The 57671-nt window shown below is 55.1% G+C and carries 50 protein-coding genes (2 of these 50 only partly in view); 20 read left to right on the forward strand and 30 right to left on the reverse strand.

Going from position 1 to position 57671, the window contains the following annotated elements:
• From E8D52_17670 to E8D52_17715, 10 genes are all read right to left on the reverse strand, one after another.
• On the reverse strand, positions 1-44 hold the beginning of the coding sequence (locus E8D52_17670) for an RNA-binding protein (protein TKB66193.1). The gene continues 307 nt to the left of window position 1, outside the view; 44 of the gene's 351 nt are visible here — the first part of the coding sequence; it begins with the start codon at positions 42-44; its stop codon lies off the left edge, out of view.
• Positions 45-270: 226 nt separating this feature from the next.
• Entirely contained in the window at positions 271-1062 is a 792-nt protein-coding gene (locus tag E8D52_17675; protein TKB66194.1) for an ABC transporter permease, read from the reverse strand.
• Complete coding sequence (locus E8D52_17680) at positions 1059-1469, reverse strand: hypothetical protein (protein ID TKB66195.1); 411 nt, start codon at positions 1467-1469, stop codon at positions 1059-1061. The genes E8D52_17675 and E8D52_17680 overlap by 4 nt, the downstream gene beginning before the upstream one ends.
• Complete coding sequence (locus E8D52_17685) at positions 1466-2206, reverse strand: ABC transporter ATP-binding protein (GenBank protein ID TKB66390.1); 741 nt, start codon at positions 2204-2206, stop codon at positions 1466-1468. The genes E8D52_17680 and E8D52_17685 overlap by 4 nt, the downstream gene beginning before the upstream one ends.
• A 21-nt stretch (positions 2207-2227) precedes the next feature.
• Positions 2228-2938, reverse strand: a complete 711-nt coding sequence (locus E8D52_17690; protein ID TKB66196.1) for a cytochrome C — start codon at positions 2936-2938, stop codon at positions 2228-2230.
• Positions 2922-3440 (reverse strand): molybdopterin-guanine dinucleotide biosynthesis protein B, encoded by a 519-nt coding sequence (gene mobB / locus E8D52_17695; GenBank protein TKB66197.1) that lies wholly within the window; start codon positions 3438-3440, stop codon positions 2922-2924. The genes E8D52_17690 and mobB overlap by 17 nt, the downstream gene beginning before the upstream one ends.
• A gap of 24 nt (positions 3441-3464) precedes the next feature.
• Complete coding sequence (locus E8D52_17700; protein ID TKB66391.1) at positions 3465-4745, reverse strand: molybdopterin molybdotransferase MoeA; 1281 nt, start codon at positions 4743-4745, stop codon at positions 3465-3467.
• Positions 4746-4762: 17 nt separating this feature from the next.
• Positions 4763-5671 (reverse strand): Mrp/NBP35 family ATP-binding protein, encoded by a 909-nt coding sequence (locus E8D52_17705; GenBank protein TKB66392.1) that lies wholly within the window; start codon positions 5669-5671, stop codon positions 4763-4765.
• A 103-nt stretch (positions 5672-5774) separates the two neighbouring features.
• Positions 5775-6653: a twin-arginine translocase subunit TatC gene (gene tatC, locus E8D52_17710; GenBank protein TKB66393.1), complete on the reverse strand. Its 879-nt coding sequence runs from the start codon at positions 6651-6653 to the stop codon at positions 5775-5777.
• 162 nt (positions 6654-6815) lie between these two features.
• Positions 6816-8324 (reverse strand): Do family serine endopeptidase, encoded by a 1509-nt coding sequence (locus tag E8D52_17715; protein TKB66198.1) that lies wholly within the window; start codon positions 8322-8324, stop codon positions 6816-6818.
• A gap of 270 nt (positions 8325-8594) precedes the next feature.
• On the opposite strand from E8D52_17715, the gene E8D52_17720 reads away from it, so the two are divergent.
• A complete protein-coding gene (locus E8D52_17720; protein ID TKB66199.1) occupies positions 8595-10448 on the forward strand; it encodes a hypothetical protein in 1854 nt (617 codons plus the stop codon).
• A gap of 92 nt (positions 10449-10540) precedes the next feature.
• Here the strand turns inward: E8D52_17720 and E8D52_17725 are convergent, their stop codons facing one another.
• Positions 10541-11938: a hypothetical protein gene (locus E8D52_17725; protein TKB66200.1), complete on the reverse strand. Its 1398-nt coding sequence runs from the start codon at positions 11936-11938 to the stop codon at positions 10541-10543.
• Positions 11939-12097: 159 nt separating this feature from the next.
• Between E8D52_17725 and acs the strand changes: the two genes are divergently transcribed.
• Together acs and E8D52_17735 are read left to right on the forward strand one after the other, a co-directional pair.
• Positions 12098-13987, forward strand: a complete 1890-nt coding sequence (acs, locus tag E8D52_17730; GenBank protein ID TKB66201.1) for an acetate--CoA ligase — start codon at positions 12098-12100, stop codon at positions 13985-13987.
• A gap of 5 nt (positions 13988-13992) precedes the next feature.
• Positions 13993-14217, forward strand: coding sequence for a hypothetical protein (locus E8D52_17735; GenBank protein ID TKB66202.1), 225 nt, complete (start codon positions 13993-13995; stop codon positions 14215-14217).
• 120 nt (positions 14218-14337) lie between these two features.
• Here E8D52_17735 and E8D52_17740 read toward each other — a convergent pair whose 3' ends face one another.
• Together E8D52_17740 and E8D52_17745 are read right to left on the reverse strand one after the other, a co-directional pair.
• Positions 14338-14763 carry a PIN domain nuclease gene (locus tag E8D52_17740; GenBank protein TKB66203.1) on the reverse strand — a complete coding sequence of 142 codons (426 nt, stop codon included), beginning with the start codon at positions 14761-14763 and terminating at the stop codon, positions 14338-14340.
• The gene (locus E8D52_17745) at positions 14741-14935 is read right to left on the reverse strand and encodes a hypothetical protein (GenBank protein TKB66204.1); all 195 of its coding nucleotides are present in this window, start codon (positions 14933-14935) and stop codon (positions 14741-14743) included. The genes E8D52_17740 and E8D52_17745 overlap by 23 nt, the downstream gene beginning before the upstream one ends.
• 320 nt (positions 14936-15255) lie before the next feature.
• Here E8D52_17745 and E8D52_17750 point away from each other — a divergent pair, with 320 nt between their 5' ends.
• From E8D52_17750 to E8D52_17760, 3 genes are all read left to right on the forward strand, one after another.
• Positions 15256-15480 carry a hypothetical protein gene (locus tag E8D52_17750; GenBank protein TKB66205.1) on the forward strand — a complete coding sequence of 75 codons (225 nt, stop codon included), beginning with the start codon at positions 15256-15258 and terminating at the stop codon, positions 15478-15480.
• A 149-nt stretch (positions 15481-15629) separates the two neighbouring features.
• The gene (locus E8D52_17755; GenBank protein TKB66206.1) at positions 15630-15923 is read left to right on the forward strand and encodes a type II toxin-antitoxin system Phd/YefM family antitoxin; all 294 of its coding nucleotides are present in this window, start codon (positions 15630-15632) and stop codon (positions 15921-15923) included.
• Complete coding sequence (locus tag E8D52_17760) at positions 15913-16224, forward strand: addiction module toxin RelE (GenBank protein ID TKB66207.1); 312 nt, start codon at positions 15913-15915, stop codon at positions 16222-16224. Before E8D52_17755 ends, E8D52_17760 begins: the two co-directional genes overlap by 11 nt.
• A gap of 161 nt (positions 16225-16385) precedes the next feature.
• On the opposite strand, the gene E8D52_17765 is transcribed toward E8D52_17760, so the two are convergent.
• From E8D52_17765 to E8D52_17815, 11 genes are all read right to left on the reverse strand, one after another.
• Positions 16386-17399, reverse strand: coding sequence for a hypothetical protein (locus E8D52_17765; protein TKB66208.1), 1014 nt, complete (start codon positions 17397-17399; stop codon positions 16386-16388).
• Positions 17400-17515: 116 nt separating this feature from the next.
• Entirely contained in the window at positions 17516-17839 is a 324-nt protein-coding gene (locus E8D52_17770) for a hypothetical protein (GenBank protein ID TKB66209.1), read from the reverse strand.
• A 216-nt stretch (positions 17840-18055) separates the two neighbouring features.
• A complete protein-coding gene (locus E8D52_17775; protein ID TKB66210.1) occupies positions 18056-18709 on the reverse strand; it encodes a riboflavin synthase in 654 nt (217 codons plus the stop codon).
• 97 nt (positions 18710-18806) lie between these two features.
• On the reverse strand, positions 18807-19976 hold the full coding sequence (locus tag E8D52_17780) for an MFS transporter (GenBank protein ID TKB66211.1): 1170 nt from the start codon (positions 19974-19976) through the stop codon (positions 18807-18809).
• Positions 19973-20788 carry a hypothetical protein gene (locus E8D52_17785; protein TKB66212.1) on the reverse strand — a complete coding sequence of 272 codons (816 nt, stop codon included), beginning with the start codon at positions 20786-20788 and terminating at the stop codon, positions 19973-19975. Before E8D52_17785 ends, E8D52_17780 begins: the two co-directional genes overlap by 4 nt.
• Positions 20785-22074, reverse strand: coding sequence for a hypothetical protein (locus tag E8D52_17790; protein TKB66213.1), 1290 nt, complete (start codon positions 22072-22074; stop codon positions 20785-20787). Before E8D52_17790 ends, E8D52_17785 begins: the two co-directional genes overlap by 4 nt.
• Positions 22071-23159 (reverse strand): bifunctional diaminohydroxyphosphoribosylaminopyrimidine deaminase/5-amino-6-(5-phosphoribosylamino)uracil reductase RibD, encoded by a 1089-nt coding sequence (gene ribD, locus E8D52_17795; GenBank protein ID TKB66394.1) that lies wholly within the window; start codon positions 23157-23159, stop codon positions 22071-22073. Before ribD ends, E8D52_17790 begins: the two co-directional genes overlap by 4 nt.
• Before the next feature lie 26 nt (positions 23160-23185).
• Positions 23186-26029, reverse strand: coding sequence for a pyruvate, phosphate dikinase (locus E8D52_17800; GenBank protein ID TKB66214.1), 2844 nt, complete (start codon positions 26027-26029; stop codon positions 23186-23188).
• A 29-nt stretch (positions 26030-26058) separates the two neighbouring features.
• Positions 26059-26550, reverse strand: a complete 492-nt coding sequence (locus E8D52_17805; protein TKB66215.1) for a hypothetical protein — start codon at positions 26548-26550, stop codon at positions 26059-26061.
• 59 nt (positions 26551-26609) lie between these two features.
• Positions 26610-28787, reverse strand: coding sequence for a glycine--tRNA ligase subunit beta (locus tag E8D52_17810; protein ID TKB66216.1), 2178 nt, complete (start codon positions 28785-28787; stop codon positions 26610-26612).
• Entirely contained in the window at positions 28784-29677 is an 894-nt protein-coding gene (locus tag E8D52_17815; protein TKB66217.1) for a glycine--tRNA ligase subunit alpha, read from the reverse strand. Before E8D52_17815 ends, E8D52_17810 begins: the two co-directional genes overlap by 4 nt.
• Positions 29678-30486: 809 nt before the next feature.
• Here E8D52_17815 and E8D52_17820 point away from each other — a divergent pair.
• The 7 genes from E8D52_17820 (at position 30487) to E8D52_17850 (ending at position 41116) form a co-directional block, all read left to right on the forward strand.
• Complete coding sequence (locus E8D52_17820; GenBank protein TKB66395.1) at positions 30487-32784, forward strand: cytochrome c; 2298 nt, start codon at positions 30487-30489, stop codon at positions 32782-32784.
• A 28-nt stretch (positions 32785-32812) separates the two neighbouring features.
• A complete protein-coding gene (locus E8D52_17825) occupies positions 32813-33733 on the forward strand; it encodes a hypothetical protein (protein TKB66218.1) in 921 nt (306 codons plus the stop codon).
• Between the two features lie 24 nt (positions 33734-33757).
• Positions 33758-35698, forward strand: a complete 1941-nt coding sequence (locus E8D52_17830; protein TKB66219.1) for a hypothetical protein — start codon at positions 33758-33760, stop codon at positions 35696-35698.
• 24 nt (positions 35699-35722) lie between these two features.
• Positions 35723-37261: a cytochrome c gene (locus tag E8D52_17835; protein TKB66220.1), complete on the forward strand. Its 1539-nt coding sequence runs from the start codon at positions 35723-35725 to the stop codon at positions 37259-37261.
• Between the two features lie 19 nt (positions 37262-37280).
• Positions 37281-38777 (forward strand): hypothetical protein, encoded by a 1497-nt coding sequence (locus E8D52_17840; GenBank protein TKB66221.1) that lies wholly within the window; start codon positions 37281-37283, stop codon positions 38775-38777.
• Positions 38778-39188: 411 nt separating this feature from the next.
• Positions 39189-40121 carry a M48 family metallopeptidase gene (locus E8D52_17845; protein TKB66222.1) on the forward strand — a complete coding sequence of 311 codons (933 nt, stop codon included), beginning with the start codon at positions 39189-39191 and terminating at the stop codon, positions 40119-40121.
• A 116-nt stretch (positions 40122-40237) separates the two neighbouring features.
• Positions 40238-41116: a hypothetical protein gene (locus E8D52_17850; GenBank protein TKB66223.1), complete on the forward strand. Its 879-nt coding sequence runs from the start codon at positions 40238-40240 to the stop codon at positions 41114-41116.
• On the opposite strand, the gene E8D52_17855 is transcribed toward E8D52_17850, so the two are convergent.
• The 4 genes from E8D52_17855 to E8D52_17870 all read right to left on the reverse strand — a co-directional run bounded on the left by E8D52_17855 (position 41082) and on the right by E8D52_17870 (position 50686).
• Positions 41082-44006 carry a TIR domain-containing protein gene (locus tag E8D52_17855; protein TKB66224.1) on the reverse strand — a complete coding sequence of 975 codons (2925 nt, stop codon included), beginning with the start codon at positions 44004-44006 and terminating at the stop codon, positions 41082-41084. The genes E8D52_17850 and E8D52_17855 overlap by 35 nt on opposite strands.
• A gap of 99 nt (positions 44007-44105) precedes the next feature.
• Positions 44106-45242 carry a GTP-binding protein gene (locus tag E8D52_17860; protein ID TKB66225.1) on the reverse strand — a complete coding sequence of 379 codons (1137 nt, stop codon included), beginning with the start codon at positions 45240-45242 and terminating at the stop codon, positions 44106-44108.
• A 1692-nt stretch (positions 45243-46934) separates the two neighbouring features.
• Positions 46935-47561 carry a hypothetical protein gene (locus tag E8D52_17865; GenBank protein TKB66226.1) on the reverse strand — a complete coding sequence of 209 codons (627 nt, stop codon included), beginning with the start codon at positions 47559-47561 and terminating at the stop codon, positions 46935-46937.
• Positions 47562-48268: 707 nt separating this feature from the next.
• Positions 48269-50686, reverse strand: a complete 2418-nt coding sequence (locus tag E8D52_17870; GenBank protein ID TKB66227.1) for an endonuclease MutS2 — start codon at positions 50684-50686, stop codon at positions 48269-48271.
• 221 nt (positions 50687-50907) lie between these two features.
• Between E8D52_17870 and gap the strand changes: the two genes are divergently transcribed.
• The 4 genes from gap (at position 50908) to secG (ending at position 54397) form a co-directional block, all read left to right on the forward strand.
• Complete coding sequence (gene gap / locus E8D52_17875; protein ID TKB66228.1) at positions 50908-51921, forward strand: type I glyceraldehyde-3-phosphate dehydrogenase; 1014 nt, start codon at positions 50908-50910, stop codon at positions 51919-51921.
• A 90-nt stretch (positions 51922-52011) separates the two neighbouring features.
• On the forward strand, positions 52012-53211 hold the full coding sequence (locus E8D52_17880; GenBank protein TKB66229.1) for a phosphoglycerate kinase: 1200 nt from the start codon (positions 52012-52014) through the stop codon (positions 53209-53211).
• 40 nt (positions 53212-53251) lie between these two features.
• On the forward strand, positions 53252-54034 hold the full coding sequence (locus tag E8D52_17885; GenBank protein ID TKB66230.1) for a triose-phosphate isomerase: 783 nt from the start codon (positions 53252-53254) through the stop codon (positions 54032-54034).
• 6 nt (positions 54035-54040) lie between these two features.
• A complete protein-coding gene (gene secG / locus E8D52_17890; protein TKB66231.1) occupies positions 54041-54397 on the forward strand; it encodes a preprotein translocase subunit SecG in 357 nt (118 codons plus the stop codon).
• A gap of 93 nt (positions 54398-54490) precedes the next feature.
• Here secG and E8D52_17895 read toward each other — a convergent pair whose 3' ends face one another.
• Both E8D52_17895 and E8D52_17900 read right to left on the reverse strand, forming a co-directional pair.
• Positions 54491-55405: a branched-chain amino acid transaminase gene (locus tag E8D52_17895; protein TKB66232.1), complete on the reverse strand. Its 915-nt coding sequence runs from the start codon at positions 55403-55405 to the stop codon at positions 54491-54493.
• Positions 55406-55545: 140 nt separating this feature from the next.
• Entirely contained in the window at positions 55546-55977 is a 432-nt protein-coding gene (locus E8D52_17900; protein TKB66233.1) for a PilZ domain-containing protein, read from the reverse strand.
• Between the two features lie 133 nt (positions 55978-56110).
• Between E8D52_17900 and rplU the strand changes: the two genes are divergently transcribed.
• The 3 genes from rplU to obgE all read left to right on the forward strand — a co-directional run.
• Positions 56111-56425: a 50S ribosomal protein L21 gene (rplU, locus tag E8D52_17905; GenBank protein ID TKB66234.1), complete on the forward strand. Its 315-nt coding sequence runs from the start codon at positions 56111-56113 to the stop codon at positions 56423-56425.
• A 21-nt stretch (positions 56426-56446) separates the two neighbouring features.
• A complete protein-coding gene (locus E8D52_17910; protein ID TKB66235.1) occupies positions 56447-56710 on the forward strand; it encodes a 50S ribosomal protein L27 in 264 nt (87 codons plus the stop codon).
• 120 nt (positions 56711-56830) lie between these two features.
• On the forward strand, positions 56831-57671 hold the 5' portion of the coding sequence (gene obgE, locus E8D52_17915) for a GTPase ObgE (protein TKB66236.1). It continues 185 nt past the right edge of the window; the window shows 841 of its 1026 coding nt (coding positions 1-841); its start codon is at positions 56831-56833; the stop codon falls past the right edge of the window.

Raw genomic sequence — 57671 nt, forward strand, 5'->3', positions numbered from 1 at the left:
GTCGCCGAATAGGGCAACCCACCGACATAGATCTTCGAACCCATCGGGGTTCCTCCTTTAAAATAATGACATTGTCTTGAACACGAGGAACGGGGAAGGAGCGGGCCGAAGACGCGATCGATGCAGCGACTTAGGTCTGACTTCCGACAAGATTCCCGGACAAGGCAACATCGGCATTGTGGGTCTCCTCTGATGAACACTCGGTATCGCCGAGACCCAGGGCGACATGAGCCTGTGTAACCCTAGCACAGGACCACTTGGATTACAACATCACTCCCCGACTCGAACCAAGAGCCCGTGCTCCTTACAATAGGCGATCGTCCTATAGAACCATGCAACGACGACCACAAGGAACGCCCCGTTCAGACACACGGCCCAGGCAAGATTCCCAAGGGGCGAGGCCCCTCCACTCAAGACGGTCCGCATGCCCTCAAAGATATGTGCCGCTGGATTTGCCCATGCAATCATCTGCAGCCATGTGGGCAAGACCTCCAGTGGATAGAAGACACAGGAGATCGGCTGAAAGAGAAACACCATGCTCCAAGCAAGTACTTCGGCTTCTTGTCCGAATCTCATAATCAGTGAGGTCGTCAACACGCCGATAATCCAACCGGTAATGACCAAATTGAGCACGAACGGCATGAGCCATATTCCGACAATCAGGATGTTGTACGAATAAAAAAGAAGAGCACTACCCGCCATGACAATCGACACGACCGTCACTTTCATTATGCTCATGGCCATCGTGGCGGTCAGAAACTCGCTCGGTTTCAGCGGGCTGGCAAACAGGTTCATCAAGTTACGCGCCCAGAGCTCTTCGAGAAAGGCAATCGTGATCCCCTGTTGCGATCGGAACAACATGTCCCAGAGAATCAATGCGCCCAAAAAAAAGGTCACGAATCCTGGAACCTGGCTTTGGTATCGAGCGAGGTAGAGCGTGATAAACCCCCAGATCACGAGATCCAGAAAGGGCCAGTAGAAGATTTCCATAATGCGGGGCAAACTACGTCGATAGAGATAGAGATGCCGGACGAGCAATGCCGTGACGCGGTACAGTTTCATTGGCACGTCTTCTGGTCATGTCCATCGTGACAGCCACCGCATCCCTGATGCATACCGAGAAGGTTCTCCCTGAGATGCCGGACTCCCGCAGCCAGGTGTGTCCCTGCCCGTTGACCGTCTGGCATCCGCCGCAGCCCAAGGCCAGCCAGCACCGTTGGCATCCCCAGGAGCCCCATTACGAACACGGACGTTATGCGCTCAAAGCCACCCATCCACCACACAAGAGCAATCACCAAGACAAGCGGCACACATCCTCCCACCACACTCATGAACACCACGCGCCAACCACACGTGCCGCGGCTCAGCCCAACCAGGCTGATCGCCAACCAAAAGACCCCCCAGGCCGCGCTGAGTACCAGCCCTCCGGTCATGAATCCGGCAACACTATTGACTACTATATCTGTCATGATGCCTGCCGCTGCTCCCGTGCAAACTTCAAGAAGACCTCCTCCAAATCCGCTTTCCCGAATCGATCGATAATTTCCCGTGCCGTTCCCTCTGCCACAATGCGTCCACGCTGAAGAAAAATAATGCGATCCGACATTTCTTCCATCTCACGCATGTTATGAGACGTATAGAGGATGCTCAGTCCGGATGCTCGCCGTTCTTCTTTCAGCAACAACCTGATCTTCTCCGCAATATCGGGATCCAAACTCGCCGTCGGCTCGTCAAGAAACAGAATGCGCGGTTCTGTCAGGAACGCCTTTGCCAATGTCAGTCTCGTCATCTGCCCTGACGACAGCTTGCGGGTAATCTTGCTGCGAAACTCTTCCATCTCCAGTTTTTTGATGATGTCGTTCACGCGCCGCGCTCTATCTGAAATCCCGTAGAGACGCGCAACAACGCTTAAATTCTCTTCTACCGTGAGCGCCTGAGGCATAGAGATGTAGGTGGACGAGAAGTTGACCTGCTGCAGAATCTCTTCGCGATGAGTCGAGAGATCCAGCCCGAACATGTGGATGGAACCAGCCGTCGGGGTCACGAGTCCCAAGAGCATCTGAATGGTGGTGGTCTTCCCGGCTCCGTTCGGGCCCAAGAGTCCGAGAATTTCCCCCTGTCTGATCTCAAAAGAAACCTCATTGACCGCCACAAAGTCGCCGAACCGCTTGGTCAGAGTTGACGCTTTCAGTACTGGGATAGCCATCACGTGGGTGGATTCAGTCGATCAATTGAACAACAAGGTGCCGGTGATCTTCTCCGGGATATGACAGGTCTCGCATTTTCGGTCCAACACGTTCCCGCCATACTGCGCCTTCCCATCATGGCAGCGGAAACAGTCACTGAGTGCCCTCTCGCGAAGATAGGAGCCCTCCGGATGAGTCGGGTGCCACGGCTGGCTGTCGGCCGAGACATGTCCGCGTGGAATGACAATGGGATACCCCTTGATGGGGGCATCGTGCACAACCCCAGAATGACAGGTCGTACAACCTTCATCCTGTCCACGGACGCTGAACGCCTCCATATGTTGGCGATGCTTCATGACCAACCCCACCTCATTCACTGGTGATGGAAGATCCCGCGGCGCCGTCTCGGACACACGCAGGATATGACGGTGGCAACTGAGACAGACTCCGGAATCCACCTTGGCCTTGAGATTGTGCGCGTCGGTCGGCGTTCCAAAGACGTAGATGGCTGTATCTCTGACTCCCGCCACGACCTTATCGGACAACCAGCCTTGCACACCAGGCCTCACATGACAGGCAACACAGGTAACGTCTTTATGAGAAGACTTGGCCCAGCTCTCATACGCAGGGGCAATCGTGTGGCATCCTGCGCAGAACGTCGGGTGATCAGTAAGCGGTATCGCGGTTCCAACCAGAGCCATCGCTCCGATGACGAGGATCAACAGCAGCGTGGCCTTAGGCTTCCAGCTCATGCTCCCGTCGTCTACGGGGGAAATGTTTGATCAAAATGGCGGCGACCCCAGCCACATCGTCCAGATGAAGCACCGGCACAGGCAGGGTAATCGGCTTGTCGGAGACCACCGCCAGAAGACCGTCAGGAGAGTATGAAATTTCACCGAGCTGATCACGAACGATGATGATCTTCGGGTACCCTTCGCTTTTCCACCCTTCGGCGATAATGAGGTCGTAGGACGCATCCACGAAACGATCTCGTACTTCCTCCACCTTCAGCTGTTCAGACACATCGGCAAACAAGGCAAGGCTCCCCTTCGAGACCACCACGACACTACTGGCGCCGGCACGTTTATGACGCCAACTATCCTTTCCTTCCGTATCAAGATCAAACCCGTGGCCGGCATGCTTCACCGTCGCCACCCGGTACCCGGCCTTGACCAACTCGGGGATGAGGCGTTCGATCAAGGTCGTTTTGCCGCTGTTCGACCGACCGATAAACGAAACAATTGGAATGGACATGTGTGACCGTTATGTGCGGTTAATCTAGCAGCAGGAGAGCCGATGGGCCTCGGTATGCCCATGCTCGGTTTTCGCAGGCCATGCCTCACCGCTCAATAACTGAACCGACACCTCGTCGCCAGGATTGAGCCGCTCAACGTCCACCGGCACATCGATGAGACAATTCGCCTTGACCATAGAGGTGAGCATACCGGACCCCTGGGCTCCAGTCGTTCGAACCTTGAACACACCGTCTTCGCTCGTGAGTATGCCGCGCAGGAAATGCCGACGATCGCCACGCTTGGAAAATCGTTCCTGGAATTTGGCTTGAACCACCGGACGCCCATAGCTCCGACACCCGCTCATTTTGAGTAACGCGGGTCTCACCAACTGCTCGAAGGTCACCATTGAGGAAACTGGGTTGCCTGGGAGACCGAATGCGAGCTTGCCCTGGATCTTCCCGAAGGCCAGCGGCTGCCCAGGCCGGATGGCGAGTTTCCAGAAATTCATCTCGGCGCCGAGCTCACGGAACACCGCTTTGGTGAAATCATAGTCCCCCATCGAGACGCCGCCTGACAACACCAGAATATCCGCATTCAGCCCCTGAGAAATTTTTTCTTTGAGCGCCGCCGGTGTATCGCGAGCGATGCCGAGTAAGAACGGAATGCCTCCCGCTTCCTGCACAGCCGCAGCGATCCCATAGCTGTTCGAGTTGATGATCTTCTCCTCGCTGAACCGCTCATCCAAGTCAGCCAGCTCATCACCGGTCGATAGAATCGCCACCCGTGGCCGCTGGTGGACAAACACAAACGACTTGGCAAGGATCGCCAACATCCCGACCTCGCCAGGACGAATTCTGGTGCCTTTGGCGATGATGCAGTCCCCTTTCTTCACGTCTTCTCCCTGCGGCCTAATGTTAGCCCCCTTGGGCTCCGCCAGAAACACGCGGACCAAATCAGGCGCCTGTTCCGTATCCTCGACTTTTATGACCGTATCCGCCCCTCGGGGGATCGGGGCCCCGGTCATGATCCGGATGGCCTGACCAGGACCGACGGCTTTTGAAGGCATGGTCCCGGCAGGAACATCCTCAATGACCGAGAGCGTGACTGGTTTCTGAATGGCGTGCTCCTGCTTGATATCTTCCCATCTGACGGCAAACCCATCCATGGCTGAGTTATCCCACGGCGGATTATCGCGCTCAGCGACAATGTCTTCACCGAGGACACGGCCCAAGGCGTCTAGAATCGAGACTTTTTCAAGACCCAACGACGGCGCAGCATCGAGCACCACCTTTTGCGCATCGTAGAGTTGGGTCAATCCGGTCATCGGATCCGCAGCGTTCACTAATGATCTCCCTTCAGCAATCCTGTCGTCGTCCGCCCCACTTTCAGCAACGAGGCACTCTTTTTACAGAAGGCTTCAACCTGATTGGCGATCTGGTGGTACGCTTCTGCCGTCGGCGAGTCAGAGTTGAACAGGGCAAAGGGTTCACCCGCATCTGACTGTGTCACCACATCGGGATCGAGTGGAATCCGTCCCAAAAATGGGACGCCCATATCAAGCGCGGACGCTTCCCCACCACCCTTTCTGAAGACATCAATCTGAGCATGACAATGTGGACACTCGAGCCCACTCATGTTTTCCACGATCCCGACGATCGGCACCTCGCTATCCTTACAAAACGTCACCGACTTTCGGGAATCAAGCAGCGCCACTTCCTGTGGCGTCGTGACAATCACGGCGCCGCTCACCGAGCCGAGCAGATCAATGGTCGTGACCGACTCGTTTCCGGTTCCCGGCGGGAGATCGATCAGGAGAAAGTTCAAATCCTGCCAATCGACCCCTCCGAGCAGCTGATTGATGAATTCGTACTTGTAGGCATCGCGCCAGATAATTGGGTCATCCGAGTTCTGCAACAGAAACGACATCGAGGCGATCTTCAAATTGTAGGCTTGAAAGGGAATAATCCCCCCGGACGTGCTGACCTTGAGCTTCTGACCTTCCGCACCAACCATTTTCGGAATGTTCGGACCATGAATATCCATATCACAGATTCCGACATGCCATCCCTTGAGCGCGAGGCTCACCGCAATGTTGGTCGTGCAGGTGCTTTTCCCCACACCGCCCTTATTGCTCATGATGAGCACTTTGTGCTCGATGCGCTCCATCCGCTTGGCGACCAGCCATCGGCTATGTCCTTCTTTATCCTTCTGGCATCGCTCGTTTTCGTCGCAGATAGCACAGGCCCACATATACGTACAAGCATCGCTATTCCCGCTTCCGGTATTGATAACATTGAGTTCACGTGCCATAGGATTTCTTTTCTGCGACCATTGCTGTCGCTCGCCCTCGTCGTTAGTGGTGTCGCCCTCCGGGAACGCCGACATAATCATCACCCGAAGATTTCGGCATCGACATGCCCGAAGTAGTTCCCCCGGCCCCTACCCCGGCCATGGCGACTGTCGGAACACCTGCCTGCTGATTTTCAGCAGCTGCCTTCTTGCCAAATACCTTCGCGCCGAAGATGCCGACCCAGTAAAGAAGAAACATGGGGCCAGCCATCAACATCTGATTAAAGGGGTCCGGCGTAGGCGTCAGAATCGCGGCGATGATAAACGATCCTAACAACGCCCACTTCCAATACTGAATCAGGAACGGCGCATCGACCCAGCCCAACTTGGCCATGAGAGTGATGGCCAGCGGCACTTCAAAAATTAGTCCAAAGACCGTCAAGAACCACAGGGCAAACCCGACATACTGGGCGATCGAGATTTGCGGCACGAATCCCGCGTTCACTCCGTACGAAATCAAAAAATTCAAGGCGAAGGGAAGAATGAAAAAAAACGAGAACCCGACCCCGGCGTAGAAGGCCAACGCGCTCACACAGACAAACGGCCCGACAAACCGTCGCTCCTGAGCATGCAGTCCCGGAACGACGAACCGCCAGATCTCATACAGGAGATACGGCATGGCAAGCACAATAGCAAACAGCCCCGCGACCTTGACGTTCTGCCAGAGGGCCTCCGCCGGCGCAAGAAAGACAAACGGCACCGTTGGCAAATCGGTCGGTTCCCAAGTTAATTGGCTCGGCACGAACATGTTCTGGAGCGGAACCCGCAGCCATTTGACCAGCGCATCGGCATAAAAAAACGTCCCCATGAACACGACCGCCAGGGCGATCACCGCACGGGTGAGCCGGACCTGGAACTCCACGAGGTGTTCCATAACCGGCATCTTCTTGTCTTCCAGCGGCTTGAAGACTGAATCTTGCAGCCACTGGCTCAGCTTATTCAGCACAGAGCCTCGTACATTTTTGAATCTGTCGATCCGCCAATCTTGATGATCAAGCCTCTGGCAATCACCAGATCGACGGATCAACAAATACCCCTGTGCGTCTTACTTCGGATTCACCGCCACAAACAGGCTGTTCCCTTGCCGATTGACCAACAGCACGGCAAGTTCGTCTTTCTTGATATTTTCTGCGACCTTTTGATAATCGCCCAACGTCTTGATGGGCTCATGATTGACTTCTTGAATCACATCACCACGCTGGAGCCCGGCTGCCTCTCCCGGCCCACCCGGTTCCACGGAGGTGATCACGACTCCGGCCGTTTTCGCGGAAATATTCAACTGACTCATCAACGCATTATCCAACGTTTGGACACGCAACGACGCGAGTACATTGTCCGGAAGCTTCATCGTGTCGCCCGCATCCTTCGGCGGAGACGGCTCTTTCTTGGCCAGCAGTTCATCCGATGGGCGTTCGGCAACCTTCACCGCGATCAGTTGCTCCTTGCCTTCGCGCAACACCTTGACCTGCGCGTCTTTTCCGACCATCGTTCGCGCGACAAGATTGCGCAGCTGGCTGACACTCTGCACTTCCTTGCCATTAAAGGCCACGACGACATCGCCTCGCTTGACTCCTGCGGCATGGGATGGGCCATTCTCATTGACATCGCTGATCAAGACCCCCTTCCGCTGCTCCGGGAGTTTGAACGATTTCGCCAAGGCCGGCGTAATTTCTTGGATCGCAACACCCATCCATCCTCGTACGACCTTGCCTGTTTTCTGCAGACTGTCCACGATATCGAGCGCGATGCTGCTGGGAATCGCAAACCCGATCCCTTCCGACCCGCCGGTGCGCGAGAAAATCGCGGTGTTGATCCCGATCAGATCTCCATTCATGTTGACGAGCGCTCCACCCGAATTCCCAGGATTGATGGCCGCGTCGGTCTGAATGAAATCTTCATAGTCCGCAATGCCGACATTGCCACGCCCAAGGGCGCTGATGATGCCGAGCGTGACGGTCGAGCTCAGGCCAAACGGACTTCCCACCGCCAGCACCAGATCACCGACTTGTAACTTTTCATACTCCGCCCATTTCATCGACGGCAGATCCTTGGCCTCAATCTTGATGACCGCCAAATCCGTCTTTGGATCGGTGCCCACCACCTTTGCCGAAAACTCGCGCCGATCGCTAAGGGTCACCGTAATCTGCGTGGCTCCTTCAACGACGTGATTATTGGTCACGATGAACCCGTTGGCATCAAAGATGACTCCGGATCCAGCACTCTGATCCGGGCGGCCATGCGGCGCGGGTGGACCATGCGGGCCTGGCGGGGGGGTTGGCAATTCTCCACCTCCCGGCTCATCACCAGGAGGAGGCGTGCCGAACGGATTAGGCGGCATTCCTCCGCGTCTCCGGCTTCCCTCTCCTCCACCCGTCACCGCGATATTTACGACAGCCGGAGTGGTCTTTTTCACGATCTCCGAAAAGCCTTGAGCCCATGCCGGAGGGACGCCAGCAGCTGAGACAGGTGACACGCATCCGCTTCCGACAAGAGCACACAGGGCCAAGCCACCACCAAGAAGCACGTTTGTCGTTTGCTGAGTCCAATTGACCATATCTGAATTCCTCCAGGATGTGACTCTCATCGAGAGTGCTATTGGGAACGAGCATCTCCACACATCGAACACTTCATCTTACACTACTCTTTCAACGGGCTTCAAAGAGGAAAAGTCCTTTTATTACGGGCAAAGTCTGTCATGAGAGAAATCTAATCAAAGAAGTTCCCACCTCCTCAAAGACTTCCATTCTGCTCATAGCAAGTCAGACAGCCAGACGGTTGCCTTTCATCTGATGTTTCCAGTACGGTGGCGGACGACCGCAGCGAAATGGTCGCCATAGGTCATGCGGTGATTCCGACAGAACGACTCAATCATATCAGGCTTGTCACAGGGACGTGGATTCTATGCGTGCTGCTCCTTGCCGCGTGTGTCAAACCTCTTGAATTTCCCCCACTAGGGGACCCGTTGCCCGTCAGCGCCAAGCTGGACATTGCCACACCGATCAAAGACCTGACGATTCGCTACAGCGATTCCTGCGGACAGCTCCAGGAAATTCCGCTGGGCGATCGACTCCAGGAGGCCGTACGGGAAGGCCTTCGGCGAACGTTCAACACGACGGTTGACGGCGGCGCCGGCGATACCGCCCCACCTGATTATGTCATTCACGTTGATCTCGTCGATTCATCGTTCGACCTCAACAAGGAGGCCTTGTACGATCGGGCCCCTGCCGTCTTACACCTCAACGCCATCGCTCGCATCCACGATCGAAAGGGAGCGTTGCTCCGTCAGACGGACATCAAAATTGACCGCCAGGAACGGCTGCGACTTGAACAGCTCTCCAAGAACTGCAACTATCTGATCGACCCCTTCATCCGCGATACCGTCATCGATTTTGCGACACGTGTCTCGCTCGATGCCAGACAAGCCGTGACCGGCCAGGAAACCGCCTCCTCGACCGAGTTGAGTCCGATACCGGGGGGAAGCGTGGGCGCATCCTCGGCGTCACCATCACAGGCTCTTCGATTTAAGGCCATGCTGCTCGACGAGAACAGTAATCTGATTCTTGAAGGAGGCGAGCATGTGCGGGTGCGTGTGGATATTATCAATGCGGGAACGAGAGTGATTGAGAGCGCCTCTGCTTCGCTCACCGGAACCCCGGTTGTCATCGAGCAATTCCCCGCCACGACACTGCCGATCCCGCCGCTCCAACCGGGCCAAACAAAATCGCTCGAGTTCATCGCGACCCTCCCCCCGACCAAGCAGGCACAACAGGCCGCGATCCATGTCACCGTCGCCGAATCGGGAGGAGCCGAGGCGCCGTCCCAAACCCTGTCGTTGACCATTCAGCCAGCCGGAATCGGCAACGACGGCGTCAACCAAATTCCCGCACCGGCGCCGGGCTTTCACCAGCCTCAGACCTACCTCGTCTCGATCGGGGTCGGCGCCTATCGCGATCCCAAGCTCACGCCCCGCCGCTACGCCGCGACAGATGCGGAGACCGTCGCCGCTTATTTTCAGTCGGTCGGTGGCGTCCCCCCGTCCAACCTCCGGCTGTTGCACAACCAGAAGGCACTCCGCGCCGATATCCACGAAGCACTGTACGGCTGGCTCCCACAACATGCGGCCAAGGATGCCGTCGTGATCGTCTATTTTTCGGGACAGGCGATGGTCACGCCGTCCGGCGACATCTTGCTGACCCTGTATGACGGAAAGGCTGGGGACTCGACGCGACTTTACCCACTCACTGATCTGGAGTCCGCCTTCGCCAGACTCAAGGCCAAACAGATCATTTTCCTGTTTGACGGCATGGTCTCCAGACTGCGCGGCGATACCAAGGGGAAGCCCGCATCACCCCGCTGGGAACTTGGTGGAGGACATACGGTCGGACTGATCGGAGGCGAAGACATGACGAAGGGGCTGGAAGACGACCAACACCACCATGGCCTCTTCACCTACTACCTCTTGAAAGGGCTCCGAGGAGAGGCCGACACCAACCGCAACGGAACTGTCACATTCGGAGAACTCGCCGGCTACGTGCGTCAGAAAGTCGCCTGGGCGGCAAAGACTCAATTCAATCAAGAGCAACGGCCCCTGCTGCTTCCCCCGCTCAAACCAGACGACCCAGCTGCCTCACTCGTCCTGACCACACTTCCTTCGCTCACCTCTTCAGAAGCGCCCTAACCCGCACAATCCCAGACGATTCCTCTGATACGTAGCTCAACCAACAGCGCTGCTCGCCGCCCGTATGAGTACGCGAGTCTTTTTGCAGCATGCTAAGGCACGGAAATGCGATCAGCTTGACTGACAGTGGCTTGGGCGCGAGGATCGGTGCCGCCGAGTTCCAAATACCGGCGAAAGGCCTCCACCGACTGAGCCTGATCATTGAGATGATCGGCATACAGTGCCCCCAATGCGAAGTACACATCCCGATAGGTGTTGTTCACAACCAAAGCTTGTCGGAGAGCCGCTTCAGCTTCCGCAAACTCGCCGCGTTTTTCGTGAATCAATCCCAGCGTATAAAACGAATCGGGGTTTCCCGGCGCATACTTTACTGCAAGGAGGCCGGTCGCCAAGGCCTCGTCGAGATTCGGCACCACTTCCAATCGAACATAACTCTTCAGCACGTACGCATTCCCATAGGTCGGATCGTAACTGATCGCGCGATCCAGTTGTTCTAAGGCTTCTTCTCCTGATTTCCCTTCCTGCAACAGCGCGAGGGCTCGTTCGTAGTGAGCCTTCGCCTCCCGTTGCCGCTCAGAAGGAGTCCGAGGACCGGCACCAAGCATAAACGCCGACCTCCGTCCTTCGACCAACGCCGTGTCTCCATCCCCCTCGATGCGGAGACTAGATGGACGTTGCGTACCATTGGAGGCCTCCTCAACCTGTCGCACCACATAGGTCCCCAACTCAGAAGCCATGAGCCAGCCGTTTCCGTCCAGATCGGCAGTACCAGACAGTCCGATCAATAGTGTCTGCACAAAACGACTACTTTTCTCAGCGCGAACAGCGGTCTCTCCTTTACCTGCTGCGCTGATGACTTGGACCGCACGCCGATCCGTATCCGATTCTGGAGCCACACGCCCTTCCAATGACAGTCCCGATGGCTTAGTTGTTTCCCATCCGAATACCGGCGCATCGAGAATGAGGAGCGTGTGTTTGGAAGCCGACCGCCTCGTAAATTCTTTTAAGTGCTCAACCGTGATCGACTTCGTGGCATTGTTGACCGGCGCATCAAACGGCACGAGATACCCTCGATCGTACCCATCAGGATCCTGCATAGACCCAGCATGGCCCGTAAAGAACACAACGAGCCGATCCATGCGCCCAACTTTTCTCGGCAACAGGTCGTTGAACAACTGCTGCAGGCGTCGCGAGCTTGCATCCTTGTCGTAGAACTCGACCACCTCGTCGAACCCTAACCGCCGAAACGCCTCAGCCACCTTCTTGGCATCACTGATCGCTCCCGGGACAGGAGGAGCCAAAACGTAGTTCTCGATCCCAATAATGATCGCCCACGACTTGTAGTACAGGCCTTCCGGCTTGCCCGATTGAGCCTCAGCCGTCGACAGGGCGACGACTAAAAACAGCCCAAACACATGAACGCCCCGTACGAGCAGCCTCAAGAGCCCACGCAACAAGTACTTCTTCCTATAATGCTGTTCGCTGGTCATCGAGTCAGCCTATCTCCGGCCTAGACAGGTGTCAAGAAACAGAATCGAGAGAAGCCTCTAGCAGGCTACGGAGCAACTGTATGGTTGCAGGCATCCCCGACTTTCTCCATAATTGCGCAGCCGATGATGGACCGTGCTGAGGAAGGAGACGCGACCGCCATGAGCGAAAAGATTGAGACCCTGTTGAAGGAAAGTCGGACGTACCAGCCGACCGCTAAGACGATAGCCGAAGCCTATATCAAAGACTACGAGACCGAGTACAAACAATCCATCGCCGATCCTGAAGCGTTTTGGAACCGTGAAGCCAAGGAGCTGGAATGGTTTTCTCCTTGGGGCAAGGTCCTGGAGTGGAACTATCCATGGGCGAAATGGTTTGTCGGCGCACGATGCAACATCGCCTACAACTGTTTGGACCGCCACATGAAGACCTGGCGCAAGAACAAAGTGGCCCTGATCTGGGTGGGAGAAAACGATCAGGAACGCATCTTCACCTATGCTGAGCTGTACCGACAAGTGAACCGCTGCGCCAACGCCCTCAAAAAGCTTGGCATCGAGCAAGGCGATCGTGTCACCATCTATTTACCGAAGATCCCCGAACAAGTCATCGCCATGCTGGCCTGCGCCAGAATCGGCGCGATCCACAGCGTCGTCTATTCAGGGTTCAGCGCCCCTGCCCTCGCCAACCGTATCAACGATGCCGAGGCCAAGCTGGTAATCACCGCAGATGTCGGGTTCGACCGCGGCAAGACCATCCAATTAAAGCCAGTGGTGGACGAGGCCATCAAAACCTGCCCGACGATCGACCATGTGGTGGTCGTACGCCGCGAGGTCCAGGGTCCAGCTCTTTCCGCCCCAAAGGAAATTGACTGGAAAGAGTGGCTTGAATGTGAGCGACCAGTTTGTGAAGCAGCACAGCTGGATGCCGAAGCCCCGCTCTATATCCTCTACACGTCCGGGACAACCGGGAAACCCAAGGGGGTCGTCCATGTCCATGGAGGGTACATGGTCGGCACCTATACCACGACGAAGTATGTGTTCGACCTGAAAGATGATGACGTGTACTTCTGCGTGGCTGATCCAGGGTGGGTCACAGGCCACAGCTATATCGTCTATGGTCCACTGCTCAATGGCGCAACCATTCTGACTGCGGAAGGGAAACCAGATTATCCCAATCCTGGGCGCTGGTGGGATCTCATCGAGCGGTATGGGGTCTCGATTTTCTATACGACGCCGACCGCGATCCGCCTGCTCATGCGCTACGGCGAAGATTGGCCGAAGAAATTTGATCTCTCGACGCTCCGTATCCTCGGGAGTGTTGGAGAACCGATCAATCCAGAAGCCTGGGAATGGTATCACCGCGTGACGGGCGGGGACAAACCGATCATGGACACCTGGTGGCAGACAGAAACGGGATCGATCTTGATTACCCCACTTCCCACCGTGCCGCTGAAACCAGGCTCGGCCACGCGCCCATTTTTTGGCATTGAAGCCGATGTCGTCGATCGCGAGGGCAACAGCCTCCCCGCCAACGCCGGTGGCTTCGCCGTCATCAAGAAACCCTGGCCCTCCATGATGCGCACGATCTACAAAGATCCTGAGCGGTACAAGACCTATTGGAATACGATTCCCAACTGCTATACCGCCGGTGACATCTGCCACAAAGACGCAGATGGGTATATGTGGTTCATGGGTCGAGCAGATGACGTCATCAAGGTAGCGGGCAATCGGCTTGGAACCGCCGAAGTGGAAAGCGCGTTGGTCAGCCACCCTGCCGTTGCGGAGGCTGCCGTCATCGGCAAACCCCATAAGACGGTCGGTGAATCCATTAAGGCCTTTATCATTTTGAAGCAGGGAGAAGAGGAAAGTCCGGCACTGATCAAATCGATCAAAGATCAGGTCTTGAAAGAGCTGGGGAAAATCGGCGTGCCATCGGAAATTGACATTGTGTCGTCGCTACCAAAAACTCGCTCCGGAAAAATCATGCGCCGTGTGCTGAAAGCGAAAGAACTCGGACAAGACCCAGGGGATATTTCAACCATCGAGGAGTGACGGGATTGGGACGGGGCGGTCGAAAACCAGGGGAGCCGATCTATTTGCGACGGCACTTGATCGTGCTTGCCCTGGCAGTGGGTCTGCCCGTGGTGCTGTTGCAGCTCTACAAGATCTACGTGGGCCCAGTGAGCTTCGGTGCGCAGATGGGATTTGGAATTCTCGTCTCAATCTTCGCCGGTATCATCCTCTACTACACCTACAGATCATCGGCACAGAATCAGCCGTAGAAAGCGTCTGGTTCTTCCCCAGGGGATGATGTAGAAAGCAATTTTCTTGTTTCAGACCAGCGAGAAGTTCGCCACCTTCCCCACACCACCCACAGAGTATCAGAATAGACTGAGCTCACCTTAGTCCCAACACAGAAGATGAAAGGGCACCTCCCGCTGAATTGCCTGAAAGTCTGCGTGATTGGTCGTAATAACACTGGCCCCAATACTTCGGGCAGACAGGGCAATCAACACATCGAATGCCAGCTCGCGCACCTTGACGGCCTCATAGTGCTCGCGTCGCTTGAGTCGATTGAGGATTTCTGCGGCCTTCAGCCACTGTTGCTCAGTGGGCGTCAACACCTGGCACTGCCGACTCAATTCAAAGACAAACTTCCGTTCAGTAGCCGTTCGAACCCCCCGGAGTAATTCGTGGAGCACAACGGAAGAACAGCGGATAATGAAAGGAGATTGCAGCAAGCGAAACGTGAAGCGACCGGATCGGAAATTCTCAATGTAGATTGCGGTATCGAGCAGCGCGAACTTAGTGGTCTTCGTCGAATGCATCGGGCTTACCTACACCACTGTAGCGCTGAAGAATACGATCGTGCACAGCCTTTTCAGTGACCAAATCCAACGCGCGCTGCAGCGTTTCACTCGTCGTCTTGGCGCCGAGTGCTTTTTGGGCTCGCCGCAATTGCGTGGGATCTAGCCTGGCGGAAACTTGGATAAGTGCCATGTCTGACCTCTTGTCGGACAATGTACCAAATTCTGTCAGACATCGTCAAGGCGGTTACACCGTTCGCACTGGAGGCAGGTTGTGGGGGAATGAAAGGAACTGCCTTCTCAAGTCATACCGCAGCCGAGGCGTCACATCAAAATCAGGCCCAAAGGTGCGGCGCAGGGAAGAGAATACCGGCTGGCAATCATGTCTGAGCTGAGCAGTGAGAGCAGAACACACCGAATCGTTTCCATCATGCACGATACAAGATCCGACCCCAAGCTTAAAGAACTTGGGCAAAACCCAGGGGATATTTCAACCATTGAGGAGTGACTGCATTGGGACGGGGCGGTCGAAAACCAGGAGAGCCGATCTATTTGCGACGGCACTTGATCGTGCTTGCCCTGGCAGTGGGTCTGCCCGTGGTGCTGTTGCAGCTCTACAAGATCTACGTGGGCCCAGTGAGCTTCGGTGCGCAGATGGGATTTGGAATTCTCGTCTCAATCCTGGCCGGCATCGTCCTCTACTACACCTATCGATCATCCGCTCAGAACCAGCCGTAAGAGAAACTTGACTGTCGAATCGGCCCTCGGGATGCCCAAAGAAAACTTGGCTGCCTGCTTCAATTCCTTGTCTTATTGAGTTCTTAACCTTGTTGTTGCGCATAATTGTGCGTTATATTATACGCATCACTCAAACCCTGAGGTAACCCATGGCCGTAGCCTACAAGAAAGAAGAAATCCTCAGCGCATCTCGAGTCGCGCGCTCCTTTGGGAAAGTATTGACCGATCTGAAGGCTCAGCATCGGCGGCGGGTGGTCGTCCTCAAAAACAATCAAGTAGAAGCAGTGATTGTGCCGGTGGATGACTATGAAAAGATGGCAGAGGCGCTCGATCTCTTAGAGCACATGGAGATCCATAAAATTGTCACACGGCGGGCACGCAAGAAAGGGAAGAAACCCGTCCCACTGGAGGCGTTGCTGAAGGAGCAACGGCTTGCGGTATAGCGTCGTCCTGACTGCCTCAGCTGCCGAGGACTTCCGACATCTTGATGGATCGCTGAAAGAACCGGTTGCGAAGCAGCTCAAAAAACTCGAGACTTCACCACGCCTCGGCGAACATCTTGGCAATCGGGCAGGACTCGACCTCACCGGCTACTACAAACTCTACGCAGCGAAGAAATCCATCCGTATCGTGTATCGGATCATCGACCAAGAAGTCCTGGTGGAAGTCGTCGCCATTGGAAGGCGAGAATATCTCGCAGTCTATCAGGAAGCCCTCAAACGGTTACAACACCGGAAACGATAGGAAAGCTGTTCCTTCGAGACTTAATAGGGCGATCACGGTCTCTGCCTCATTGCCCAACCGCCTCTTGCATATCCACGGCCTCTCGCATCTATCACGCTCGGCCACATCATGTGGTAAGCACAGAAGGCGCTTTCCTGCAGGATTCAGGATCGACCCCAATTTCAATTCTTCCTTTCATGGCTCTCATATCGAGCAATGTGAGCTGAAAACTCTTGTAGCTCGTTAAGGCTGTCCGTGTCTGGTAGTGGAAAATCATCGCAGGGTAAGCCCTCCGTCATCGGGTATACAAGCGATTCGCAAGATCGCCGGGGCCAACGTGATAAACGAGACCGCTCGAACGTGGTTTCAACAGTGTAGTGCAATGTTGGGGCGAAGGCAGACCACCGGTCATCCAGGCACGACCTCTGTTCAGTATCTATGATCTCAATGTGCTCCAACTTCCTATTACTCCGTGTCAGCCACGCTGAGCGTAGCAGCTCCACTGCATCCTTACCCGAAGCTGGGGCGCCATACCCAAAGATCGTCAAAGTAAAAGCCTCTGCGAATAAGGCTTTAGCTGCGTCCCAGCTTCGACGGATATATAAACTACTCGAATAGTCCTTCCGCTCAATTGGATAGAGTAAAGGTACCTCTGTCAGTGTCTTGAGGCAATCTGGACAGTGTTCGCCTCGAGCACCCCAGCGGTCGTTGGTCAGGCACATTCCGATACGGACATTGCCATGGAGAAAGAAAATTTCTGGCAGAGGTACCGCGACGCGGTTTCTCTGATAAGCGTCGAATAGGAACGGGTCCCAGTTGAATGTAAATACGGCGTCTGTTGGTCTTAGTGAGACCAGAAGACGGTCATAGAGAGTTGCCTGGCTTGGAAGCGAGAGCGCAGCAAAATAGGCGTCGATGCACCGTTCGATTTCTCTTATCAGCTTCGAGGGAGAACGCTCCAAGGCTAACCGGCCATAGATGGCCTCAAAGTTCGTTTCCTTCTCATACGTTCGACCCGCTTTCTCAACCAACGACTGCAATCCGACGATTTCAACCAGGTCAGTCATTAACGGTATCCGCCGGCCAGCGGCGTCGCCGCTCGGAAATGCCGCCCGGCTCGCGCCTGCGCCCAGTAGCACAACATGGGGGCCGAGGTCTCGGGGACCTTCTATCAGCTGCTGACTTGTCACAAACATCGGTGATACTGATTGTCGTTGACCCGCAGGAACTCTGGTGAAGCCCAACGTTCTAACTCAGAAGCGTAGTGCTGGCCTGTCTGCGGAGAGTTCCTCGTGAACGATTGGTTGGGCCTTTAAAACCCAGGAGCACTTTTCGATCTTTCCTTTTCAAGCAACGATATTGCTAGCTGCGCTTGGTCTTTCCATTCCTTCGCCTGTGCTTCATTGAAAGAATTTTTCGCCCTCAAATCTTTAACTTCCGACTCAAGGCCATTGACATAGAGAAAGGTGGCAATCCCACTTAGGCTAGCCAAGGCGACACCAGTAACGCCAACAATCTTTTCCAAGATACCATATGATTGGATCCAGCCTACCCAGACAAGAAGCGTAGCTCCCCAAAGGTACATCAATCCGAGGCCAATCAAGCCCGCGTAACGCTCTGGAATGAGTTGACTCATTTCTGTGTCCTTCTATATGGCCCAACAATTTTTAAATGCACTTTCAAGATCGACCAACGATTGAGGACCAGAGTACGATTTTGAGAAATGGTTGCGCCATTTAGAAATCCGTAAAGACACTACCTCGTTTTGTTCTGCCTCGTATCATCAGGATCCTACATGAATATACAAGAGTGTAATATTGAGAGAACGGCTTTCTTCATTTGAAGCTGATGGTCAAATCAGCCCGCGCTTCTGCAGGTAGTCTGTATCGATGCTGATAGTGGGTTTCGGCAGCTGGCCACGTTCTTGGAGCAGACGCTCGACGTACTTGCCGATGAGGTCGGATTCAAGATTCACAGTATCGTTCACCTGCTTAAGGCCCAGTATCGTCACCTTCGCCGTGTGCGGAATGATGGCGACGCTGAACCCATGCTCGGTCACCGCATTGATCGTGAGACTGATGCCATCGACGGTAATGGAGCCCTTTGTGACGCAATAGCGCAGGATCTCCGGAGGCGCTCCGATGGTGAACACGATGGCATTGCTGTCCTGCTGCCGGCTGCGAATGACACCCACCCCATCCACATGACCGGCCACCAGATGCCCGCCGATGCGTTCGTTGAGCTTCATGGCCCGTTCGAGATTGACCGGCATGCCCACGGCGAAGCCGCCGAGCGTCGACACCGAGAGTGTTTCAGGCGAGACTTCTACGGAGAAATCGCGCTCGCTTCTCGAGACGACCGTGAGACAGATTCCATTCACGCTCACGCTGTCACCGATCTTCAGGTCGTCCATCACGGTCGAGGCCAGAATCGTGAGCCTGGCTCCCGCAAGCGTTTTCCTCAGGACAGTCACAGCGCCCATTTCTTCAACAATGCCAGAGAACATACAAAAGCCCTCGGATGATGGCCGCCGGTCATGAACCGTACATCAATGACTCCAGCGACCGAAAAAGTTTTCGCGGTCCCATTATAGCGACTTCGTCCTAATTCTTCCTCATGGCCAACCAGAAAACAACAGCTGCGGCAAGCTGCATACCGGCAATGACCATAAAGGCACTGCCATAACTCATTCGCGCGATCAGCAACCCAGCCAAGAGCGGTCCGCTTGCATGCCCGATATCCATGATTGTCCCTTGCATACCCATACCAGCCCCCAGCCTCTTAAACTCGGAACTGTCCGCCACAAGAGCTGAGGAGGACGATGAAACCACGGCTTCACCGAAGCCGAATCCCGCAGACAGCAGGAGCAAGACGGGAAACATCGCTACGTGCGGGATACAAACAAAGGTTCCAGCGCAAATGATGAGGCCAAGGATAATCAGCGGCTGGCGACCGACTCGATCTGAAATCCGTCCCATAATCGGCTTGGCAAAGAACGACGTGCCGGCTTGGACAGAAAACAACAGACCAACTTCACTAGGGTTCAATCCTGCTGAGACTCCGTACAGCGGCAAAAACGCCATCAAGGCTCCGTTCGCGATCATCTTGGCGGCATCGGTCATGCTGGTGATCAGGACTTTGTTATTTTTGGCGACAGCGGCAAACCCCTTCCACATTTCGGACAGCACCACCGCCGTCCCCTGTTCCTTCCTCTGCGGCACTGCGACGTTGAGATGAAGGCTATAGAACAACACCATGCCGATGCAGCCAAAGACGCCGGCTGTGACAAACGCCGTGGAGAACCCTGCCGCATGGACGAGATACCCGCCGAGAAAGGGGCCCAAGAGCGAACCGGACTGCGTGCAGGCCGTATAGGTCCCCAGCGCCGCGCCGCGCCGTTCCCGATAGAGCTCCGCGACGGTGGCGAGGGCGCTTGGAGCGAAGATGGCTGTCGCGAAGCCATGAAGAAACCGTAGCGCCGTCAGCGCGTCCAGGTTCGTAATGAAGGGATAGAGAAACGGCGGCAAGCCGAACGCCACCACGCCGATCCGCAGCAACAAGCGCCTTCCATAGATATCGGAGAGCGCGCCGGAAGGCAGCTTCAGCAAGACGCCTGTTAAGGTTGACACGGATACGATCAGACCGATCCGTTCCGGGCTCGCGCCGAGCGATTCAGCGAATAAGGAGAGGGCGGGCATCCGCACCATGTTGTAACTGATGAAGGAAAAGATGCCGACTGTGCAGATTAGAGCGAAACTACGTGATGTCGTCATGGGAAGGATCTGTTGTGTGGAAGCACCTTGTCAGTGTCTGGGTCAGTGCTCAGCGCATGTTTCAGGAAGGCCACCTGCGCTTCAGGTAACGACGGTGGCTTCGCTGCTTCAGATAACACCCGCTGAGAGTCTTGCCTCATCGCAACACCCAATCGATTGACGGTCTCGACTCCCCTTTGCAATCGGCTTGTGACAATCTTGTCAACCAGTGGATGGAGAAGAGACACCACCCCAGAGAGAAACCAATTGTCCAATTTGGTGTAGGCAACCAAGGTGCTGTCCGTCGCTTCATTGCCGCTCGCATCTCGCATCGCACTGATCCTGAGAAAGACGACCGCTTTTCCCGTCACATGAGGAAGTACCCGGCTTTCATGAGTCCCCTCAAGAAAGTAAATACGCGATGCGGGATCTTCGTACACCAGCTCAACAATCCCTTTCGTCCCATCGCCGTCATCGCCCCAGAATCGGCCTGGGCCTCGTGACTCCGACTGGTACCGGCCGAGATTGAGTCGCCGCATCAATGCAGCAGTAAATGGAGGGTGATCCAGGAGATGCTGATACATCGCTTCAGATAAGGCGGCTCGAATAGGCCCTACTTTGCTCTCCGTCGTATGGCCCTGAACAATGGGTTGTAGCCTGCAAGTCCAGGCCGGATCCACTCGTTCAACAGGAAATGTCAGCCCAGCATGATCACGCAATAAGGAACACGATTCGGTCCTCCCCTGCTCAGGAGAGAGGCACAGTCCCACTCCGAGTCCAGCGATCACTATTCCAATGAGATATCGTTGTGTGACCCGCCACACGGAGCTCATGGGGTGAGCTTTTCAACGGCTATGGTGAGATGGACGGAAAAAAGCTGTTGAGGATCCCCTCGTAGCCTGGCCTGCCGTAATAACGTTTCAACCGACGGCGACACAACGCCACTGAATGAGAGACGCCCATTGGTGACAACCATGAGCGGCTTGGAGAAGTCGATGAGTTGATTATTCAAGAACAGGCTGTACCGTTGGACCCGATCAGCAGTGACCTCAATCCGATTGGTTTCTACGATCGCTGCGTCTACCTTGGCATATTCCCGACGCTTAATTCGTTCATCTCGCTTGTCGACCAAGTCCTGCGAGAACGCTGCGATTGGGTCAGTCGAGTCGATCCGAATCCAGCTGAAGGATTGAAAGTGGCTGGCATCGCGCACGACGGTCAGTTTTGTAGATAATGGCTCGCGGCGCTGGCTATCAAACCAGGCGATCAGATCAGGCAGCTCTTCTTTTGGAAAATAGTGACCTCCTGCGATGGGATGCTCGCGCTCATGTTCGCGGTACACGTGCGGATAGCCGAGTGTCTCCAACTCCCGGACGATCGACCGGCTCAGCTTCACAGGCATCACCTGATCTTTCGCTCCATGGATGATATACATAGGCGTATTGCGAAGATTCCCCAAGAACGGCAGTAACACATCATCCAATCCGCTGGCCATTGGCGCAAGGCCGGCAAACAGCGGCGCATGATGCATCCCGATCACCCACGCTCCGATCCCTCCATTCGACATGCCTGTGAGAAAGATCCGATTCGGATCGATATGGTACTGCCGTCGGACTTCCCGGATCGTTTCCAAGACCAACTCCTCGGCAGGTCTAGTAAACCACGCGCCGGACGGGTAGGTCGGACAGGCCAATAGATAGCCCTCGCCCAACCTCGCTCGCCACCGCTCCAAATACTCTTCACCAGTAAAACCATATCCATGCAGACACACAATGAGGGCATAGCTCTTGGAAGTCTGATACGACGCGGGAATAGACAAAGACAGCGGGTAGGTTCGCCCACGAACGATGATCTGTTCACGAGGAAGAATCTCGACGGGTTGACGTTGGTACGCTCCATCCCTCTTGATGATCTGAGAAACTACTTCGACTGAAGCCTTGTCATCAGCCAGGATAGCCTGCAAGAGACGTTCAGCTTCGTTCGCCTCACCCGTATCCAGAAATCGATAGACGAGTGAATCGAGACTCTCGCTCGGTTGAACCGACGATTCCGCAAAGCCGAGCGCACCATTGCCTGCCAAGAGCACCGACAGGATGATAGTCCATAGCCAGAGGATCACAAATCTCCTTCCACCACAACATCATGACCGACGGACCTGGTCACGACATGTCGTAATGCTATCGCACCGGCCAGTCGTGCTGGACTCGCTCCCCCAATAAGCCCTTTGGCATTCTGTCCGCCGAGCAGTCGTGGCGCCATATAGAGGCGAATGTGATCAACCAGCTTTGCCTTCAACATCGCTGCATTGACCTCGCTCCCCCCTTCCACGAGGAGGGACATAATACCGCGCCGACCGAGCTCCCTGAGCAGAGCGGATAATGAAACATGGCCCTGCAGAGCGGGCAAGGTGAGAATCTCGATACCTTTCTTTTGCAGGGCCGATCGTCGAGCTGCCGGAGCTGCAGCCGTTGTGACAATGATCGTCTTAGCCTTGTCCTGTTGCGCCAAGACCTGTGCCTTGAGGGGAGTACGCAAGCGACTATCGACCACAATGCGAAGAGGCTGTTGCAATGCTAGTTTTTCAAGTCGCCGTCCCGTTCTCGTAGTCAACGAGGGATTATCCGCCAGAACCGTTCCGACTCCAATCAAAACGGCGTCCACACTGCCGCGAAGTTGATGGACTTCCCGGCGGGACGCCGTACTTGTAATCCATCGTGACTCCCCTGTTGCCGTGGCCAGTTTTCCGTCAAGCGTCATTCCCGCCTTGAGTGTCACATAGGGACGGCTCGTTTTCATCCAGTGGCAGTAGGCTTTGTTGAGTTCCTCCGCCTCTCTCTGAGCAACCCCAACCGTGACTGAGAGCCCCGCTCGCCGAAGCGCGGCAGCTCCTTTTCCCTTTACGGAGGGATTCGGATCCTGCATCGCAATCACCACACGGCGGACACCAGAGTGAAGAATTTCAGGGACACAAGGCGGAGTACGTTTTTTGAGATGGCAGCACGGTTCCAGCGTCACATAGAGCGTGCCGCCTCGTGCCTGCTTTCCTGCCTGCCGGAGTGCGAGAATTTCTGCGTGTGGAGTTCCGGGTCGGAGGTGAAACCCCTGCCCGATGATTCTGCCTTGACGAACCACGACGGCTCCAACCATCGGATTCGGACTTGTCGTTCCCTGGCCCTTCGCCGCGAGACGAAGCGCCAGGGTCATATAGTGGAGATCTTGTGTGCGGTCCGTCACCGTTTCTTGCGGCTGCCTGAAGGCGTCTTGGGCGCCGGCTTGGTCCGCTTCACAGACTTAGATACCTTCGATACCTTCGCGGATTTCACCGTTTTGACACGCGCCGTCACGGCTTTCTTGGGTGCTGCTGGTGGCCTGGCATCCGCTTCGGCGATCGCCGCCTGTGCCGCCGCCAGCCGCGCAATAGCCACACGGTAGGGCGAACAACTCACATAGTCCAACCCGAGCTGATGGCAAAACTCGACGGATCGTGGATCGCCGCCGTGTTCGCCGCAGATGCCGAGCTTGATCCCCGGCCGTGACGTCCGCCCTCCTGCGATGGCCGTCTTCATCAACGACCCCACACCTTCCCGGTCGAGCGTGGCGAATGGATCCGCGTCCATGATCTTCACCGTTCGATAGTGGTCGATGAACTTCGCGGCGTCATCGCGGGAAAATCCAAAGGTCGTCTGAGTCAGATCGTTCGTCCCGAACGAGAAGAACTCGGCCTCTTCGGCAATCCGTTCGGCGGTCACGGCTGCGCGCGGCAATTCGATCATCGTCCCGACAAGATACGAGAGCTTCACGTTATAGCGCTTCATGGTCTCTTGCGCGACTTCGCGGATGAGATCCTTCTGCGACTTCATTTCCGCCACCATGCCTACCAGCGGAATCATGATCTCCGGAACAATCTTCTTGCCTTCCTTCGCCAACTCACAAGCCGCCTCGATAATGGCGCGCGCCTGCATCCGCGTGATCTCGGGCATCGTAATACCCAGCCGGCACCCGCGCAGCCCCAGCATCGGATTGAATTCATGCAACTCTTCGACACGCGCCAGCAACCGACGCTGCTCTTCCAGTTTGGCGCCATCCTCGCCGGTCAACTCAAGCTGGGCGATCTCCACCATCAACTCTTCACGCTTCGGCAAAAACTCATGCAACGGCGGATCGAGCAGGCGAATGGTGACCGGAAACCCCTCCATCTCACGATACAGCCCGATGAAGTCCTGCTTCTGCAAGGGCAACAGCTGCTCCAGATACTTTTCCCGATCCTCTTTCGTCCTAGCCAGAATCATCTTCTGCATGATCGGAATACGGTCCTCAGCAAAGAACATATGCTCCGTGCGGCAGAGCCCGATGCCCTCGGCGCCGAACCCTCTGGCAATCTTGGCTTGGTCGGGCACATCGGCATTCGCCCGCACTTTCATCGTCCGCACACTGTCCGCCCATGAGAGGATGGTGGAGAAGAGCTGATATTTTTGCGACTTCTTCGCATCCAGCTTCCCCTGCACCACCTGAATGATCTCAGATTCCATGACGGGAATGTCGCCGTCGTACACATTCCCAGTCGATCCGTTCACAGACAGATAGTCGCCTTCCCGAAACACTTTCGACCCGATCCGCACCGATTGGGCATCGATGACTTCCACCGCTTCACACCCGGCCACGCACACTTTGCCCATCTGTCGCGCTACCACCGCCGCATGGGACGTCATCCCGCCTCGCGCCGTCACAAACCCAGACGCGGCGTTCATGCCATGGATATCATCGGGGCTGGTTTCGTCACGAACCAGCACCACCCGCTGCCCCGCTGCCTTCATCTCAACGGCTCGATCCGGCGTCAGGGCGACCTTTCCAGCCGCTGCTCCAGGTCCGGCCGGCAATCCCTTGCCTAATGGGGTTGAACCCGCTTCAGATTGGGTATCGAAGATCGGATAGAGATACTGCGCAAGCTGATCCGGACCGACCCGCTGCACCGCCTCGCGCTTGGTGATCAAGCCTTCATTGACCATTTCAACGGCAATACGCACGGCAGAAATACCGGTGCGTTTCCCGACACGCGTCTGCAACATATAGAGCGTGCCTTCCTGGATCGTGAATTCCAGGTCGAGCATGTCGCGGTAATGTTTTTCCAATCGCTTGTAGGTGTGTTCAAGTTCTTTATAGGCGGGAGGCACGGTCCGAGCCAACTCCGTAACCGGCAGCGGCGTCCGAATTCCGGCAACCACATCCTCGCCTTGCGCGTTCATCAAACACTCGCCGAAAAACTTCCGCTCACCCGTATTGGGATCGCGCGTAAACGCCACCCCGGTACCGCTGGTGTCGCCCATGTTCCCGAACACCATGGCCACAACGTTGATTGCCGTCCCCCAGTGATCCGGGATACTGTTCAGCCGGCGGTAAGTGATCGCGCGCGCGCCATTCCAAGATGAAAACACCGCGTCGATCGCCAGCTTCAACTGCGCATTCGGATCATCAGGAAAGGTCGTGCCCGTTTCTTCCCTGACCAACGATTTGAACCGTTCCACGAGATCGCGCAGCGCGCGCGCATCAAGCTGTGTCTCGTGTTTCACGCCCATTTCTTCTTTCTTGAGATTTAGAATCGCTTCGAAGTGTTCGCGTGGCACACCCATCACGATACTACCGAACATCGCCACAAATCGCCGATAGCTATCCTGAGCGAACCGGTCATTTCTGGTCTTGACCGCCAACCCTTCCACGGTCTTCGTAGTGAGACCGACGTTCAGTACCGTGTCCATCATGCCAGGCATCGAGGCCCGAGCCCCGGATCGGACTGAAACCAGCAACGGCCGTTCAGGATTCCCAAACCCCATTCCCATTGAGCGCTCGACACGTTTGAGTGCCTGCAAGGTGGCGTCCCACATGCCGGGTGGATACTTCTTACCGATTTTGTAATATTCGATGCAGGCTTCTGTCGAAATCGTAAAACCCGGTGGGACCGAGATCCCCAGATTGGTCATCTCAGCCAATCCTGCGCCCTTGCCCCCCAGCAGCTCCTTCATGTTCGACGTACCCTCGGCCTTGCCATCGCCGAAATAGTAGACGTATTTTTTTGCCACGTGACTTCTCCTTCTCGGAAGAGTGCGTATCAATGAACAGGCGACGCACGACGACCGTCGGTTGATTCCAGACGGAGCCGATAGCGATTCACCAAGAACCACTTCGCCCATACGCCACCGATGATAATAACGGCGACAAACAGCATCAGTATCAATAACCGGTAGTCAGCTTGAATACCTTGATCGACGTAGTATTGGCCGTCAGGCCCCTTTTTGAGTTTCGTGTCGGGCTGAAGAGAATGGGTCGTTCCACTCGGGTCGGAGAGATTCAGCCATTCCGAACAGAGTCGAACGGGTTCATTCGCTCCAGGCATTGATTGCCACGTGATTCGAAGGCACACGTCCTGCTTCGCGTTGAAGAAATCGGGCGTCTTCATCAAATCGTCCAGATTGATGCCGCTGAGCGCGAACCCGCCGAGAAGAATAGCATTGCAGAGCACCATCAGAACCAGTGAGACGGCAAGAGAAAATCGTCGGATCTTGTCCGCCCGACGGCACTCGTCCGTCATCGGCTGATCCATGGCGACTCCAGATAGTTCCGATCCTCGCGAGAGACAGTCCGTGTTCCGTCCGAGTCGACCTATCGCCCTTCGACCACAACCTGGGAAAAGTCGGCGAATGACATGAACAACTCATCGACCTCTTTGAGCAATGTCAGCCGATTGCTGCGGATCGCCTGATCGTCTGCGTTGACCATCACAGCGTCGAAAAATGCATCAATGACCGGCCTCAGCCCTACCAAGGCATTCAATGCCTCGTGATAGTCCCCCATCGACAGGGCGAACCCCATCTTCGCTCCTTCTTCGGCGACTGCCTGATGAAGCGCCGATTCTGAGGGATGCTGAAACTTCGCCGCATCGACCGGCTGGCGAACCCACTGCTCTTTTTCCACCAACCGATGCGCCCGCTTGAAACCGACGATCAACGGATCGAACTCCGGCTTTCTCGTCACGGCTTCAAGCGCGTTCATCTTCTGCACAAGGTCGCCAAGATCCACCGACGTATCATAGGCTGACTTCAACACCGAGTCGATGACGTCGTCACGCAGACCCCGCACGATCCGGACATAGTGCCGAACTCGCTCAAAGACAAACTCCGTGATTTGCCGGAGGCCTTCCCGCTCAAATCCGGATACATTCTTAAACCCATCGTTCGATACACCGTTCATCGCCTGACTGATGTACGTCCCCAGATTGACTCGAAGCTGCCCTTCAAGGAGAACCCGGACAATCGCGGTCGCATGCCGCCGCAACGCAAACGGATCTTCCGAGCCGGTCGGCACCATGCCGACATGGAAAAACGCAGCGATGGTATCGAGCCGGTCGGCCAAAGACAGGACTTGCCCCGCCACCGTTTTGGGCAACTCCCCTTCAATCGCGCGTGGAAGATACTGTTCTCGAACCGCCTGGCTCACGGCCTCCAATTCACCATCATGCTTCGCATACTCGCCCCCCATCACACCCTGTAGTTCAGGAAACTCACCGACAACCCCGGTCAGCAGATCAGCTTTTGCGAGCGATGCCGCACGGATGCAGGTCTGACGAAGTTCTTCGTCCTCCGGAGATAGATGGGCCGCAAGCGCTTCCGCGAGTTTCTTGACTCGCTCCTGCTTCTGCGCCATCGTACCGAGCTTGTGATGGAAGGTGACGCCCGTGAGTTTCCGCCCCCGTTCCTCCAGTGTGACTTTCCGATCTTCGTCAAAAAAGAACTTCGCATCCGCCAACCGCGCCGCCAGCACCCGCTCGTTCCCCGCTCGAATGAGCGCCATGTTTTTGGGTTCATTGTTGGCAATCGCAATAAAATTTGGCGCCAGATTGCCAGACTTCTTATCTCTGGCCGAGAAGAACCCCTGGTGTTCTTTCATCGACGTGATGAGAATTTCAGAAGGAACCGCTAAGTACTCCGGTTTGAAGCGGCCAAGGACGGCACAGGGCCACTCCGTGGTATACACCGCCTCATCGAGCAAGGTGTCATCTGCATTCAATCCAACACCAGCCTTGACACAGAGCCGGTCGATTTGTTGCTGAATCGCCGTTCGGCGGCGGTCGGGATCAAGCATCACCCCTCGCTTTTCAAGACCCTTGCTATAGGTCTTGAAATCCCTCACGGTGATGGGCTTTTTGCCACCCATCACGCGATGACCGGACGTCCGATTCCCGGCATGGATCCCGGCGATCTGTACCGGCACGACCTTGCCCCCGAATAGTGCCACGATCCATCGAACCGGCCTGGCGAAGCGTACGCCCGTGTCGTTCCACTTCATGGCCTTCGGGAAAGACAGCGTTTCGAAAAGGTGAGGCAGCAACTCCGGAAGAAGGATTGCGGTCTTGCGTCCGGCATCGCGCTTGACCGCGAACAGATACTCGCCCTTCGGCGTGCTCCGTATCTCCAGACCTTCGACCGGTACACCTTGTCCAGCGGCAAATCCTATCGCCGCTTTTGTGGGTTGGCCAGCCTGGTCGAAGGCCACCATTTTCGATGGTCCCATCGTTTCTTTGACCACCGCAGTTTGGTGCGCAAGCAACTCGTCCACGATCACGACAAGCCGTCGAGGCGTCCCATAGGTCTTGATGGACCCGCACGACAACCGGGCATCCTGAAAGAGGCGGGTGGCTGATTCTCGAAGGGCCGTCAGGGCCGGCGCGACACATTCAAACGGCAGCTCTTCCATGCCAATTTCGAACAACAGCTCGGCGGTAGGATTGGAACGACGAGTTGTGTGTTGACGGGGTTTCTTTTTCACGACCAGGCGCTTCATCGATGTGCGACCTGCGTCTTCATCAGTGGATGTCCCATCGCGACTCGCTCATCGCGATAGCGCTCGGCACATTGCCTGGCCAGTGCCCGCACCCGCGCAATGTACCCCGTTCGTTCAGCCACACTGATCGCCCCACGGGCATCGAGGAGGTTGAACAGATGAGATGATTTGATGCAGAAGTCATAGGCCGGCAGCGTCAAACGCCGGTCGGTCTGCGCGAGCAATCGCTTACATTCCGCTTCGTTCGCCTGGAAGCCCTGCATGAGCATCGTGACGTCCGCTTCCTCGAAATTGTAGCGCGACCCCTGCACCTCGGTTTCGTGATGAATGTCTCGATACGACACCGTGTCAGTCCAAGCAAGATCAAAGACGTTATCTACTCCCTGCAGATACATCGCAATACGCTCTGTCCCGTAGGTGATTTCGCCTGTGATCGGGCTGAGTTCAATTCCGCCAATCTCCTGAAAGTACGTAAACTGGGTGATCTCCATCCCATCCAGTCTCACTTCCCATCCCAGTCCCCACGCCCCCAGCGTCGGAGACTCCCAGTCATCTTGGATGAAGCGAATATCGTGCTCCTTGGGATTGATCCCCAGCCGTGCCAGACTTTCTAGATACAGCTCTTGAATATTATCCGGTGACGGCTTCAGCACAACTTGGTACTGATAATAATGCTGAAGGCGGTTGGGGTTTTCCCCATAGCGGCCATCCGTAGGGCGTCGGCATGGCTGCACATAGGCCGCCCGCCATGGCTCAGGTCCGAGTGCGCGCAGAAACGTGGCCGGATGAAAGGTCCCCGCGCCCATTTCCATGTCATAGGGTTGATGAATCACACAGCCGTGATCGGCCCAGAAGCGATGGAGGGTCAGAATAAGTTCTTGAAACGTCACAGAGCCCACAGCCTAATCGGGAGAGACGATTCGATGTTGACGCTAGATAACGTCCCAAGCTAGCAAGAATGCTTTTGCCCTGTCAAGGAACAAGCCCTCTAGATCAATCACTTGCAGATTCGTGAGCTGCGAAAGGCACAGGCAAGTTTAGAACATACTCTAGATCGTCTCTTAACCCTCGATCACCGTAGAAGATGCTCGGTTATCGGGCAGCGCAGTCCCCTTCGCACCAGCACCACCATGCGCACTAGAGAAGAGAAGGTCTGGATAATTCCTGAATTCGATTAACCGGAGCACAAACCACAGGCACTCTTGCTGATTGTTGTCTGAGGCTTTGGATGAATTAGACCTTCCCTAACTGTATCTTTTCTGATCCACGTCAGTATCTGATCAGATACAACGGCCCATAATGATTATTGGGATTCTTGTGCAAATCCAAACAAATGTGTCAGTCAGCTTCACCTTACCACGTGGCAAGGTGCTTGCTCTATTCTCTTCCTTATTGAGTCCTACTGAATCCCGACTAGAGATTCAGTGAGCAAACAAAACGATCAGCTCAGAATCGCCTCATGCTGCTCACAGCAAGCTTGCTGCACATGGGGAATCCTCTCATGCACATGGGCGACCGACTCGATTAGAACGAGGATTCCTAAGAACAGGAGGAAGATATGGCCATACGACCGACACACACCGTGCTCACTCTTCTACTTGGCCTGGTGGTGTTTGCCAGCTCGTTAGTGCTCCACGGTGAAAGAGCTACCGCTGCGAGTAACACTGCCAGCACGTCATCGTTTCACTATAGCAAGAATCTGACGGATGCCGAGCGTGTCGGTGCTGAGATTTGGTTCAATGCCACGTCCGGCAACGCCCGGTTCTTTACCTATGTCTATCAACAGCGGCTCGGTGTCATGATCGATTGGTATCGGGTCTTGCGAAGTGACTCACGTGATGACCGCTTCTATCGATGGGGACTCATGAACGATCCGGACTGCTGTACGCCTGGCGATCCCAACTGTCCGGCAAAAAGTTATGATGAAACCTATGGGTTCGACTATTGTCCGGGTGACGACGAATTGCTCAAGCATGTCGGAAAGACCGGTTATCGCGATCCTGCCTGTGATCTGAAAGACGTCCCGCTCGCCAAGGATGATCCGCACGGGCCAAAAGATATGCGACAGTCAACCTGCGATCTTGAATTCGGGACCTCGACCGGCGCGCTGGGGCTTCGAAAATTCCCCAATCCAAAGTTCGATAAGGTGAAATGGCTGAAAATTAACGGTGGACAGCTCGATTCATGGGACGGCTATACCGCCAAGGTGACGCCGCGTAAGGACCGTGAAGCACCCGCCAAGAGTCATCTCATTGACGGCTCGATTGAACCCCCCTATCGCATCGGCATGTCCTGTGGTGCCTGCCATATTGCATTCGATCCTATTCGCCCTCCCAAAGATCCGGCCCACCCGGCATGGGAAAACCTCTCCGGAACAGTCGGCAATCAGTACGGTCGCTTTGCACAGATCTTGGGGTCCGGCATGGCAGCAAACACCATTGAGTACCAAATCTATGGGCATTCACGTCCTGGTGCCGTCGATACCTCAGCCATTCCAAACGATCAAGTCAATAACGCGGGCACAATGAACGCCCTGATCAACCTGGCCCGTCGTCCGACCTTTGAAGAGGACATTATTAAATGGCGTAAGACCAACCAGTGTCCGGCTGGAGGAAACGAGCGAACCTGTTGGTGCGAGCCGGGCAAGGACGGCAAGTGTTGGGAGCGAGGCCGGAAGAAGGAGTTCGTCCAGCATATCTTAAAAGGTGGAGAAGACAGCATCGGTGCCCTCGAAGCGATCCAGCGCGTCTATTTCAACATCGGCAGCTGCTCCGAGGAAGGATGGGTGAATCACCTCACCGACATGCGACAGCTCGATCCCACCATGCGCGGATTCGGCCAATCGCCATTCGACATCGGACAAGTCCGTCGGGACTGTCCGCAATTCCGGGCCATTGAGGATCGTTTGGGCGAACTCGCTCAGTTCTTGTTTACCGGAGCCCCAGCCGACCTCTACCAAGCCCGCGGCTTGAAGAACAACGCCGCACTCGTTGAGCAACTCAATAAAGAATTTGGGAAGGGCGCAGTTGAACAGGGCCGCGCGGTGTTTGCGAGCAAGTGTGCCTCCTGCCACTCCAGCCAAAGCCCGCCGTTCGAAAATAAAGATTTTCGAACCGTTTCCACCGACCCGAAAGACAAGGGCATGCGTCTCGATTGGCTCGGAAACGACAAGCTCATCCCTGTCAGCGAGATTGGCACGAACCGTTCGCGTTCCCTCCACTCAAATCATATGCAGGGTCGCGTTTGGGAAGAATACGGGTCAGAAACTTTGCGCGCAAAACCCGGAGACCCACAGCTCAAGGAGCCTTCTGACGGTGGACGGGGTTATTACCGAAACATCTCCTTGCTCAGTGTCTGGGCCTATGCCCCCTTCATGCACAACAACGCCGTCGGTCCGGAAGTCTGCGGCGGGCCTGTCGACGAGCACTACCATTCACCGTATGTCGATAACGCAGGAACGCGGCTCACTAGCCCTCCACCCTGCGTGCTGTTTGATCCGAGCGTCGAGGGACGATTCACGCTCTACAAAGCGTCAATGAAAGAGTTGCTGAATCCTGCTCAACGAATTCCAAAGGTGACCGGATTCAACTCGGAGGTGACCATTCGCCTGTTTCCAAAGCTGGGGGACGGCAAGATTGATCGGTTTATCGACACCGCCATTCGCTTTCCAGTCGGCACGCCGGCTGCCCGTATCGGGAACTTCCGTCACAAGGAGCTGGTGGGAGATCTCGTCATGGCACGAGTCGACTTTGATAAGCTGAAAGCCAAATATGTCGGCCGGTACGGCGCAGAGAAGGGTGAACAGATTGCCAAGACGATCCAAGAAAAGGGCACGGAGTTGCTGGCCAAGCCAGGGTCGCTCCTCGAAGCCGGAGCGGAGCTGCGGGAGGTCTACAGCAACAGTCTGGCCGTCATTGAAAATGATGGACACAGATTCGGCGAGGATCTCTCGGATAAAGACAAGAATGCACTGACCGCATTTCTTGCAACGCTCTGATGTCATGAACCGGAAAGAGGTGATCACGATGAAACGCGCACGATGGTTGCTGTCGGTAGGATTAGCCATGAGCCAAACGGTGCTCCTTGGCTGTCCGGGTAACCCGGATCCCCCGCAAATTCCCTATGCTCAAAGCGGGGAACACTATTCCGACAAGATGGACCTTGCCCGGCTGGAACACGAGTTCCCGCTGACACCAGCCGATCTGATGAAGATCACACCGGAGAATCTCAAGGGCGCGACACAGGAACAGGTGGATCAAATCTATGCCCGCCTGACCGCCGGACCGATTCCAGATGGCGCCTACGACGGGCAGATGTTTTTCCCCAAGGGATCGAGCGAACGGGCCCGGCTGGCCGAGATCGTCGGAGGAGGCATCAAAGGTTTCATCGTCGATCGCAAGGCCGCCACGCTTGAACACATCGGCGAATTTATCTGGAAAGGGAAGGTCTTCTATCGCAGCGAAGGCGTCCTCCGGAATCGCATTCAGGATCTATTGATTCTGAAACCGATCGTCGGTCCGAACGTGGAAAAGATCCAAAAAATCGAGGTCGACGGAAAAGATGCCTGGCTGCTGTTCCCCGCCAAACTTTATTGCGGCCAGAGTCTGCTGGATGGGCGTCGAGAATCGGTCATTATCGACTACGCGTTTACAGACGACCTGCCGGGCTACCGCGAAATGCCGGATGTATTGGCCGGACGGGAAGGGTTGGAAATACGAGACGAAATCCGGATGGTCCGCCCGGGATTCTATCTGGGACGGGCCTATATCAAGAAAGTCTTTGCCTTGAACTTCACGCTCTACAACAAGACCGTGGCAGAGAAGGAATCTCCGGCGTTTGCCAGTTCTGGCTCGGTGGCAGAGGACTGCTGGGTCGGCAATCAGCGTCTACCTGCCATGACCAACAAGCCGAGCACTCAACAGGCTCGGGTAGCGGAAACCCATTGAATGCAGGTATGAGTCAGCCAAACCATGCAACGGACAGTGGCGAAACAGTGGGCGACACAATTGGGATGCCTGGTCATGATGACGGTATTGGTTTCAGGATGCGATCAACAAGACAGGGGAACGTCTAACAGCAGCACCTCTACCCCGCATACCCAATCCTCTACCCCTGCGCCTGCTGCCTCCACGGCACCTCCGTGGGTGATTGATCCGACTGAACCAGGGACCAACCTCCCTCCGGTCGGACGGTCTCTGTTTGACTTCCTGATTACGAAAGAAGTGAACGGCAAAAAGATCTATGACATTCCATTCCCGTTTTCTACGTTCGTGGCACAGATTGAATCTCAACTCCACTCAAAAGACACCGCGCCCGTTCTGAAGCGATTGCTAATTCCTGTCAACCGTTCCCTGCAACGGCGAGCGAGCAATGGCGCCTACTTTACCTATCCCAGGGCGGTACTTGCCGTCGATACCGAAGTCACTTCGACCTTGAGCCTGCCTGGTATGCAGCTCAAAGACCGACTGTTCATCGGCTATCATGAAAAAACCGGGGTCTTGGAAATCGTCAGTTATAACGAAGCGGCTGGCCGGTTTGAGTTTCAGATTGTGAGTGACTATCGAGCCGGGGGAACACCAACGGTTCGATACGCCAATCGTGCCCTCTGCATGGCCTGCCATCAAAATCAAAGCCCCATCTTCGCCCGTCCCATGTGGGACGAAACGAACGTCAATCCAAAAATCGCCGCCTTGCTGGCGCATCAACACCGTCAGTACCACGGCTTCCCCATTCGACAAGGGACGGGAACATTGCAGGCCTTCGATGACGCGACCGATCGAGCCAATGACATATCGCTGGCCCAGCGGCTCTGGCGGGAGGGATGCGAGCAGACAGCCCATCCGGAACAGGCCATGACCTGTCGTGCCGAACTACTCACGTGGGTCCTCCAATATGGACTGTCAAGGGGATCGATACCGGATTGGCACACAACGGATGAGAAACCACCGTCCTTCCTTGCCGCCTGGCGCGCACGATGGCCACAAGGATTGGCCATTCCCAATCCGGATATCCCCAATCGTAATCCCTTTCGATATGTCGCGGTGAGTGAATTTCCAGGGCTCAGCGAGGTGCAGGCGACTGCGCTTGAGGGACGAGAACCACGATCCTTATTCCGTGGCCCCTACGAACCGACACAGCCTCGCGAACCGCTTGAGATCTGGTCCATCCCGGATACTCCGCAGACGCTTGAGCGAGTCTTGGCTACGTTTGTACAGTTTTTCACAAAGACGGATCTCACTCGACTGGAACAGCTGATCCAGCGTCAGCCTAAACGGCTCCGACAAGCTGTGAGCGCGTTAGTACAGGACACCGTGCTGGGGCAGACCGATGTGTTGGCGAACCAGCCTTTTCGCCGAATGACAGTCCTGGCTGCGCTCGATCGGCAATTGGGAGGTCCGGTCGTCTCACGCTGCTGCCTGGATGATCGCGGCCTGCCACCGCCAGTGGACGATGAGATGGCCTCCCATCACGCAACCAATGAAAGTCACGAAACTGCATGGAGCAGCGAGCACAAGACCTTCCATCAGTATTGCGGAACTTGCCACCATGGAGCAGAGAGCTTTCCCCCAAACTTTCTCCATGGATCTCCCGCTGAAGTCAAAGCCAATTTGACGCAATGTGCCGATCGCATTTTCGTGCGCTTAAGTATGTGGGACGTTCCAAGCCAAGAGCAGCTTGAGGCGCCGATGCCGCCAGCTATGCACCTGCTCCATCACCGAATCAGTCTGGACCAGTGGAAGCATCATCCCGATTTGCAGACACTGCGTCAGGAAGTAGTGGCTGCAATTCAGCACACACGAGGCGCAACATTCCGCCCAGAACACTTACTTCAGCAGGACTACGACACCTTACCGGCGTGCCTCGCACCGAGACATGAGCCGACAGAAGCAATGGGAGCACAGCATGGATAGGTCGAAGGCCAACGTTGCCACAAGATGGGTGAACCCATGACCACCGAACAACGACATTGTCATTGGTGGAAGGTGATCGGCCTCGCCGCCCTGCTTCTCATCATCACAGTCGGCGGCTTGCTGGCAGCCAGGTTTCTGGTGGATGAACCGGTCCGCTATGCCGAGGATGAAGATCACTTTAAGTACGGGTCGCTTGGTGGTGAACGGGAAGCCGGCTTTCCCTACTGGATCTGGAAAGCACTGCCTCGCGTCTGTGCGGCACAGTTGCCGGAAGGGCAACGCTCTCCAGGGCAGGAGTACACAGCGCTGGGGTTCATTTACGAAGGAGAAAAGCCGCTACCCGTCGGCATGTCGATGCGTCGACATATGGGAGTTGATCGTGTTTTTCTGAATTGTGCGAGTTGCCACGCCAGTACGGTGCGTGAAACGCCTGCCAGTGAGCCTCGAATCTATACCGGCATGCCGGCCCATCGGCTCAATCTCATGGCGTTCGAGCGATTCCTGTTTGACTGTGCCAAGAGTGCAGCCTTCACTCCCGATCTCATTGTTCCAGCGATCCAAGAATTAGGTGGTGAGCTAAATCTTCTTGATCAATTTCTTGTCTATCCCACGGCCGTACATCTCATGAGGGCCAGACTCGTCACGCTGGATCAGCGGCTGTCGTTCATGCTCGACAAGGGACCGGAACGTGAGTGGGGACCAGGCCGGGTCGATACCTGGGCATTTGGCAAGGCCCTCTTGAACTTTAGGATGGACCAGGCCCCGGATCGCGAACACATCGGGGTTGCAGATTTCCCGTCAATTTGGCTGCAGGAGCCCCGCCAAGGCATGCAGCTCCATTGGGATGGGAATAACACCAGCGTTGAAGAACGCAACCGGAGCGCGGCGTTCGGGACGGGCGCCACGCCTCCGACGCTCGATCGCCTGGCCATGAAGCGTCTGGAAGACTGGTTGCTCAGGCGCGAGCCGCCGGCCTATCCCTTTCCCGTTGATACAAACCTCGCTGCCAAGGGTGCACCGATCTACAAGCAGTATTGCTCCGGCTGTCATGGCGAGAGCGGGAGAAATTTCGGCGGCGAGTCGGTGGGCACAGTCGTCCCAATCAGTGAGATCAAGACCGATCGCCACAAGCTCGATTCCTATACGCTTGAGCTCGCCGTCAATCAGAACCTCCTGTATGCGGGTACCAACGATCCGACCGAACGCTTCTCGCATTTCCGCAAAACGAACGGCTACGCAAACATGCCATTGGACGGCATTTGGCTACGCGCCCCATACCTGCACAACGGATCAGTTCCGACATTGAGAGATCTCTTAGAGCCTCGCAGTAAACGGCCCACGAAATTCTACCGTGGATACGATGTCTACGATCAACAGCGGGTGGGATTCGTCTCGACGGTGAGCGAAGAGCGAGGTCAGCAGTTTTTTCTGTTCGACACAACCGATGACAAGGGGCGTTCGCAACCGGGGAATGGCCGCGATGGACATGAAGGGGCTCGGTACGGGACCGAGCTTTCTGACGCAGAGAAAGCCGCTCTCGTTGAATACCTCAAGACGTTCTAAGGAAAGGAGTGTGGTCACGATGAGAACGCTGAAGATCATCCTCCTGCTGTTGGTCGTCCTTGGTCTAGTTGGCGCCTACGTCGGATGGTACAAGTTCTTCCGCGATGAAGGTATTCCTGAATGGATCACGAAGGACCCGGACATGCGGTTCAAGTACGGGTCGATTGGCGCTGAACATGACGTGGGTCTCCCCTACTGGATCTGGTACGTGATCCCGCGGGTCTTTGGGGATAAGTTCCCAGGGCCAGGCGGCTACACGTCTCTGGGCATTCAATGGGAAGAAGGCCAAGAGATCCCGATCGGTTTCACCAAGCGTGTCATCGGGTTTGCGCGTATCGGCAACACCTGCTCCTCCTGCCATGTCGCCAGCTGGCGAGCGAAACCGAGCGACAAGCCCACGTTCGTCATTGCCGGCCCGAATCACACCCTTAACTTAGAAGCGTTCTTCCGTCTGCTCGTCGACGTCGCCAAGGACCCGCGCTTCAATTCGGACGTCTTGATGGGTGAAATTCGACTCGTCGCGGATCTGAGCTGGATCGACAAGTTGATCTATAGGTACCTGCTGATTCCCATTACGAAGAAGCGACTGCTCGAGCGTGAGCAGCAATTCGCCTGGATCTATCGTAAAGACTTTCCGGAATGGGGGCGCGGCCGCGACGATGCGATGAACCTGACAAAGTACTTCATGATTGAAGAGCCGATGGATAACAGCTTCGGACCGACCGATATGCCCTCAATTTGGAACCTCCAGAAGTACAAACCGGAAAAGGGCCACTTCATGAACCTCGCCGGCGACAGTCATGATGCCAGGTCGGTCATTATGGATTCAGCCCTGGGGTTGGTTGGAGCGCGCCCCAAGAGCAAGACGGAATTTCTCGGGCATATTGATTGGTTTGAGGACTATCTCGGGAAATATCCGCCTCCTAAGTATCCATTTCCCATCAACCAGGCCAAAGCGGCGGCGGGCAAGGCTGTCTTCGATCAGGCCTGTGCCTCCTGTCATGCCAGTGAACGAACAGGAACTCGTGTGCCGATCGCCGAAGTCGGAACCGACCGAGGACGGCTTGATACGTGGAGTAAAGAGGCAGCGATCAAGGCGAACAAGGTCGTTCGCGAGTTTGGACTGGAACGCAAAGGACTCGTCGAGGAACCATTGATCGGCTATGTCGCGTCCTTCCTCGACGGCATCTGGCTCCGAGCGCCCTATCTCCATCACGGCGCCGTGCCGACACTGCGCGACCTTTTGGAGCCGGTCGAGAAACGACCCAAGAGCTTCTTCCGTGGGTATACCGTGTATAACCCGATCAAAGTTGGTTTCGTGACGACCAAGCAGGAGGCAGACACGATTGGGCTCACGGATGACCGTGAACGGGAGCAGTTACGCGAGGACGTTGAGCGACTGGGAACCAGGTTCGATGTGAGCCAACGCGCCAGTAGCAACCAGGGCCACACGTTTGGCACCGAGCTGCCTGATAAAGACAAAGATGCCTTGGTGGAGTATCTAAAAATGCTGTAACCCCACAAACCAAGCACGGAAAACCTACGCACTGACAGCCACGCTGAAGCAGAGAGCGTGCGCTTTACCATCACTTGCACGTAGGCGGTCGTCCAACCCGCCCATCATCTGACTCAACTCTCAACATATTTCCACTGCAGATCAGACGCATGATCGGATACCGAACGTATCTGATTCGATACAACGTAGAATCTATTTCGATACAGGCTCCCGCATTTTCGTTGCATCAGGACAACAGTCAGCCTGCATAAGCCATTGTGATTTAAGCGGCTGTTTCATCTTACTACAGGCGATACTGGAGGCATGTGTATTGCTACTTATGCTGATCACAACTAGTGAAATAAATACCTACGTTACGAAAATTACGTGTTCACAACAGTCAATAAACATTCTATTATTGGGAGGTGTCCGATGAAGTATGGATCGATCCTAGGGCTTGCAAGTGCGACTATGTTCCTCTTCATGACTGCCTGTGATCAGCTCCCCATTGCAGGAGGCGGGATAGCGGGCTTGTCCACGGCTGGGCAATCCACCCTTAACTCTCCCGTATTGCTGGACAAGCTTGGAAAGATTTTCTACGCCGACGCAACGAATGGGCGGGAAAAGTATACGGCGGAAGCTAGCAAGGAAGATAAAAAAGTGACAGATCAAATGACTGGCATTTTTGACCTGTTGATCGATGCTGCAAAGCACAACCAAAAATACGGCGCAGTCGCTAATGAAATGGCTTGGCAGCTCACTACCATAAAAGACAAAGCAATAATCAATGCCAAAGCAGTTCCCGGCGGTGGAATCATAATTTATGACGGAGTATTCAAGCCCGCACAAAACGAAGCTGGATTGGCTGCCCTACTGGGACATGAAATGGTCCATGTGCTCGCTCGGCATGGACTCAAACGACTCGCTGGTTCTGCGGCTACAGCGGCCGCGACTATAGGGCCCCTGATCGCGTCGGGCGTAACACTAGGCAACATGGATCCCGAAGTTATCGGGCCAGTGGCTGGTGCGTTGGGAGTCGGGGCCGCCTACGGAGTGCATCAGCAATGGGAGCAATTGCAGGAACATGATGCCGACTGTGATGGCCTGTTATTGGCCGCCGAAGCTGGGTACAATCCAGAAGAGATCAATACGTTTTGGGGAAACATGGCGAAACTAACAGAAGAGCAAAAAAAGACGATCCAGTTCCTGGCCGATCACCCTATGAACGACGATCGTCTTGCCCATATCAAAAAGGAGTGCCTGCCTAACGCCGGGACAGCGTATAACAATCGGGTTCAAAAACTACAGGCAACGGGCCAGAAAAAGCCGAATTCTATTGAGCCATTACCAGGCGTTGCAGGATGATGGCGCCAACGTGTGAGAACGGGTGGAGCTAGGCGAAAATGAGCTTACCGGAGAGCCTGTCTCCACTCGCACAAGGATCCAAGCGCAGCGGTTCAATCCATATCTGGACGCGCGTAATGAGGACGTTCGCACTGGCTGTAATAGCCGGTGCGTGCTTCGCCTGCAGCATGGGGTTTGCCGAACAGCCAGTCTTGAGAAGCAGTCAAAGCCGAATCGCAATGACAGGACAGTCGCTCCTGGTTGGAGATCGACCCGAAACGCCTGGATATGGACTCCATAGCTATGTGCTGTTCAAGCAGGAGCCAACCGATGAGAACAGGCCCCTCTACCTTGCGATCATTCTAGCCTGTTTGAAGGGAGTCCCAGACCTCGGAAGACTGGAAGAGAAATACCATGACAAACAGATGCTCAATGCGCTGTGGATCCCGGTTACCGAAGATGTCACGGATTCTGCAGTACCTTCGCCTGAGCTGCCCGAAAATGAGCAATTCAAGTCGAGGGCAAAGGAGATTCTTAAGCGGTACAACTACCCACGGGCAAAAGCGATTCTCAATCGGCTTTCCACCATCCAGAGGAATGACGGACCCTATCTGGCATCCGGCTTTGAGCCAGCTTTACATGGCAACACACCACGGCTTTTCTTGTTTCAAGATTTGTCAGCGGTTCGCCTCGTGTCGAGTCAGGCCGATCAGACTGAACTAGCCTTTGCGTGGGTTCTCCACTTTATCAGTCGAGTCAGTGATCCCCGGTCCAAATCCTGGGACAGTGACGCGTTAACAACATTCAGCGACAAGCTGCGGAGGAATATACAACCCGCATTCGAAAAGTATGGTGTAAGAGCAGACCAGTTAGATCTAAAAAAATATATCGTCTTTCCGCCACCAGATGACGGAAGACAACGAACCTTGCTGGTCCCCTCCTGGGTAGCCCAAGGGAATGATAGCAGTCCCAGCCCCATCCCTATTCTGGAGCGATCGCATTTCGAACCAATGTGAGTTTTCTTTCCGAGTCAATCTTCGCCAGTGCGTCAAAGAGAAGAAGCCTGCGGCGGACAATGCCCGGTTCATGAGTGACCAGACGGGCTGCCTCGTAGGCTTCGACCGCGAGGTCAAGATATTGGTCGGGCTTTAGAAGTGCGAGTCCGCTATAGCTCAACCCCATCGCGTCAAGCACGCGGTAGTATCGAGGCGTTCGTCTGAGAACCTCTTCAGCTTGCTCCAGTGCAGTATCAAAGAATGTGATTGCTTCAATCGTATTGCCCTGTCGTTGTCTAATGACTCCGTTGAGCGCGTGCGCTTCTGGGCTGAAGAGCAAGGTGTCATAGCGCAATGCCACCTCGACAATGGTCTTGGCCTCACCCAACTCGTCGTCCAGGAGTAACGCCGTGGCCAGCTCAATACAGGTCGTATGCTGCAGTCGAACGCTCTGAGTAATCTCTGCCAGTTTCATAGCCTTGGTGAGATCTTTAGCAGCGAGGGCGTATCTGCGCCTGCCGATATTGAGACTTCCCAGGTTTCGCCACGCAGCGGATTCGCCAAGTTGGAATCCTATCGATTGGGCCATCCGGCAAGCTCGGATACACTCCTCTTCCGCTCGCTCGCCATCACCCAATGCGTCATAATGCTGACCAAGGTTCACCAGCGCACCGACTTCGAAATCCCGCTGGTGGTTGTCGCGCGCAAGCTCCCGCGCGTGTTCGCTGGCTGACATCGCAGCGCTAGCCTGGCCCAAAGCAGCAAACACTTCACCGATGGTGTTCCAGATAAGAGCTTCTTTCGCATCACCTTCAATCGCGTGCGCTAATTCGAGGGCTGCCCTACAGTAGAGCGTGGCTCCAACAAGATCTCCCGATTCTTGTTTGCAAATGGCAAGAACCGCAAGGTAGTGGCATTCCCCGCTCAAATCATCGCGCGCCTCTCGGACACACTCCAACCCTTTCTCATAGTAGGCGACTGCACGCTCAAGATCTCCGAGTCGGTGGTAGATCCGCGCGAGCTTATCAAGTATGCGGCGGACCAGTTGACGGTCTTCAAGTTTGTCGACTAGTTGTTCATAGCGTTGTGCCAGCTCCTGGTAACGCCTATTCCCAAACAGATGGGACTCAAGCCGTTGCAGAACGCCGACCGCGGCTACATAGTCTCTTTTTGTGTAGCAATGAGTAAATTCAAGAGCGAGCGATTTGGCTTCCGCTGTGGAGTCGGCAGAGTCCACTTGTCGAATGTAATCAGCATGCTGCGCACTCAATATGAATCGGTCGAGGTGAACACCTTCAGGGCTGTCCACGGCTAAGGAGACACCATCTGCGAGTTGAGAAACGATATATCGTCGATCCGCCTTTCGTAGAGAGTAGCAGCCGTTATCTTTTTCGATGAGCTGCATATTCACCAGCCGATTCAGGACCTGTTCAACATCGATGTCCGGATGGTAACGCTGGCATACCGAGACTACAGCGGCAGTGGTGACCGCAGTTTCTGATGCCGACAACACCTGCATCACGATCTTCGACCTATCATCAAGACAGGCGTAGCTTTCTCCGATGAGTACATTCAAGACGGCTTCTGGAAGAAAGCGAGTTTCATCTTGCAGAATGTCGAGTGGAGAAATGGAGAGATCTTCTTCAAGTATCATGTATAGGGTCTCGATCGCTCGAGGGTTGCCTTGCATGCGCAGGCAAAGTTCCTTCACGATCGTGTCGTTGGCGTCTCGCAGACCAACAGTCCCATCACGATCTAACTTCCGGAGTAATTGCATCGCTTCCAATTCTGGAAGACCTTCCTTGAGGTTTAGCTTCCGCACCTTCTGATCCGGTGGTAAATCAAGGTGTAGCACCCAGGAGGAGGTCACAATCACTTTCAGTTTATGAGTTGTGGCGCTGAGAATAGTCCGTAAGGCATCGCGCAGGTTTGGATCGGTCAGACTTCTGGCCTCCAAATCAATCAACTTGTCGAGATGGTCAATCAGGACCACCACGCGACGATCCGTTAAGCCAGAGAGTACATCCGCAATCGCGGAAGCGAGATACTTCTCCTGAGAGTGCAGACGAGGTGCAGTGGGCATTGAGCTACGGATTTTATCAAACACATTAAGCCAACCCGATTCGGAATGGTCTTGCTGGTTGAGATAGGCAATGGCATGGATGGGAACCTGGCACTCTGGACTAGTCCGGATTCCACACTGAATTTGGTCAAGAGCATGGTGGGCAAGCGCTGTCTTCCCTGATCCTGCCCTGCCCCAAATCCAGAGTACCGCACTGTCTTCATTGGAAATGAAGTCTTTGATCTTTTGTTGCTGTTCGCGGCATCCTACAAAGTCGGCTGATGCTTGAAGCCGAGGTTCATTGATCACGATCAGCCCAGTTGTGCCAGGAGATGCAGGCGTAGTGACATCGACGGGCTCAATCGTCATAGAAGGCGGGAGACGTTCTCCCCGCTTTCGTGCCAGATAGACGCAAAGTTTTTTCAGGCCACCTTCGAAATCGGTCCAGCAGTCGATGTAGTGAGTATCCTGAATTTGAAACGGAAGTTCCCTTGCTGGAAGGTCGACCTCTGAACAAAGGCGCAGAGGAATAATCGGTTTCTTATTGTTGCGAGCGACGGCTATTTCACTGCGACAGTAGGAACTCATGACACTGTCTCTGCTGACGAGAAAGAGCATGGCGCTGCACATGCTGATTGCCTTTTGAATCTCGGGCGCAACAGCATCCCCCGGTTCTATGTCGCGTTCATCGATCCACACGCGAACGCTCGGGGAACTCTTCTCAACTCCTTCCTGAATCTTCTGAGCGTGCTTGCGATCAACACGAGCGTAGCTGATAAAGTAGCTGACTATTCCACCATCGTGGTCCTGAGGCTTGTTGCGTTCGTTATCGAGAGAGTCATCAGTCATCTGGCAAACACTGTCGGCAATTTGCTGATTAAAGGTATCCCGTCGTCGTCCGGCGTCCTTGTGGGCACTACGTGCTCATGTTGCTGTCGACCTGTGTCATCAAGATTTTGAGAGTAGCGGGTGGAGACTATGCCGCTTTTCTTGCATCATTTGGATATAGGCCCTGCGGCTGAGCGCACCTCTCTTGATCACCAGCAATTTCTGGTGACCGATCGCAATGGCTGTGGCTTCGAGATCGAGACGAACCTTAGACGGCCCAACCTCTTCCCCCAGCTTTGCAGTGAATTCCCCACTCTCATACTGGTCCCACCATGATGTCGCGTGTGACACATAATCTTTCAGAAAGTGCGATCGTACAACCCAGAGACCAAGACTCTGCTGATCAAGCACCGGGGTTATCAAATCGTGAGCCCATTCAGGCACCTCATGGATCGACCGAAAGGTATGCTCCCCTGGGAATCGCTCAAGCACCAAACTATCCAATGCTCTGAACAAATCGTCGAACAGGGTATGTTCTTCTTGAGAAAGAGTCGATGCCTCTGGTGAGTCAGAGGGACCGCCGCTGGTTCGCTCTTCATAATTTTTTAAATTGATCGCCGTAGCATCATCGTCCCTCGCGAGTATCTGTTTTGCTAGGCACTCGAACGCCTCATTCACTCCCTCGCCAGTCTTGGCACTGGTTTCAAAAATGTTGGTCCCCTCACCAAAGATTTCAAGGGCACGGTTGGTTACTGCGGGAGAGGGAAAGACGTCCTGCTTGTTGATCAGGAGCACAAATGGAATTTCTTCTTTCTTCGAATCCTCAGGCAGGAGATCTTTTACACCGTTGAGTGTGTCGGGACGTGTGACATCCGCCACCAACATATGCCCATCTGCTCCACCAAGGTCCAAAGTAGAGTATTGCAATCCTGGATCGTCCTTCCCTTGGAGATCCCAGATATTCAACTTAACTAGTTTGTCATCGCAGGTGATGCACGTGTCATACATGCGGCCGCCGAGCGTGGTTGTGTAGCCTTCCTCAAACTTGTCGTATGTGAATCGTCTCACGAGGGAAGTCTTCCCGACAGCGCTGGCTCCCAGCACGCAGATTTTTATACTCAGAGAATCTGTCACGGTATGGCCCCCCTCGATCCAGCATCTTTGATGGCGATCTGAAACGACACCCGTCGCTGCCGTAAGGGATTGGAACCTTGAATTTCGTCCGTTCCAAGACGTTCTACAGACTCTGCAACTGATTGGAAATCGATGGCAGGAAACCGTTCGACTGTGAGAGTGGACAGGATCCTCTGTATACGGGCAAGTGCAAGACGGCGATTCGTGTCAGCTGCGCCCTCTTCGCTGGTGTTGCCATGAATCTCCACTCGCATCCGATAACCAAGTTGCTGAGCCAGGGCATCGCTCTCTCGAAGCGCCTGGAGCAACGCCCGAAAGGCAGGCTCAGCCTCTGATGCAAGTGACGCGCTGCCTGCCTCAAAATCAAAATGGTGGGCTTCAATCTCCTGAACGAGTTGATTGAGCCGCTCGCGGGTTCGTCGGTTAAGTAGTTCAGGCGCTAGCGAGAGATAGGGTTCAAGTCGAAAGTCTATCGCTTCGGCCGACAGCCCCACCTCCTGAGCGATTTTTTGTGGTTCATAGGAGAGTGGATCCCGCAACCCGTACACAATGGTTTTCCCATTCTTTCCGTCAGCGGTTTGTGTATGTGTAATCTGAATCCCTGGCTTCCCCCTCGCCTTTTCAAGAAAGTGAGCCCACCGCAGCTGTTCCTCGTCCACTCGCCGTTGGTCAAGATAGTTTGTGACGCCCCACCAGCCAAGCGCTGACAGTAGGAGCATCAGCGTAACCACGAACGCTGGTGACCATCCGCCACTGGTTGAGCCGGTCTCATTTCGGGAGTCGTTCTCCTCCTGGAGGAGGCAGGACTCCAGGTGCGGTCGCGCGGCCTCAAACGGCTGCTTGTCGCCTCGGAAGGTCTGAAGGGCCTCGTTCAACTCGAAGTGGATAGAATCCAGTGCATCCTGAAGCTTTGGCCTGAGCGATAGTGATGGCAGACCACGGACAACTGCAGCTAAGACCGCCTTCGGGCCTTGCTCGATCAACACCGTCTTGCCATCGTCCATTTTGATTTCTCTCATGGACGAGTCTTTCGAGGCCTGAAACTCATCCTGGGCAAATTTCTGCACAGCCGTCTTGATTTTTGAAAACATACTGGTAATCAAGTCTTCATGGCCCGACTCAAAGGCTGGTACATTGGCGATGCGGACATCCGCCAGATGTATTCCATCTTCCCTAGAAAAGAGAAACACCCGTTCCACTTGATACCCAAAGGTGTGCGACAGGAGAACTTCCCCGAACGATCTGCTGGTTCTCCACGCCTCCCAGCGCCAGGTTATTCCTCGCCAAGACAGACCACTGTGGTCCAGCGTTCGATTCACGGACTGCACTATATCCTGCACAGCAGTCTCGATGGCTTTCCGAATGGCTGGCATCATCACGGGGGAAATCGCGACGACAATGTCCGGTGCCGAGCCTTTGAGGACACGCGCAACGACATTGGCGATGATGGGCACCAAGGATTTCTTCAGATACTCATCCTGTTTGGTCCGTTGACGGATAGCATCCGGCAAGACGTTGGCGACAACGGAGGCGTCGATGACCTTATTTTTGACGCGATCGTCGAGTTGGTTGAGATCGCATTCGAGTCGGTCGAGTCGGTCTCGTTCCGCCTCAAGGAGCAATTCCTGGAGTTCTTCTAGATTGCCGTTCGGATATGGAGCTGTCGATGTGCTACGTTCGGGAAAGTCAGGCATGGCCTTGCTCCCGTGGTCAAGCGGATTTCAGGCGCGATGATAGTCTGTGGCTTTCAGCCGATCGTTCCCTGTGCTCGGAATCGCACTTCCCTGCCGACTCTGTTTCCAGGCCTTGTGTCCATTACTTGCCACGAGTTTGGGCGAGGTCTTCACCTAACGACTGGGCGGATTTGGTGAACAATTCTGCGAGTGCGGCACGCGTGACTTTTTCCCGCCGCAACTCCCTCAAGGCTGACTCCATGACACCTGAGAGCTCTTTGTTTTTCTGGTGCATCTCAGCCAACAGAGCCTGCTGTTGATCGGCAATCTGCTGACGCAATTCACGGCTTTCGGTCGAAGCCTGTTGGTGCAGCTGAGCGGTACTGGCCGAGACCGTCTTCCCCAATTCGTTCAGGTCGCGCAACAGACCGGCGCTCGACTGAGCCCGGCCCTCGTGCTCGCTTTTGATCTGGGCCGTGAGCGCCTCGACATGTCGCTTCATGGACGATTCAAGCGAGTCACATCGACTGTTCAATTCCTGTTTCCATTCGCCGGCGACACGCGTGAGCGATTCTTCAAGATGGGCAATGCGCTGCGCATGTTCACGGAATTGCGCGCCGAAGAGCAATTCCTGGACCTTGGCAAGCCCATCGGGCTGGTTCCGGTTCTCTTCTGGGAATGGCTTGCGGCTGTCGTCATGGGAACTGGTTTCTTTGTTGGCATGCAGGGACGGCTTCGGTGCATCTCGTTCCGTCGCAGTGGGTTTCATGGTCGTCCTCCTTCACGTCGTGCCACGGTGCGGCTTGTACTGACCCGCCGGCGCCTCAGACAGACTTGCGTAGGAATACTGTCAGTGTTGGATACTAGCACTCTCGGACAGCGAGGTCTAGCCTAGGAATGTAGGATCAGTGCCCTGATCAGGCGCGTACAAACCAAAGGGACTGCTTGCCTAGCGCTAGGGCCTCAGCGAGCTGGTAAGAGACACAGCCACTCTATCGAGAACTATCCAGGCCCTCAAGTCCTCAGCACAGTCCCGCGTTTCTGGTAAGGCCATCCTTCATTGCCGAGAATTTTTGCAACAGATCCGTATACAAGAGCTTGAGCAGGCCATTCTCCTGCTCCAATTTTCTCAGCCGCTTCGCATCGAACTTATTCATGGTTTGGTTTTCCTTCGATACTGACCGACGCATGACGAACCTCCTCACGATAGATGGATAGTTGGAGAACATCTCTTGATGAAAACTACAAAGCAAACTGGATGCCACGCAAAAATACTGATGCCGCCATACTTCAAAACCATTGTAAGAGCAGATAGTTACAGAACTTGATAGAACACGAGAGGGTACAGAACGGATGGATGACTGAATCAGATGTGGTATCGAATTAGATACAGGGATGGATCAGAAACAATACAGGCGAGCATCGACTATTGTGAAGAACGCCCTCGCTGTAACGGAAAATAGTACAGCAAACCAATCACCGCAATTTTGCCACCGTCACTCCATCTCCGCCCTCAGCCTTGTCACCTGGGCGAAAGTGCGCCACATAGGGCGAATCTTTCAGGTACTCACGCAAAACAGATTTGAGTCGACCAGTGCCGTGGCCGTGAATGATGCGGAGGAACGGCGCCCCATCCAGAGTCGCCCGATCCAAGGCCGCCACAACCCGATCAAGTGCCTCATCCGCAGCTTGGCCCCGCACATCCACCACGGTCTGTTCATCAAGCCCCAGTCCATTGCTCGTCGAAACTCGACGATAACCTGAAACCGATGAGACCGGTTGGGCTGTCACAGGATGCGGCTCACGCGGGATGCCAATAAGGTTTGACACGCTGGCCAAAACTTCACCCTCCCCGACTTTCACGCGGACTCGCTTTTTCCCTTGTGGTGTTTCCAATAGGCTTCCGGTCATCCCTAAACCGGCGATCTCCACGCTATCCCCGACATCCAGCTGTTCAAGGGGAATCGGCGTGCTGGCCGGCGTAAGCTCCTGCCTGGTTTTCGTCTCCAACTCATGCAACCGCTGTTTCGTCTCCTTAGCCTTGATGAGTTTCTGCTCACGCTTCAAGGAATCAACAGTGGCCTGGACCTCTGCCCGTGCCCGCTGAAATTGTTCGCCCAGTTTCTTCTTAAGACCCCGTTGAGCCTCCTGCTCGGCTTCTTCCAGTTGCGCTCGAAGCGCTTGTACCTCCCGAGCCACCTGCTCTGCTTCGTGCCTGGCTCGCCGGGCCCTCTCACCGTCGTCGGCCAATTGGCGTTGCTTGCGCTGCAAATCAGCCATCAATTCGTCTAGCCGATGGTCCTCATGATGTAACCGCCTCCGCGCATCGTTGAGAATGCTTTGATCCATACCCAGACGACCGGCGATCTCCAATGCCGATGACCCGCCAGGAATCCCGATAAACAATCGATAGGTCGGCGCCAATCGTTCCACGTCGAACTCCACACTGGCATTCATAAAACCGGAGGTCGTCTGCGCCAGCTCTTTGAGTGAGCCGTAATGCGTCGTCACCACCACCTTCATGTTTAGCTCAGCCAAGCGGCACAGCAGCGCCTCGGCCAACGCCGCGCCTTCTTGCGGATCGGTGGAGGTCACTGGCTCATCAAGGAGGACAAGAGATCGAGATGTGGGGCGTGCACTCGACATCGGTCGAGCAGCGCTCTCGGACAGGAGTTGGATCATGCTTGTCATATGGGCGGAATAGCTGGACAGATCGCGGGTCAGATCCTGCGCATCACCGATATCGGCATAGAGATCGGTAAACAATGCCATCTCCGATTCCGGAGCGCAGGGGAGATGCAGTCCGGCCCGCGCCATGAGGGCAAAGAGTCCGACGATTTTGAGCGTGACAGTCTTCCCTCCCGTATTCGGCCCGGAAATCACAAGGACACGAATCTTCTCGTCCATGAGAATGTCGTTCGCGACGACATGATCTTTCGCGATGAGCAACAGCGGGTGCCGTGCCTGCGTGAGCATCACGCGACCATCCTCATTCAAGAGGACGGGATGACACTTCAACCGACGACTCATCTCGGCTTTGGCTCTAATCACATCACATTCGGCCAGCACCTCGATCCCTTGCTCAATCTCGGCCGCTTTTGAAGCGACCACCGTCGTGAGCTCCCGTAAGATACGCTGGACCTCCCGTTCAATCTCCAAATCCGCCACTTTGATGGAATTGTTCAGTTCAACCAACTCCCGCGGCTCCAGAAAGACGGTGGCCCCGCTGGACGACACATCGTGGACAATCCCAGGAATTCTCCCCCGCATGTCCGCCTTCACCGGCACAACGTAACGCCCCTCTCGCTGGGCAAAATACGACTCTTGCAGGACATCCTCATAGCGCTTGGAATGGAGGAGCTGCTCTAGCTGCTGCCGCATCTCTTGCTTCAACCCCTGCGCCTGATGCGTCAGACGCCGTAGCTCCGGCGAAGCCGTGTCTTTCATGGAGCCGTCCGACTGAATCGCGCCCTCAATAGCCTTCAGGACTCCCTTCAAAGTTTTTGTGATATGCAGCGGCTCCAAGACTCGCGCCAGAACCTGCATCTTGCCTTGATGAGACTCAGCATATCGCTCAACGTCTGCCATCAGGGCCAGCACCACCGCACAGTCTCGTAACTCACCAGCCTCAAGCGTTCCGCCCTTTCCGGATCGGATCAGTTCTTCACGAATATCGGGAAAGCTGAGCGCTGGCATCGGATCACTCCCCTCCAGCAATCTCACCATCTCGGTCGTCTCTTGTTGGCGCAGGCACGCCTCCGCGAGGTCGCTCGATAGGATAAGCGACCGGCATTGAACACCCCCCATCGCTGATTGTGCATGCTGTGCAAGGAATTCAAGGACACGAGACCACTCCAACACCTGCATCGCGCGATCTGATAATGATGTATTCATGTCAAAATAGGCGGTACACCAGACTGACGGTCAAACTCAAGCCAAGCTCTCGATCGACGGGCAAGATGGGTGAGTCTCGGAACCCACGAAACCGTCTTCTCTCCTTTCCACTGAGCCTCGTCTCAAACCTTGACAACAAGGAGAAGGCATCGATACTATCATTTGTCCCGACGAAACACCTGGTTATACTGAACTCATTTACTTATGTAGAGGATTACGCTATGGCCATTCGAGTTGGAATTAATGGATTTGGACGCATCGGACGCAACGTGTTCCGCGCCTCGATGGGCGACAAAGATCTGCAGATTGTCGCCATTAACGATCTTACAGACGCCAAAACGCTCGCATACCTGCTCAAGTACGACTCTGTACACGGGACTCTGCCGTCCACGGTTGAAGCCAAGGAAGACCAAATTTTTGTTGATGGGACCCCCATCAAAGTGCTCGCGATGAAAGATCCGAAAGAGCTGCCCTGGAAGGCACTGAACGTGGACGTGGTGATCGAATCGACAGGCCGATTTACCGACCGAGACGCGGCAGGCAAACATTTATCCGCCGGGGCCAAGCATGTGATCATCTCGGCCCCGTCGAAAGATCCCGATGTGACCATCGTACTCGGAGTGAACGAAGACAAGCTCGATCCGAAATCGCATCACATTGTGTCCAATGCCTCCTGCACGACTAATTGTCTGGCGCCGGTGGCAAAGGTCTTGCTGGAAACATTCGGCATCAAACATGGCGTGATGACCACCATCCATTCGTACACCAACGATCAACAATTGTTGGATCTGCCCCATCAAGACCTTCGACGCGCCCGCGCAGCCGGCATGTCGATGATCCCGACCAGCACCGGAGCGGCCAAGGCCTTGCATCTGGTCATCCCCGAACTCAAGGGTAAATTGGATGGGCTTGCCATTCGCGTCCCGACCCCGAATGTCTCGCTGGTCGATCTGACCGTCGAAACTGAGAGGGATTGCGATATCGCATCCGTCAATGCGGCCTTCAAAAAGGCTGCGGATGGTCCGCTCAAAGGCATTCTTAAGTACTCCGAAGAACCCCTCGTCTCGATCGACCAAAAAGGGGACCCTCACTCGGCCACCGTCGATGCTCCGTTGACCAACGTGGTGGACAAGCGTCTCGTCAAGGTCACGGCGTGGTACGACAATGAATGGGGGTATTCATGCCGAGTCCGCGACCTGGTCAAGGTCCTGGCCGGAAAATCTGTTACTCACTGAATGCGGCACCAGGGATGATGGGCGGTCCTCACACGAATCCATCTCTCTAAGCAATTTCTCAGTTCACAGCACCGATGGGAGGAGCGCCTGATGAACTTGCACAAGAAAACGATCGACGATGTGCAGCTTCGTGGCAAGCGCGTGATCATCCGCGCTGATTTCAACGTGCCGCTCGATGAATCGTTGCAAATTACTGACGACACCCGCATTCGCTCGACCCTGCCGACCATCAATCGCGTCGTCGATGAAGGCGCCAAAGTCATTCTTTGCTCTCACCTCGGTCGACCGAAGGCTGCCTTTGAGCCAAAATACAGCCTCGCCTCTGTCGCAAAACGGCTAGGACGACTACTCGGGAAAGAGGTGGTCTTCGCTCCGGACTGTATCGGCCCAGCCGTCGAGAAGCTGGTCGCCAAGATGAAAGACGGAGATGTCCTCTTGCTGGAAAATCTTCGTTTTCATGCCGGGGAGGAAAAAAACGACGACACCTTCGCCAAAGCCCTGGCCTCGCTTGGCGATGTCTTCATCAATGACGCATTTGGAGCAGCACACCGGGCCCATGCATCGACGGTTGGGATTACAAAGTACATTAAAGATGCGGCAGCAGGTGCGCTACTCAAGAAGGAAATTGAATATCTCGAAGGCGCCGTCGCCAATCCCGTGCGCCCGTTTGCCGCGATTCTGGGAGGCGCCAAGGTGTCCGGAAAAATCGGCGTCATTGAGAATCTCGGGAAGAAGGTCGATAAGGTCATCATCGGCGGCGGCATGGCGTTTACCTTCTTAAAGGCCAAAGGCATGGAGATCGGCAATTCCCTCTGTGAAATGGACATGTTGGATTTTGCCCGAGGAATCGAAGAGCATGCGCTCTCACGAGGAGTCAAATTCTACCTGCCCGTCGATTGTGTTGTCGCAGCCAGCCGAGAGATTGGCGCTGAAACAAAAATCGTCCCCGTGCAGGAAATCCCCAAAGGATGGTATGCCCTCGACATTGGCCCAGCTTCCGTAAAACTGTTCAATGAAGCGGTCCAAAATGCAAAAACTATTCTGTGGAACGGACCCATGGGTGTGTTTGAAATCGACGCCTACGCCCGAGGCACGATGGCGATGGCTCACGCCATCGCTGATGCCTATGCGCTCACCATCGTCGGCGGCGGCGAGACGGCGCTGGCCGTTCATCGGTCCGGCGAATCCGAGAACATGTCGTTCATCTCGACCGGAGGTGGCGCGGCGCTGGAATTGCTAGAAGGCAAAATCCTTCCAGGTCTCGCGGCACTGCCTGATCGTCCAAGCTAATCAATACTTTTCAGAAAGTAACAGAGATTCGAGAGTCACTGTGCGTACTATCCTGATCGTCGGCAACTGGAAGATGAACAAGACCGCGTCTGAAGCGACTGTCTTCATGCGCGACCTGCTCGCTCGTGTTCCTGCTCAGTCTGCAAACCTTGAGCTCGTCGTGGCCCCCCCGTTTACTGCGCTGGAATCAGTTCGCCTGGCGTTGGGCGCCTCGTCTCCGATTCAACTTGGAGCGCAGGATCTGTTCTGGGAGGATCACGGTGCCTACACGGGAGAAGTCTCTGCACCGATGCTGAAGAATCTCGGTTGTCGCTATGTCATTGTTGGGCATTCAGAGCGGCGAACGCTCTTTGGTGAACGGGGAGACCTGACCCAGAAGAAAATTCAAGCGGCGCTCAAGCACGGGTTGCGCCCCATCCTCTGCATCGGTGAAACACTTGCACAACGAGACAACGGCACGACCGACCACGTACTGACACAGCAAGTGCACGACGGTCTGTCCGGCCTTGCCACGGAGGCGTTGGCCACCATTACCATCGCGTATGAACCAGTCTGGGCCATCGGTACGGGAAAGTCGGCGACGGTTGAGCAAGCCATTGCCGCCCACCGGACGATTCGGCAAGTCCTTGCCACCGTAGCCTCTGCCGCAGTTGCCGACTGCACCAGAATTCTCTATGGAGGAAGCGTCACGCCACACAATATAGAATCGTTACTGGCCTCGGACCAGATCGACGGCGCACTCATCGGTGGCGCTTGTCTCCAAGTCGAGTCCTTTGCTACAATTGCAACAGTCGCTTCTGTTGCGCGATCCACCGGAGTCTGAGATCTCATGCTGTATACGTTGCTGGTTATTGTCCATGTTTTTATCTGCTTCCTGATGATTGGAGCGATTCTTCTCCAATCAGGAAAGGGGGCGGAAATCGGTGCCTCGTTTGGTGGATCCAGTCAGACGGTGTTCGGTAGCCGTGGCCCAGCAAACTTTTTGAGCAAGCTGACGGTCGTTGTGGCGGCCGTGTTCATGGTGACATCGCTCAGTCTGGCGATTTTAGCCAAGCAACGAAACTTCTCTTCGACCGTCATCGATATGCAGCCTAAGAGCGAACCCACAGCTCCCCCGGCTGCTTCACCCGCTCAACCTTCAGGAGATTCGCATCCTTCTGGGGAAACTCCAGCGGCAGGCCACTGACCTCATTCTTCGTCAGGGCGTCATTCGGCAATCGAGCGAGCCTCGGTTCAATTTGACTTGATTGACGGTTGATGCCTTTCGGCCTGCAAGGTGTCAGATACGAGTCAGCCAGGACTCGTGCGCGAGGTCTTCCCCTCGCACGATTGAAAAGAAGGTGTCTTGGAGGGCACGTGTAATCCGTCCAGGGGCACCATTTCCGATGCGCCGGTTGTCGATTTCTCGTACCGGGGTCAACTCTGCAGCGGTTCCCGTCACAAATACTTCGTCAGCAATATACATTTCATCCCGCGTGAATCGTTCCTCCACCACGACGATGTTCCGTTCTTGAGCCAATTGGATGACGGAGTTTCGCGTAATCCCTTCAAGCACCGACGTCAACGGCGTCGTCTTGAGGACGCCCCGTCGAACGATGAACACATTCTCTCCTGTTCCCTCAGCAACATAACCTTCCGGATCAAGAAGAATCGCCTCGTCATATCCATCGGCCTTCGCCTGCCGTTTAGCCATAATGGAGTTCACATAGTACCCGGATATTTTCCCCTTGGTCATGGACACATTCACATGGTGCCTCGTAAAGGACGAGATGCAGGCACGCATCCCATTGGCCAATGCATCATCCCCCAAATAGGCGCCCCACCTCCAGGCAGCAATGCCCACCCGAATCGGATTCTCCCCTGGATGGATGCCCATCGCCCCATACCCAACATAGACCAACGGACGAATGTAACAGGCATCGAGACGATTGACTCGAACGGTTTCAATAATGGCCTCGGTGATCTGCTTTTTGTCATACGGCATCGCCATCATGCCGATATGGGCCGAATCAAACAGTCGATCGACATGCTCCTGAAGCCGGAAGATGGCGGATCCCGATTGTCCCTTGTAGCACCGAATACCTTCAAACGCAGCAAGGCCATAGTGCAGCGAATGGGTGAGAATATGGACATTGGCCTCCTCCCACCTCACGAATTTCCCATCCATCCAGATCTTTTCAACTGGTTCCAACATTGAAGACGATCTCCAGCGAGCGATAGTACTCAATCCCGCCTGCGGGGGCGGGCGTGACGGACTATAGCGTGAGGTCAAACGTGGGTCAAGCAACCAGGACGGTGATTGACTCCGAACCATTCACATCGTGATGGAAACACTTACGTGGAGGCGCAATAGGCACGCAGGCGGGCACTCAGAAACGTTCCAACTCGCTCTTCTCCCACGGGACTCAAGGTTACGACCTTGCCACCGAACAACAGGCCGCGCACCCATCGAACCACGACGCGCTGAATTTCGACTGGCTCATCCTTATCGGGAAGGGTGAGCCGGACAACCAGTTCCATTCCAGGGGCTACTTGATGATCCCCCAGGACGCGAAACCCGTTACGACAGAGGTTTATCACCGTTCCTTTCCCGAGGAAATCTCCCCCCAGATAATACACAACACAGCGAACGGGAATCCGATGATAGGTACGGATCACAAACTTGTTGATGTGAGCCATGATCTTGTTGTCATCTCCCGATTTTGTTTCGTGGAAATACCAGAAACATGCCCTCGCAATGGTAGCGCTCAGCATACGTGTCGGCACGATCGCTCTCCTAGTCCTCTAAAGAGGGGCCCATGTCTATATCAACGACTCGCTTGTTGCTCCTGGTATGTCTTGACACCTCTCTCATCCCCATGTTAAATGAACCGTTCTTCACGCTCGGAAAAGGAATAATATGTACGCGATTGTTGAAACAGGTGGAAAGCAATATCGAGTCGAGGCTGGGGCAACGGTTCAGGTCGAACGGCTGCCAGGAGACGTCGGGGCTGAGGTAGAACTCGGCCAGGTCCGTCTCGTGCATGGTGACGCTGGTATTCTACTTGGACAGCCTCTCATTAACGGGGCCAAGGTCACGGCTGAAATCGTGCAGCAAGGTCGAACCCGATCAATTACCGTTTTTAAGAAAAAGCGCCGCAAGGGCTATCGCCGCACCCGTGGACACCGACAAGGATTCACCAAGCTGTTGATTACGAATATTGCAACAGCCTAAAGACATAAGAAGGACTTACTCATGGCAACAAATAAAGGTGGCGGATCTTCACGTAACGGTCGTGACAGCAATCCTCAATATTTGGGGGTCAAGGCCTATGGTGGTGAGACCGTAACAGCCGGCAGCATTATCGTCCGCCAACGCGGCACCAAATTTTTCCCTGGATTCAATGTGGACCTTGGAAGAGACCATACCCTATTCGCTACTATGGGCGGTGTGGTCAAGTTCGAAGGTGGACGTGGCAGACGAAAAGTCAGTGTATATCCTATTCCGGCCAAGTCCTAATTCGCTTTCCTGCCTCTTCCGTTACGATCACACTGGCTAAATTCTCTCTGCCTCTCGCTCAGAGTCGGGTGTACTTTCCTACTCGTCGTGACCGAGCAGGCTACCGAACGTTGAGAGATTATGTTTATCGATGAAGCACACATTGCGGTACGAGCCGGTCGTGGCGGAAACGGCATCTGCAGTTTCCGCAGAGAGATGTTTGTTCCGCGTGGAGGCCCAGACGGTGGAGATGGAGGCACCGGTGGCGACATCGTCATGACCGCATCTCATCGCTTGACGACCCTACTTGACCTCCGCTACCTCAACCACTATGAGGCTGAAAACGGGCGACACGGTGGAGGATCCAATTGCACGGGTCGTTCCGGAGAAGATCGGACCATCACGGTTCCAGTTGGCACCATTGTCTCCGATGACCAAACGAACGAAACACTCGTGGATTTCATCGAAGATGGCCAAACGGCTGTCATCGCCCACGGAGGGCGAGGCGGGAAAGGCAACAGCAACTTCGCAACCTCCGTCAATCGAGTGCCGACGAAGTGTACTCCCGGAACTCCTGGCGAAGAACGAACCTTGCGACTTGAGCTGAAACTGCTCGCCGACGTCGGACTGGTTGGTTTTCCCAACGCCGGCAAATCGACGCTCATTGCAGCCATCTCAGCGGCCCGGCCCAAGATTGCTGACTATCCCTTCACGACGTTGATCCCCAATCTCGGCATTGTCCGGTTGGGATCCGAAGGAAGTTTTGTCGTGGCCGATATTCCCGGCCTGATTGAAGGCGCCCACGAGGGGAAAGGCCTGGGCATACAGTTTCTCCGCCACATCGAACGAACCGCGTTCTTGCTCCACTTGATCGATGTCTCAGAATGGGCCCCTGATGATCCCCTAGCCAGCTTTGAGACCTTGCGACGAGAACTTGCCGCCTATGACGGAGGGCTCACCACACGCCCTTTCGCCGTCGTGC

It is taken from the genome of Nitrospira sp. (genome assembly GCA_005116745.1).
Classification (GTDB): Bacteria; Nitrospirota; Nitrospiria; order Nitrospirales; family Nitrospiraceae; genus Nitrospira_D.

What these genes read in the sequence shown, in the direction of transcription:
- acs (TKB66201.1), top strand. Translation starts at nt 12,098, where the DNA reads ATGAGCGAAAAGATTGAGACCCTGTTGAAGGAAAGTCGGACGTACCAG.
- E8D52_17720 (TKB66199.1), top strand. Translation starts at nt 8,595, where the DNA reads ATGGTCGCCATAGGTCATGCGGTGATTCCGACAGAACGACTCAATCAT.
- E8D52_17870 (TKB66227.1), bottom strand. Translation starts at nt 50,686, where the DNA reads ATGAATACATCATTATCAGATCGCGCGATGCAGGTGTTGGAGTGGTCT.
- E8D52_17680 (TKB66195.1), bottom strand. Translation starts at nt 1,469, where the DNA reads ATGACAGATATAGTAGTCAATAGTGTTGCCGGATTCATGACCGGAGGG.
- E8D52_17785 (TKB66212.1), bottom strand. Translation starts at nt 20,788, where the DNA reads ATGAGCTCCGTGTGGCGGGTCACACAACGATATCTCATTGGAATAGTG.
- tatC (TKB66393.1), bottom strand. Translation starts at nt 6,653, where the DNA reads ATGCCGGTTATGGAACACCTCGTGGAGTTCCAGGTCCGGCTCACCCGT.
- E8D52_17705 (TKB66392.1), bottom strand. Translation starts at nt 5,671, where the DNA reads ATGTGGGCCTGTGCTATCTGCGACGAAAACGAGCGATGCCAGAAGGAT.
- E8D52_17910 (TKB66235.1), top strand. Translation starts at nt 56,447, where the DNA reads ATGGCAACAAATAAAGGTGGCGGATCTTCACGTAACGGTCGTGACAGC.
- E8D52_17715 (TKB66198.1), bottom strand. Translation starts at nt 8,324, where the DNA reads ATGGTCAATTGGACTCAGCAAACGACAAACGTGCTTCTTGGTGGTGGC.
- E8D52_17765 (TKB66208.1), bottom strand. Translation starts at nt 17,399, where the DNA reads ATGTTTGTGACAAGTCAGCAGCTGATAGAAGGTCCCCGAGACCTCGGC.
- E8D52_17895 (TKB66232.1), bottom strand. Translation starts at nt 55,405, where the DNA reads ATGTTGGAACCAGTTGAAAAGATCTGGATGGATGGGAAATTCGTGAGG.
- E8D52_17690 (TKB66196.1), bottom strand. Translation starts at nt 2,938, where the DNA reads ATGAGCTGGAAGCCTAAGGCCACGCTGCTGTTGATCCTCGTCATCGGA.
- mobB (TKB66197.1), bottom strand. Translation starts at nt 3,440, where the DNA reads ATGTCCATTCCAATTGTTTCGTTTATCGGTCGGTCGAACAGCGGCAAA.
- rplU (TKB66234.1), top strand. Translation starts at nt 56,111, where the DNA reads ATGTACGCGATTGTTGAAACAGGTGGAAAGCAATATCGAGTCGAGGCT.
- E8D52_17880 (TKB66229.1), top strand. Translation starts at nt 52,012, where the DNA reads ATGAACTTGCACAAGAAAACGATCGACGATGTGCAGCTTCGTGGCAAG.
- E8D52_17830 (TKB66219.1), top strand. Translation starts at nt 33,758, where the DNA reads ATGCAACGGACAGTGGCGAAACAGTGGGCGACACAATTGGGATGCCTG.
- E8D52_17740 (TKB66203.1), bottom strand. Translation starts at nt 14,763, where the DNA reads ATGCATTCGACGAAGACCACTAAGTTCGCGCTGCTCGATACCGCAATC.
- E8D52_17825 (TKB66218.1), top strand. Translation starts at nt 32,813, where the DNA reads ATGAAACGCGCACGATGGTTGCTGTCGGTAGGATTAGCCATGAGCCAA.
- gap (TKB66228.1), top strand. Translation starts at nt 50,908, where the DNA reads ATGGCCATTCGAGTTGGAATTAATGGATTTGGACGCATCGGACGCAAC.
- E8D52_17755 (TKB66206.1), top strand. Translation starts at nt 15,630, where the DNA reads ATGGCCGTAGCCTACAAGAAAGAAGAAATCCTCAGCGCATCTCGAGTC.
- E8D52_17835 (TKB66220.1), top strand. Translation starts at nt 35,723, where the DNA reads ATGGGTGAACCCATGACCACCGAACAACGACATTGTCATTGGTGGAAG.
- E8D52_17775 (TKB66210.1), bottom strand. Translation starts at nt 18,709, where the DNA reads ATGTTCTCTGGCATTGTTGAAGAAATGGGCGCTGTGACTGTCCTGAGG.
- E8D52_17675 (TKB66194.1), bottom strand. Translation starts at nt 1,062, where the DNA reads ATGAAACTGTACCGCGTCACGGCATTGCTCGTCCGGCATCTCTATCTC.
- E8D52_17850 (TKB66223.1), top strand. Translation starts at nt 40,238, where the DNA reads ATGAGGACGTTCGCACTGGCTGTAATAGCCGGTGCGTGCTTCGCCTGC.
- E8D52_17855 (TKB66224.1), bottom strand. Translation starts at nt 44,006, where the DNA reads ATGACTGATGACTCTCTCGATAACGAACGCAACAAGCCTCAGGACCAC.
- ribD (TKB66394.1), bottom strand. Translation starts at nt 23,159, where the DNA reads ATGACCCTGGCGCTTCGTCTCGCGGCGAAGGGCCAGGGAACGACAAGT.
- secG (TKB66231.1), top strand. Translation starts at nt 54,041, where the DNA reads ATGCTGTATACGTTGCTGGTTATTGTCCATGTTTTTATCTGCTTCCTG.
- E8D52_17805 (TKB66215.1), bottom strand. Translation starts at nt 26,550, where the DNA reads ATGGATCAGCCGATGACGGACGAGTGCCGTCGGGCGGACAAGATCCGA.
- E8D52_17810 (TKB66216.1), bottom strand. Translation starts at nt 28,787, where the DNA reads ATGAAGCGCCTGGTCGTGAAAAAGAAACCCCGTCAACACACAACTCGT.
- E8D52_17845 (TKB66222.1), top strand. Translation starts at nt 39,189, where the DNA reads ATGAAGTATGGATCGATCCTAGGGCTTGCAAGTGCGACTATGTTCCTC.
- E8D52_17685 (TKB66390.1), bottom strand. Translation starts at nt 2,206, where the DNA reads ATGGCTATCCCAGTACTGAAAGCGTCAACTCTGACCAAGCGGTTCGGC.
- E8D52_17725 (TKB66200.1), bottom strand. Translation starts at nt 11,938, where the DNA reads ATGACCAGCGAACAGCATTATAGGAAGAAGTACTTGTTGCGTGGGCTC.
- E8D52_17700 (TKB66391.1), bottom strand. Translation starts at nt 4,745, where the DNA reads ATGACCGGATTGACCCAACTCTACGATGCGCAAAAGGTGGTGCTCGAT.
- E8D52_17745 (TKB66204.1), bottom strand. Translation starts at nt 14,935, where the DNA reads ATGGCACTTATCCAAGTTTCCGCCAGGCTAGATCCCACGCAATTGCGG.
- E8D52_17865 (TKB66226.1), bottom strand. Translation starts at nt 47,561, where the DNA reads ATGAAACCCACTGCGACGGAACGAGATGCACCGAAGCCGTCCCTGCAT.
- E8D52_17780 (TKB66211.1), bottom strand. Translation starts at nt 19,976, where the DNA reads ATGACGACATCACGTAGTTTCGCTCTAATCTGCACAGTCGGCATCTTT.
- E8D52_17770 (TKB66209.1), bottom strand. Translation starts at nt 17,839, where the DNA reads ATGAGTCAACTCATTCCAGAGCGTTACGCGGGCTTGATTGGCCTCGGA.
- E8D52_17840 (TKB66221.1), top strand. Translation starts at nt 37,281, where the DNA reads ATGAGAACGCTGAAGATCATCCTCCTGCTGTTGGTCGTCCTTGGTCTA.